The 57,671-nt window shown below is 64.0% G+C and carries 46 protein-coding genes and 2 tRNA genes (2 of these 48 running past the window's edge); 23 read left to right on the plus strand and 25 right to left on the minus strand.

Annotated elements, in window-relative coordinates; genetic code table 11:
- The 3 genes in view from uvrA to H7A12_00715 are tightly spaced (at most 2 nt apart) and all read left to right on the plus strand, a layout consistent with a single transcriptional unit that may run on beyond the window.
- Positions 1-3,535 carry the 3' portion of an excinuclease ABC subunit UvrA gene (gene uvrA, locus H7A12_00705; GenBank protein ID MCP5319349.1) on the plus strand. Its footprint begins 1,916 nt before the window's first position, so 3,535 of the gene's 5,451 nt are visible here — the last part of the coding sequence; its start codon lies off the left edge, out of view; its stop codon occupies positions 3,533-3,535.
- A complete protein-coding gene (locus H7A12_00710; protein MCP5319350.1) occupies positions 3,532-3,870 on the plus strand; it encodes a hypothetical protein in 339 nt (112 codons plus the stop codon). The genes uvrA and H7A12_00710 overlap by 4 nt, the downstream gene beginning before the upstream one ends.
- 2 nt (positions 3,871-3,872) lie before the next feature.
- Positions 3,873-4,376: a DNA-deoxyinosine glycosylase gene (locus H7A12_00715; GenBank protein MCP5319351.1), complete on the plus strand. Its 504-nt coding sequence runs from the start codon at positions 3,873-3,875 to the stop codon at positions 4,374-4,376.
- A gap of 22 nt (positions 4,377-4,398) precedes the next feature.
- On the opposite strand, the gene H7A12_00720 is transcribed toward H7A12_00715, so the two are convergent.
- Complete coding sequence (locus tag H7A12_00720) at positions 4,399-4,818, minus strand: HIT family protein (GenBank protein MCP5319352.1); 420 nt, start codon at positions 4,816-4,818, stop codon at positions 4,399-4,401.
- Here H7A12_00720 and H7A12_00725 point away from each other — a divergent pair.
- The gene (locus tag H7A12_00725) at positions 4,793-5,026 is read left to right on the plus strand and encodes a hypothetical protein (protein ID MCP5319353.1); all 234 of its coding nucleotides are present in this window, start codon (positions 4,793-4,795) and stop codon (positions 5,024-5,026) included. The two genes, H7A12_00720 and H7A12_00725, sit on opposite strands and share 26 nt — an antisense overlap.
- 84 nt (positions 5,027-5,110) lie before the next feature.
- Here H7A12_00725 and H7A12_00730 read toward each other — a convergent pair whose 3' ends face one another.
- A complete protein-coding gene (locus tag H7A12_00730; protein ID MCP5319354.1) occupies positions 5,111-5,365 on the minus strand; it encodes a zinc ribbon domain-containing protein in 255 nt (84 codons plus the stop codon).
- Positions 5,366-5,427: 62 nt separating this feature from the next.
- Positions 5,428-6,276 (minus strand): bifunctional methylenetetrahydrofolate dehydrogenase/methenyltetrahydrofolate cyclohydrolase FolD, encoded by an 849-nt coding sequence (gene folD, locus H7A12_00735; protein MCP5319355.1) that lies wholly within the window; start codon positions 6,274-6,276, stop codon positions 5,428-5,430.
- 164 nt (positions 6,277-6,440) lie between these two features.
- Here folD and H7A12_00740 point away from each other — a divergent pair.
- The 6 genes from H7A12_00740 (at position 6,441) to H7A12_00765 (ending at position 12,908) form a co-directional block, all read left to right on the plus strand.
- A tRNA-Pro gene (locus tag H7A12_00740) sits at positions 6,441-6,517 on the plus strand.
- 37 nt (positions 6,518-6,554) lie between these two features.
- Positions 6,555-6,630 (plus strand) — tRNA-His (locus tag H7A12_00745).
- Between the two features lie 58 nt (positions 6,631-6,688).
- Positions 6,689-8,122, plus strand: a complete 1,434-nt coding sequence (rmuC, locus tag H7A12_00750; GenBank protein ID MCP5319356.1) for a DNA recombination protein RmuC — start codon at positions 6,689-6,691, stop codon at positions 8,120-8,122.
- Positions 8,119-8,592, plus strand: coding sequence for a thioredoxin-dependent thiol peroxidase (bcp, locus tag H7A12_00755; GenBank protein MCP5319357.1), 474 nt, complete (start codon positions 8,119-8,121; stop codon positions 8,590-8,592). The genes rmuC and bcp overlap by 4 nt, the downstream gene beginning before the upstream one ends.
- Before the next feature lie 156 nt (positions 8,593-8,748).
- A complete protein-coding gene (locus H7A12_00760; protein ID MCP5319358.1) occupies positions 8,749-9,849 on the plus strand; it encodes an efflux RND transporter periplasmic adaptor subunit in 1,101 nt (366 codons plus the stop codon).
- Positions 9,846-12,908: an efflux RND transporter permease subunit gene (locus tag H7A12_00765; GenBank protein MCP5319359.1), complete on the plus strand. Its 3,063-nt coding sequence runs from the start codon at positions 9,846-9,848 to the stop codon at positions 12,906-12,908. The genes H7A12_00760 and H7A12_00765 overlap by 4 nt, the downstream gene beginning before the upstream one ends.
- Before the next feature lie 93 nt (positions 12,909-13,001).
- Here H7A12_00765 and H7A12_00770 read toward each other — a convergent pair whose 3' ends face one another.
- From H7A12_00770 to modA, 6 genes are all read right to left on the minus strand, one after another.
- The gene (locus H7A12_00770; protein ID MCP5319360.1) at positions 13,002-13,814 is read right to left on the minus strand and encodes a TOBE domain-containing protein; all 813 of its coding nucleotides are present in this window, start codon (positions 13,812-13,814) and stop codon (positions 13,002-13,004) included.
- A gap of 79 nt (positions 13,815-13,893) precedes the next feature.
- On the minus strand, positions 13,894-14,436 hold the full coding sequence (locus tag H7A12_00775; GenBank protein MCP5319361.1) for a molybdopterin-dependent oxidoreductase: 543 nt from the start codon (positions 14,434-14,436) through the stop codon (positions 13,894-13,896).
- A gap of 23 nt (positions 14,437-14,459) precedes the next feature.
- Positions 14,460-16,487 carry a TonB-dependent receptor gene (locus tag H7A12_00780; GenBank protein ID MCP5319362.1) on the minus strand — a complete coding sequence of 676 codons (2,028 nt, stop codon included), beginning with the start codon at positions 16,485-16,487 and terminating at the stop codon, positions 14,460-14,462.
- Between the two features lie 81 nt (positions 16,488-16,568).
- The gene (locus H7A12_00785) at positions 16,569-17,267 is read right to left on the minus strand and encodes an ATP-binding cassette domain-containing protein (GenBank protein MCP5319363.1); all 699 of its coding nucleotides are present in this window, start codon (positions 17,265-17,267) and stop codon (positions 16,569-16,571) included.
- Between the two features lie 11 nt (positions 17,268-17,278).
- A complete protein-coding gene (modB, locus tag H7A12_00790; protein ID MCP5319364.1) occupies positions 17,279-17,950 on the minus strand; it encodes a molybdate ABC transporter permease subunit in 672 nt (223 codons plus the stop codon).
- A gap of 18 nt (positions 17,951-17,968) precedes the next feature.
- Positions 17,969-18,730 (minus strand): molybdate ABC transporter substrate-binding protein, encoded by a 762-nt coding sequence (gene modA / locus H7A12_00795; protein ID MCP5319365.1) that lies wholly within the window; start codon positions 18,728-18,730, stop codon positions 17,969-17,971.
- 150 nt (positions 18,731-18,880) lie between these two features.
- Between modA and mtnA the strand changes: the two genes are divergently transcribed.
- Positions 18,881-20,008 (plus strand): S-methyl-5-thioribose-1-phosphate isomerase, encoded by a 1,128-nt coding sequence (mtnA, locus tag H7A12_00800; protein ID MCP5319366.1) that lies wholly within the window; start codon positions 18,881-18,883, stop codon positions 20,006-20,008.
- Positions 20,009-20,037: 29 nt separating this feature from the next.
- The gene (locus tag H7A12_00805; protein ID MCP5319367.1) at positions 20,038-21,039 is read left to right on the plus strand and encodes a cysteine synthase A; all 1,002 of its coding nucleotides are present in this window, start codon (positions 20,038-20,040) and stop codon (positions 21,037-21,039) included.
- Between the two features lie 13 nt (positions 21,040-21,052).
- On the opposite strand, the gene H7A12_00810 is transcribed toward H7A12_00805, so the two are convergent.
- From H7A12_00810 to H7A12_00825, 4 genes are all read right to left on the minus strand, one after another.
- Positions 21,053-22,039, minus strand: a complete 987-nt coding sequence (locus tag H7A12_00810) for a serine/threonine protein kinase (protein MCP5319368.1) — start codon at positions 22,037-22,039, stop codon at positions 21,053-21,055.
- A 3-nt stretch (positions 22,040-22,042) separates the two neighbouring features.
- On the minus strand, positions 22,043-25,099 hold the full coding sequence (locus H7A12_00815) for an efflux RND transporter permease subunit (GenBank protein MCP5319369.1): 3,057 nt from the start codon (positions 25,097-25,099) through the stop codon (positions 22,043-22,045).
- 13 nt (positions 25,100-25,112) lie between these two features.
- A complete protein-coding gene (locus H7A12_00820) occupies positions 25,113-26,243 on the minus strand; it encodes an efflux RND transporter periplasmic adaptor subunit (GenBank protein MCP5319370.1) in 1,131 nt (376 codons plus the stop codon).
- 90 nt (positions 26,244-26,333) lie between these two features.
- Entirely contained in the window at positions 26,334-27,590 is a 1,257-nt protein-coding gene (locus H7A12_00825; GenBank protein ID MCP5319371.1) for a hypothetical protein, read from the minus strand.
- A gap of 216 nt (positions 27,591-27,806) precedes the next feature.
- On the opposite strand from H7A12_00825, the gene H7A12_00830 reads away from it, so the two are divergent.
- The 6 genes from H7A12_00830 to H7A12_00855 all read left to right on the plus strand — a co-directional run bounded on the left by H7A12_00830 (position 27,807) and on the right by H7A12_00855 (position 34,496).
- Positions 27,807-28,682, plus strand: coding sequence for a metallophosphoesterase (locus H7A12_00830; protein ID MCP5319372.1), 876 nt, complete (start codon positions 27,807-27,809; stop codon positions 28,680-28,682).
- 109 nt (positions 28,683-28,791) lie between these two features.
- A complete protein-coding gene (locus H7A12_00835; protein ID MCP5319373.1) occupies positions 28,792-29,733 on the plus strand; it encodes an ATP-binding cassette domain-containing protein in 942 nt (313 codons plus the stop codon).
- Positions 29,733-30,467: an ABC transporter permease subunit gene (locus tag H7A12_00840; protein MCP5319374.1), complete on the plus strand. Its 735-nt coding sequence runs from the start codon at positions 29,733-29,735 to the stop codon at positions 30,465-30,467. The genes H7A12_00835 and H7A12_00840 overlap by 1 nt, the downstream gene beginning before the upstream one ends.
- A gap of 11 nt (positions 30,468-30,478) precedes the next feature.
- On the plus strand, positions 30,479-32,353 hold the full coding sequence (locus H7A12_00845; GenBank protein MCP5319375.1) for a Gldg family protein: 1,875 nt from the start codon (positions 30,479-30,481) through the stop codon (positions 32,351-32,353).
- Entirely contained in the window at positions 32,344-33,462 is a 1,119-nt protein-coding gene (locus H7A12_00850) for a DUF4340 domain-containing protein (GenBank protein ID MCP5319376.1), read from the plus strand. Before H7A12_00845 ends, H7A12_00850 begins: the two co-directional genes overlap by 10 nt.
- The gene (locus H7A12_00855; GenBank protein MCP5319377.1) at positions 33,459-34,496 is read left to right on the plus strand and encodes a COX15/CtaA family protein; all 1,038 of its coding nucleotides are present in this window, start codon (positions 33,459-33,461) and stop codon (positions 34,494-34,496) included. The genes H7A12_00850 and H7A12_00855 overlap by 4 nt, the downstream gene beginning before the upstream one ends.
- A gap of 72 nt (positions 34,497-34,568) precedes the next feature.
- Here H7A12_00855 and H7A12_00860 read toward each other — a convergent pair whose 3' ends face one another.
- From H7A12_00860 to H7A12_00875, 4 genes are read right to left on the minus strand one after another with little or no spacing between them, the layout of a single operon-like run.
- A complete protein-coding gene (locus H7A12_00860) occupies positions 34,569-35,765 on the minus strand; it encodes an ABC transporter permease (GenBank protein MCP5319378.1) in 1,197 nt (398 codons plus the stop codon).
- 3 nt (positions 35,766-35,768) lie between these two features.
- The gene (locus H7A12_00865; protein MCP5319379.1) at positions 35,769-36,977 is read right to left on the minus strand and encodes an ABC transporter permease; all 1,209 of its coding nucleotides are present in this window, start codon (positions 36,975-36,977) and stop codon (positions 35,769-35,771) included.
- Positions 36,964-37,659, minus strand: coding sequence for an ABC transporter ATP-binding protein (locus H7A12_00870; GenBank protein ID MCP5319380.1), 696 nt, complete (start codon positions 37,657-37,659; stop codon positions 36,964-36,966). Before H7A12_00870 ends, H7A12_00865 begins: the two co-directional genes overlap by 14 nt.
- Entirely contained in the window at positions 37,652-38,791 is a 1,140-nt protein-coding gene (locus tag H7A12_00875) for an efflux RND transporter periplasmic adaptor subunit (protein MCP5319381.1), read from the minus strand. Before H7A12_00875 ends, H7A12_00870 begins: the two co-directional genes overlap by 8 nt.
- Before the next feature lie 119 nt (positions 38,792-38,910).
- On the opposite strand from H7A12_00875, the gene H7A12_00880 reads away from it, so the two are divergent.
- Positions 38,911-39,891 (plus strand): NAD(P)H-quinone oxidoreductase, encoded by a 981-nt coding sequence (locus tag H7A12_00880; protein MCP5319382.1) that lies wholly within the window; start codon positions 38,911-38,913, stop codon positions 39,889-39,891.
- A 47-nt stretch (positions 39,892-39,938) separates the two neighbouring features.
- Here the strand turns inward: H7A12_00880 and H7A12_00885 are convergent, their stop codons facing one another.
- A complete protein-coding gene (locus H7A12_00885; protein MCP5319383.1) occupies positions 39,939-41,468 on the minus strand; it encodes a TolC family outer membrane protein in 1,530 nt (509 codons plus the stop codon).
- Between the two features lie 209 nt (positions 41,469-41,677).
- On the opposite strand from H7A12_00885, the gene H7A12_00890 reads away from it, so the two are divergent.
- Together H7A12_00890 and H7A12_00895 are read left to right on the plus strand one after the other, a co-directional pair.
- Positions 41,678-42,346 carry a transglutaminase-like cysteine peptidase gene (locus tag H7A12_00890; protein MCP5319384.1) on the plus strand — a complete coding sequence of 223 codons (669 nt, stop codon included), beginning with the start codon at positions 41,678-41,680 and terminating at the stop codon, positions 42,344-42,346.
- Positions 42,347-42,381: 35 nt separating this feature from the next.
- Entirely contained in the window at positions 42,382-44,331 is a 1,950-nt protein-coding gene (locus H7A12_00895) for an EAL domain-containing protein (GenBank protein ID MCP5319385.1), read from the plus strand.
- A gap of 6 nt (positions 44,332-44,337) precedes the next feature.
- Here the strand turns inward: H7A12_00895 and H7A12_00900 are convergent, their stop codons facing one another.
- Positions 44,338-44,661, minus strand: coding sequence for a hypothetical protein (locus tag H7A12_00900; protein MCP5319386.1), 324 nt, complete (start codon positions 44,659-44,661; stop codon positions 44,338-44,340).
- A 58-nt stretch (positions 44,662-44,719) separates the two neighbouring features.
- Entirely contained in the window at positions 44,720-46,411 is a 1,692-nt protein-coding gene (locus H7A12_00905) for a type I secretion C-terminal target domain-containing protein (protein ID MCP5319387.1), read from the minus strand.
- A 31-nt stretch (positions 46,412-46,442) separates the two neighbouring features.
- Between H7A12_00905 and H7A12_00910 the strand changes: the two genes are divergently transcribed.
- Both H7A12_00910 and H7A12_00915 read left to right on the plus strand, forming a co-directional pair.
- Positions 46,443-51,182 carry a hypothetical protein gene (locus H7A12_00910; GenBank protein ID MCP5319388.1) on the plus strand — a complete coding sequence of 1,580 codons (4,740 nt, stop codon included), beginning with the start codon at positions 46,443-46,445 and terminating at the stop codon, positions 51,180-51,182.
- Entirely contained in the window at positions 51,179-51,454 is a 276-nt protein-coding gene (locus H7A12_00915; GenBank protein ID MCP5319389.1) for a hypothetical protein, read from the plus strand. The genes H7A12_00910 and H7A12_00915 overlap by 4 nt, the downstream gene beginning before the upstream one ends.
- Before the next feature lie 315 nt (positions 51,455-51,769).
- Here H7A12_00915 and H7A12_00920 read toward each other — a convergent pair whose 3' ends face one another.
- The 5 genes in view from H7A12_00920 to H7A12_00940 are tightly spaced (at most 59 nt apart) and all read right to left on the minus strand, a layout consistent with a single transcriptional unit that may run on beyond the window.
- Positions 51,770-52,384: a response regulator transcription factor gene (locus H7A12_00920; protein MCP5319390.1), complete on the minus strand. Its 615-nt coding sequence runs from the start codon at positions 52,382-52,384 to the stop codon at positions 51,770-51,772.
- Positions 52,381-53,793 carry an HlyD family type I secretion periplasmic adaptor subunit gene (locus H7A12_00925; protein MCP5319391.1) on the minus strand — a complete coding sequence of 471 codons (1,413 nt, stop codon included), beginning with the start codon at positions 53,791-53,793 and terminating at the stop codon, positions 52,381-52,383. The genes H7A12_00920 and H7A12_00925 overlap by 4 nt, the downstream gene beginning before the upstream one ends.
- Positions 53,790-55,955 (minus strand): type I secretion system permease/ATPase, encoded by a 2,166-nt coding sequence (locus H7A12_00930; GenBank protein MCP5319392.1) that lies wholly within the window; start codon positions 55,953-55,955, stop codon positions 53,790-53,792. Before H7A12_00930 ends, H7A12_00925 begins: the two co-directional genes overlap by 4 nt.
- 59 nt (positions 55,956-56,014) lie before the next feature.
- Positions 56,015-56,971: a transaldolase gene (gene tal, locus H7A12_00935; protein ID MCP5319393.1), complete on the minus strand. Its 957-nt coding sequence runs from the start codon at positions 56,969-56,971 to the stop codon at positions 56,015-56,017.
- 44 nt (positions 56,972-57,015) lie between these two features.
- Positions 57,016-57,671, minus strand: partial view of a succinylglutamate desuccinylase/aspartoacylase family protein gene (locus H7A12_00940; GenBank protein MCP5319394.1) — the 3' portion only. It continues 469 nt past the right edge of the window; the window shows 656 of its 1,125 coding nt (coding positions 470-1,125); the start codon falls outside the window, past its right edge — the gene reads right to left on this strand; it ends in the stop codon at positions 57,016-57,018.

Consider the following 57,671-nt stretch of genomic DNA (forward strand, 5'->3'; position numbering starts at 1 on the left):
GGCGGCGCGCCAGCACTTCGGACGGCCGCTGGATGCACCCGGGGCGCACCGGGCGCTGCACGGACTGGAGCGGCTCGCTGACGTGGTGTTCGTGGACCAGGCGCCGATCGCTCGCAGCGCGCGTTCCAACCCCGCCAGCCATGTCGGCGCCTGGGCGTCGATCCGCGCCTTGTTCGCGGCGAGCCCGCTTGCGCGCGAACGTGGCTACACACCGGGCACGTTCAGCTTCAATTCGGGCGATGGTCGTTGTCCCGCCTGCTCGGGCAGCGGTTTCGAGCACGTCGAGATGCAGTTCCTCAGCGACGTCTATCTGCGCTGCCCCGAGTGCGACGGCAAGCGGTTTCGCGCCGAGGTGCTCGAGGTGCGGCTCGCGTCGGGACACTCGATCGCCGACGTGCTGGCGCTGACCGTCGACGAGGCGCTGCTCGGCCTTGCCAGCGAGACCGAGGTGGTGCGCACGCTGACGCCACTGGTCGAAGTGGGCCTCGGCTACCTGGCGCTGGGACAGCCGGTGCCGACGCTGAGCGGTGGCGAATCGCAACGTCTGAAGCTCGCCGGGCATATCGCCGAGGCAACGGAACGCAGACGTGACGGCAAGGGTGTGCTGTTCGTGTTCGACGAGCCCACGACCGGGCTGCATTTCGACGATATCGCACGGCTGCTCGGTGCCTTCGACCGTCTGCTCGACGGCGGTGACTCGCTGCTGGTGATCGAGCACAACCTCGACGTGATCGACTGCGCCGACTGGCTGATCGAACTGGGCCCGGACGGCGGCGAGGCCGGCGGCGAATTGCTGTTCCAGGGAACGCCGGACGCGATGGTGCAGACCGGGTGCCCGACGGGTGTGGCGCTGGCCGCCTGGCGCGGCGAACGTGGGCGCATGCCGGCTGCGGCCGCTGCGAAGCGCAGGCGTCGCGGCAGCACTGCAATCGAGATCCGGCATGCACGCGAACACAACCTGAAGGACATCGACCTCGACCTGCCGCGCGATGCGCTCAGCGTGATCACCGGCATCAGCGGCAGCGGCAAGAGCACACTGGCTTTCGACATCCTGTTCGCCGAAGGGCAGCGCCGTTACCTCGAGTCGCTGAACGCCTACGCGCGCCAGTTCGTGCAGCCCGCGGTGCGTCCGGACGTCGATGCGATCCGCGGCATTCCGCCGGCGGTCGCGGTCGAGCAGCGCACCAGCCGGGGTGGGCGCAAGAGCACCGTCGCCACGATGACCGAGATCCACCATTATCTGCGGCTGCTGTTCGTCAAGCTGGGACGCCAGTACTGCCCTGGCTGCGACATTCCGATCGAGGCGCAGTCGCCGGAGCTGATCGCGGCGCGCGTCCTGCGCGAATTCCGCGGGCGGTGTGTGCAGTTGCTGGCTCCGCTGGTCAGCGGGCGCAAGGGGCTCTACACGGCGATCGCGGCGCATGCTGCGCGTCGCGGTCAGAAGTGGTTGCGCGTCGACGGCGTGCTGGTGCCTACCGAGCTGTGGCCACGAATCGATCGCTATCGCGAGCACTGGATCGAACTGCCGCTGGCGACGCTCACCGTCAGGGCGCGCGATGAGGCGAGTCTTCGTGCAGGCCTGGACGAAGCGCTTGCAGCCGGTAACGGCAGCGTGCAGGTACTCGTGCTCGATGGCCCGCAGCAGGGCAGCGTGCACGCCTACTCGACGCGCCGCTGCTGCCCGCGCTGCGAGCGCAACTTTGCCGAACTCGATCCGCGTCTGTTCTCGTACAACTCGGCGCACGGCTGGTGTCCTGCCTGCTTTGGTACCGGTCTGCAGCTCGAAGGTTTCGATGCGGCACAGAGCGGCGAGGAGAACGTGTGGAACGACTGGTGGCAGGGCCAGGAACGTGCCTGTCCGAACTGCGCGGGGCAGCGCCTGCGCCCGGAAGCGTTGGCGGTGCGCCTGCACGGGCACGGGCCCGCGTTCTACAACGCGCTGACGGTCGATGGGGCGCTATCCTGGTTCGAGCGCTTGCGACTCGACGGACGCGAGGCCGAGATCGCACGCGACGTGCTGCCCGAGTTGCGTTCGCGCCTGGGCTTCCTGCGCGAAGTGGGACTCGGCTACCTGGCGCTCGAACGTGCGGCACCGACACTGAGCGGCGGCGAGGCACAGCGCATCCGCCTCGCGGCACAACTCGGATCGAACCTGCGTGGGGTGTGTTACATCCTCGACGAACCGACCATCGGCCTGCACCCACGCGACAACGCGATGCTGCTGGGCACCCTCGAACAACTGCGCACCAAGGGCAATACGGTGGTCGTCGTCGAGCACGACGAAGAGACGATCCGCCGTGCCGATTACGTCGTCGATCTGGGACCGGGCGCGGGCAGGCTGGGCGGCGAGGTGGTGGCCGCGGGGAGCATCGACGCCGTGATGCGCACGCCACACTCGGTGACTGCACGTTTTCTGCGCGAGCCGCTACGCCATCCGCTGCATGGTTCACGACGCGCGATCGCAGCGGATGCACCGCGGTTGCTGGTGCGCGGGGCAACACGGCACAACCTGCGGGGGGTGGACGTCGAGATCCCGCTCGGGCGTCTGGTGTGCCTCAGTGGTGTCAGTGGCAGTGGCAAGAGCACGCTGATGCGCGAGGTGCTGGAGTCGAACCTGCGGGACCGCACGGCCCAGCGCCGCGGGCAACGGATCGCATGGCAACACTGCACGGGGATCGACGGCTGGGAGGCGATCGCGCGTGTCTTCGAGGTGGACCAGACGCCGATCGGCAAGACCCCGCGCTCGTGTCCGGCGACCTATGTGGGCATCTGGGACGCGGTGCGCAAACTGTTTGCTGCGACATCAGAGGCGCGCGTGCGCGGCTTCGGTCCAGGGCGCTTTTCGTTCAATACGGCGGGCGGGCGTTGCAGCTCCTGCGAGGGGCAGGGGCGACAGCGGATCGAGATGAGTTTCCTGCCCGAAGTACACGTCGTCTGTGAGGAGTGCGGCGGGTCGCGCTTCGACGCCGAGACGCTCGAGGTGCGATTCCGCGGCCTGCGCATCAGCGACGTGCTCGACATGAGCGTTGCCGAAGCGGTCGAGTTCTTTGCCGCACACCCGTCGATCCAGCGGGCACTGGTGCTGCTCGACGAAGTCGGGCTGGGTTATCTGCGGCTCGGGCAGGCGAGTCCGACCCTGAGCGGCGGTGAGGCACAGCGCATCAAGCTGGTCACCGAGCTGGCGCGGATGCGTGGGGAAGGGGAGCGGCGCGGCACAACGCACGCGCTGTACCTGCTCGACGAGCCGACGGTCGGGCTGCACATGGCAGACGTGGAGAAGCTCGTCGGCGTGCTGCATCGTCTGGTCGATGCAGGCAATACGGTGCTGGTCATCGAACACAACCTCGATCTGCTGGCCGAAGCAGACTGGGTGATCGATCTGGGTCCGGAAGGTGGAGCCGGGGGCGGGCGGATCGTCGCGGCCGGCACGCCGGAGCGCGTATCACGCAGCAGACGCTCCCACACGGGACGTGCGCTGGCGCCGTTCCTTGCCGAACGCGGCAACCTCACCCGACCGCGGCAGGGAAGCAGATGAGCCGCGCTACGGGGCTGCGCACCGTGTGGGAACGCACCCTGCGTGCGCAGCTCGAAGCGCTGCTGCGTTCCGTGCTGGCCGGGGACGACGCACCACCGGCCCTGCGCTTCAAGACCGAGGGCTGCGCTGAAACCGGGCTGGCGCTGGGGCTGCTCGACGCGTCCGAACTCGCGGCATTGCTCGACGCGATCTACCTCGACACGAGCGGCGCGACGATCGTCGAGCGCTTCGGCCATACGGCTGAAGAGTGCATCGACCGCGCACGCGGGCGGGTCAGCCTGCCGTTTGCGATGAGGCGCGCTCCGGTGTACCCGAGTGGCGGCCGCGCGCGCTGACGATGCTGTTGCGTGGCTTCGAGCCGGTGGCTGGGCCGGATGCGCGGGTACTGATCCTCGGCTCGATGCCGAGCGAGGCATCGCTCGCACGGGGGTTCTATTACGGGCATCCTGGCAACGCCTTCTGGTGGCTGCTGGCTGCGGTGCTCGATTGCTCGATACCGGAGGACGTCGAGGCGCGCCAGCGTCTGCTGGTGGAGAACCGCATTGCACTATGGGACGTGGTGCACCGCTGCCGGCGGCGCGGCAGTCTCGACCGCGCCATCGAAGCCGACAGTGTCGAGGCGAACGATATCGGCCGCTTTGTCACTGCCCACCAGACGATCAGCGATGTGTTCTTCAACGGCACGGCGGCGCAGACCCTGTTCCGGCGTCATGTACCACAGTTGCCGCTCACGCTCTCGCTGACGCGGTTGCCGTCGAGCAGCGCCGCCAACGCAAGCTGGTCACGCGCGCGGAAACTGGCTGCATGGCGTGCCGTGGCATATGCGCTGCAGAGGCTGTGACAGAACGCCGGATGCGTGCGGACTAGAACTCCGCTTCCGGGCGTCCGCTGGAGCGCAGCGCCGCACGGATGGAAGCCGCTTCGCGTGCCAGCGCTTCGGACTCCGCCATCCGTGTCCTCAGGAACGACATATCGCTCATGTCATCGGCCGGCAGCACGTGCAGATGCGTGTGCGGAACCTCGAACCCGGCGATCATCAGCGCGACGCGGGCCGATCCGTAAGTGGCCTTCAGAGCGTGCGCAATATGGCGTGACACGCACATCAGATGGGTGGCGAGCGGCTCGGACAGATCGTCCCACTGATCGACCTCGACGCGCGGCACGACGAGCAGGTGGCCGGGGCGGATCGGCTGGATCGTCATGAACGCGACGGCGTGTTCGTCCTTCCACACGAAGTGACCCGGCAGTTCGCCGGCGATGATGCGCGAGAAGATGCTGGGCATGGAATGCTCCATCCGGTGGGTTCAGGGCCGATTATCGGTGATCGCCGCATTCCCCTCAAACGCAGCAGCGCCACAGTCCGCGGCTGTTTCCACCATCGGAGCCAACCGGTCGAGCGGTTTTTGCGAGGCTCTGCCCGCACGGTTCATCGGGCGGATCGACGACGAACAGGATGTCATCGCCAACTTCGCAAATCTCACGCGCTGCTGATGGCGGAAATCGGACGACTCGACTGGGCCGGGTTCTTCGTTGCCTGCGTGGCTTCGGATTTCTGTCGCTTGCAGGTGGAGCGTTTCAACCGGCAAAGCCGCAGGCGCCGCGGCCACAACCGCCACCTCCGCACGCAGGTTCCGGGTTGCGCAGTGCGCTGTTGCGCACCACCCCGGCAGCGCTGAGCAGACGTTCGACCGGCGATGCCGGATCGATGTCGCCGGGATCGAGGTTGCCGAGGGTGCAGAGTTCACCCCAGGTCGAGGCCTTGGCCTGGATCGAATGCTTGACCTCGTGCACGCTGCCGGTGGCGAGGCAGCGGTAGTCGTAGCTTGGCATCGGTGGCTCCTGTGAACTGAAAGTGGAATCGCCGTCGGGCAACGTTGTCCCGCCCGCAGGCGTCAGGACGCGAGCGTGCGCTCGGCGGCTGTCACGGTCTGCAGGATCAACGTGTTGATCGTCATCGGCCCGACGCCGCCGGGTACTGGCGTATACGCCTCGACGCGACCCACCAGCGGCGCGAGTTCGATATCGCCGATGCCGCCCGGGTGAAATCCCGCATCGACGACAACCGCTCCGTCGCGGATCCAGTCGGCCCGGATGAACTCGGGCTTGCCCACGGCGCCGACGAGCAGGTCCGCCTGCGCGACCAGCCGCGGCAGATCGCGCGTGCGCGAGTGACAGACCGTCACCGTGCAGTTCGCATTCAGCAGCATCAGTGCCATGGGCTTGCCGAGGATCGGGCTGCGACCGACCACCACGGCATGGCGACCTGCCAGCGGAATATCGTAGGCAGCGAGCAGACGCATGATGCCGGCCGGCGTCGCCGAACCCCATGCGGGCTCGCCCATTGCCATGCGCCCGAAGCCGAGACAGGTCACGCCATCGACATCCTTCTCCAGCGCGATTGCGTCGAAGCAGGCACGTTCGTCGATCTGGGGGGGAACCGGGTGCTGCAGCAGGATGCCGTGGCAGTCCGGGTTTGTGTTCAGCTCGTGGATCGTTGCCAGCAGTTGCGCGGTCGTCGTGTGCGCCGGCAGTTCGACCGCCATCGATTCCATGCCGACACGACGGCAGGCGTTCTGCTTCATGCGCACATAAGTGGCTGAAGCGGGATCGTCACCGACCAGGATGGTCGCCAGAATCGGTGCATGACCGCCGCTGCGTTCACGGATGGCGGCAACCCGGGTCGCGAGTTCCGCTTCGGTACGCTGGGACAGGGATTTGCCATCGAGGACGTTTGCGGGCATGAGGCAGGCTTCCGTGGTCGGCTGAACGGGAGCGCGCGATTGTCGCATCGCTGCGTGTCGCCAGCCAAGCGTGACCGGGATATTCGCCGCTCGCCGTGATTGACGCTCCCGGGGGGCGCCATTAATATGCCGCTCCCGTATCCGGCACCCCCGGACCGGGATTTCGGGGTATAGCGCAGTCTGGTAGCGCGCCTGCTTTGGGAGCAGGATGTCGGGGGTTCGAATCCCTCTACCCCGACCAACCCGCGCGCGCATCGCGATGCGCTGGTAACACGATGGTGGCCGTAGCTCAGTTGGTAGAGCACAGGATTGTGGCTCCTGGTGTCGTGGGTTCGATCCCCATCGGCCACCCCATTCTTCCTCCAGACATCGTGCCTTGCTTCACGGGCCTTCGCTGCAGAGGACGCTGGCCGTGCTGAGTTCTACCCCTGTGCCCGAGTCCGTCGTGCTGGCACTTGCGGGCGCCCTGCTGGGTGTGACGCTCGTTGCCGTTTACCTGTACCTGCGCAGCCTGCGCCTGCAGCAGTTGCACGCGCGACAGATACTCGAGCTCGAATCTGAGCGGGCACAGCACGCGGTCCGGCTCGAGGGGCTGCAGCGCGAGGTGCAACGGGGCAGCGCCGAGCTGGCACGCGCGCAGCAGCGGACGGAAGAGCTGCGCGATGCGCTGCTGGCCGCGCGCACCGAGCTGGCGGCAAGCGAAGCCCGTCATGGCGCCGAGCGCCGTGCCGCCAGCGAGAAACTCGCACTGCTCACCGAAGCGCGTGAACGACTGGCGCAGGAGTTCTCCGCGCTCGCCAACCGCATCTTCGACGAGAAAAGCGAGCGTTTCGGACAGCACAGTCGCAACACGCTCGAACTCACGCTGCAGCCGCTGCGCGAGCAGCTCGCGGATTTTCGCCGTCGCGTCGACGAAGTACACGGCAGCGACACCGACGGGCGTGCGCGACTGCTGCAGGAACTCGGTTCGCTGAAGGAGTTGAACCGGCGCATCAGCGACGACGCGCTGAACCTGACGCGCGCGCTGAAGGGGGACACGCGGGTCCAGGGGCATTGGGGCGAGGTGATCCTGGAACGGATCCTGGAGGATTCGGGACTGCGCAAGGGGCACGAGTACGACGCCCAGGTCGTGACCCACGATGAAGGCGGGCAACGTCGCGCTCCGGACGTGGTGGTGCGCCTGCCCGAAGGGCGCGACGTGGTGATCGACTCCAAGGTGTCGCTGAATGACTACGAACGCTACTGTGCGGCAGAGCACGACGAGGGCCGGGATGCTGCGCTGCGCGGGCACATTGCCTCGCTGCAGGCACATATCGCGGCGTTGAGCGCCAAGGACTATGCCGGACTCGAAGGCATCCGCACGCTCGACTTCGTGCTGGTCTTCGTGCCGATCGAAGCGGCCTTCATGAAGGCGATGGAGCACGATCCGACCTTGTTCGGGCGGGCTTTCGAACGCAACATCATCGTCGTCAGTCCGACCACGCTGCTGGCCACGCTGCGCACGATCGAAAGCATGTGGCGCCTCGAGCGGCAGAACCGCAACGCCGAGGAAATCGCACGTCGTGCGGGCGCCCTGCACGACCAGTTCGCGCGTGTGCTGGAATCGCTGGAAGACGTGGGACGGCATCTGCAGCGTGCGACGGCAGCGCACGAGCAGACCGTCGAACGTCTCGCGCGTGGCCGGGGGAACCTGGTTGGCCGGGTACTGCAACTGGCGCGCCTCGGAGCAAAGGCGCGCAAGACCCTGCCCGATGCGATCGTTGCGCGCGCCGACGTCGGCGACAGCGAGGACGATGAGATCGACGCCGCGTCGCAAGCAACCCATCCTTACGGAGATCCAGAATGACGTTCCCGAAGATCGGCAATCCGGCACCGCTCTTCACGCTGCAGAACCAGCGTGCAGAAACCGTGACACTGAAGCAGTTCCGCGGTGGCCAGAACGTGATTCTGTACTTCTATCCTGCCGCGATGACACCGGGCTGTACCGTGCAGGCCTGCGGCATGCGTGACGCTGCGGCCGAACTGGCGGCCTGCAACGCGATCGTGCTCGGTGTGAGCCCGGATCCGGTCGCGAAGCTCACCAGATTCGCCGAACGCGACCGTCTGAGCTTCGATCTGCTGTCGGATCCCGATCACGAAGTCGCAAGCAGATACGGAGCGTGGGGGCCGAAGAAGTTCATGGGGCGCAGCTATGACGGCATCCTGCGCACAACTTTCCTGATCGATAAGGAAGGCCGGTTGCGGCACGTGATCGCGAAGGTGAAGACGCGCAGTCACCACGACGAGGTGCTGGCCTTGCTGCGCGCGTCGGACTGAGGGGTGCGGCGACATCGCTTCGAGGCGTAGCTCACACGGCTACGTTACGGTCGGTTAATAGGGTGATATTCCCGATGTCTGGCACAGTCATCGTCCGTAGAATGGCGCCCGCCGCATAGCGGCACCCGGATCCTGCCTGCTGACGGAATTGTTCCGATGAAGAAACCGATGGTGATCATGGTCGCCGCCCTGGTGCTGGCGTTTGGCACGCTGTTCGGTTTCATCGAGGGCAAGAAGCGTCTCGTCGAACGCTACCTCGCCAATTTCGAGCCTCCGCCGGTGGCGGTTTCGGCGCACCCGGCAAAGCGGGAATTCTGGGACGTGGCAATCGCTGCAGTCGGCACGCTGAAAGCCGTGCACGGTGTCGACCTGGCCAGCGAAGCGGCCGGAGTCGTGACGCGAATGCATTTTCGTGCGGGCGACGAAGTTGCCGCCGGTGACGAGATCGCCAGTCTCGACGACCGCGTCGAGGTGGCGACGCTGAAAAGCCTGCTGGCCCAGCGACGCCTCGCCGAGATCAACTTCGAGCGCGACCAGCGCCTGTTGGCGACCAAGGCCATCTCGAGGACCGATTTCGACAAGACCGAGGCGCAGCTCAAGGACGTGAGCGCACAGGTCGAGCGCACCGAGGCGGTAATCGCCCGTAAACATCTGCGCACACCTTTTGCCGGGCGCATTGGCATTCCCCTGGTCGAGGTCGGAGAGTACGTCAGCGAGGGGCAGGAAATCGTCACCTTGCAGTCCCTTGCCATGCTCGAAGTGGACTTCAAGCTGCCCGAACAGGAATTGCCGCGGCTTGCCGTCGGCCAACGGGTACGTTGCCAGGTGCAGGCCTACCCGGAACGCGTGTTCGACGGCGAGATCAGTGCGATCGATGCCAAGATCGACGACAACACCCGCAATGTGCTGGTGCGCGCGCAGGTACCCAATCCGGGTGCTGCGCTGCTGCCTGGCATGTTCGTTGGCGTCGAGATCGTGGTCGAGGACGACATCGAGCAGATCACGGTCGAGGAGTCGGCGCTGAGCTACAACCTCTACGGGGATTCGGTGTTCGTGGTCGCCGAGCGTGGCCGTGATGACGGCGGCAAGGATCTGGTCGTGAAACGGACCTACGTGAAGAGTGGCCAGCGTCGCCATGGACGCATTGCCATCACCGAGGGCATCAATGAAGGCGATGTCATCGTCACGGCAGGCACCCTGAAACTCGATTCGGGGACCCGCGTGGCAATCGACAACAGTGTCCAGCTCGGCCAATGAAATTCACCGACATCTTCATTCGTCGACCTGTGCTTGCCGGTGTGGTGAGCCTGGTGATCGTGCTGCTGGGGCTGCGGGCATACGGCAGCCTGAGCCTGCGCGAATACCCCGAAATCACCTATCCGGTCATCATGGTGACCACGCCGTATCCAGGCGCCAACGCCGACTTGATCCAGGGCTTCATTACCCGACCGCTGGAACGCGCGATTGCCACTGCCGAAGGACTTGATTACGTCGAGGCCCGCAGCGCAGACGGAGTGTCGCGGATTTCCGCCCACCTGCGCCCGGGCTATGACATCGATGCCGCTTTCGTCGATATCACTGCCAAGGTGGCGCAGCAGCGCCGCGAGTTGCCACTCGACGCCGAGGACACGATCGTCGCCAAGGACATGGGGATGGGTGGCAACGAGCTGATGTTCCTGGCGTTCAGCAGCAAGGTACTCTCGCTGGAGCAGATAACGGATTACCTCGACCGGGTGGTGGTGCCGGTACTGAGCACGGCCAAGGGAGTGGGCGAGGCGCGCATCGATGGGGGACGCCGGTTCGCGATGCGCGTGTGGATTGATCCCGAACGGCTGGCCGCCTTCGGGCTGACGGCAAGCGATGTGTTGCAGGCGATCAGGCGCAACAACGTGCAGAGTGCCGCCGGGGAGATTCGCAGCGACTACGTCAAGCTCTACCTGAACCCGCAGACCGTGATCGACGACGTCGAGGGTTTCCGCCGCCTGGTATTGCACCGTGGTGCGGACTCGGTGATTCGCCTGGGCGATGTCGCACGCATCGAGATGGGCGCAGAAAGCTACGATCAAAGCACCAGTGACCAGGGCAGGCAGGCGGTCTTCGTGGCTGTCAGTTCCGCGCTCACGGCAAATCCGCTCGAAGTAGGGCGGAACATCCGTGAACTGATGCCGCTCATCATCAGCCAACTGCCGGATGGATTGCAGGGCGCAGTCGTCTTCGACGCGACGCAGACCATCCAGTCGTCGATCAACGAAGTCGTGACGACCCTGCTCGAAGCGAGCCTGATCGTGGTGCTGGTCATCTTCCTGTTCCTTGGCTCGTTGCGCTCCGTGCTGATACCGGTCGTGACGATTCCGCTGTCGTTGGTGGGCGTGCTCTCGCTGATGCTGTGGATGGGGTTTTCGGTCAACCTGCTCACCCTGTTGGCGATGGTGCTGGCCATCGGCCTGGTCGTGGACGATGCGATCGTCGTCGTCGAGAACATCCAGCGCCACCTCGAGGAGGGCATGAAGCCACTCGAGGCCGCCTTGCAGGGTGCCCGCGAAATCGCCTATCCGGTCGTGGTGATGACGCTGACTCTTGCTGCCGTGTACGCGCCGATCGGCTTCCTTGGCGGCCTGACCGGCACGCTGTTCATCGAATTTGCATTCACCCTGGCGGGTGCCGTGATCGTCTCGGGTGTGATCGCGCTCACCCTGTCGCCGATGATGTGCAGCCGCCTGCTGCGCCACGAGGATTCGTCCAGTGGTTTTGCACGCTGGCTGGAACGTGCCTTCTCGGCCCTGAAGCGCCACTACGAACGCGTGCTGCGCTACGCGATGGCCAACCGTCCGATCGTGCTGGTATTCGCGGCGGCGGTGTTCGTCAGCCTGTTTTTCCTGTTTCGCGCCATACCTCAGGAACTCGCCCCGCTCGAGGACACGGGGCATGTGTACATCGTCGGCGAGGCGCCGTTCAATTCGACGCTTGAATACACCCAGGCCTATACGACCCAGGTCGAACAGGTCATGCGCGAGACGCCCGAATACAAGCGCCACTTCCTCGTGACCGGCATCATGGGGACCAACACCTTCTTCGGCATGACCGAGCTGCTGCCGTGGAAGGAACGCAGCCGCGACGCACAGCAAGTGCAGCAGGATCTGACGGCACGCATGGCATCCATCGCCGGAGTGCGCATCAACGCCTTCAACATGCCGTCGATTCCGGGGGCGTCTCCTGAACTGCCGATCCGTTACGTCATCGCCACGACCGGTTCCTACGAGCTGCTGCAACAGGTGGCAAGCGAAATCGAGAGCAAGGCGCGCGCCAGCGGCAAGTTCGTCTACGTGCAGTCGGACCTGCGTTTCGAAAAGCCGGAGCTGCTCATCGAGATCGACCGCGACAAGGCCGCACGTCTTGGCATCGATGTTGCCGAAATCGGCACCACACTGGCCACATTCCTGAACGAGAGCGAGTCGTCGCGCTTCAGCGTCGACAGCCGCAGCTATGAAATCATCCTGCAGGTGGAGCGTGCGCAGCGGAGTTCTGCAAAAAACCTGGATTCCTACTACGTGCGCACGGCGAGTGGTGGTCTGGTGCCGTTGTCTGCCGTCGTATCGAAGGTGCGCCGGAACCGTCCGGGCAGCCTGACCGAATACCAGCAGCTCAACTCGGCCGTGATCGGCGCCTTGCCGTCTCCGGGTGTGTCACTGGGCGATGGTGTCGACTGGTTCAACGAGCAGGCGCGTCCCTTGTTGCCGGCAGGCTACAGTGCTGACTATCTCGGTCAGTCCCGGCAGTTCGTGACCGAGGGCAACGTGTTGCTGTGGACCTTCCTGTTCTCTTTCGTGCTGATCTTCCTCGTGCTGGCGGCGCAGTTCGAAAGCTTCACCGATCCGTTGACCGTGCTGGTCAGCGTACCGCTATCCGTGTGTGGGGCGCTGATTCCGCTCGCTTTGGGGCTGGCAACGATGAACATCTACACGCAGGTAGGCCTGCTGACCTTGATCGGTCTGATCAGCAAGCACGGCATCCTCATCGTCGACTTCGCCAACCGACAGCAGGAGTTCCACGGCAGCAGTGTCATCGACGCGGTGGTCGAAGCCGCGACCGTGCGTCTGCGCCCGATCCTGATGACCACGGCTGCCATGGTCTTCGGCGTGATTCCGCTGTTGCTGGCAAGCGGTGCGGGCGCTCAGGCCAGAACGTCGATCGGCATCGTGATCACCTTCGGCATGCTGGTCGGCACGCTGTTCACGCTGTTCGTTGTGCCGGTTATCTACAGCTACGTGGCACGACGTCACGCAGCAGTCACGGCTGAGCCCGCGGCATCACACTGAAGAGGCCGTCGCAAGAGCCCTTCGAGCATTGACGTGACCGGCGCGTGACAACGCCTTCGTATCGGGGGGGTGTGCCTCAGGGTTGCCCGTCGATCAGGCCGGAATCGCGACGATGACGCTGGATGCCTTGAAGATCGCCGTCACGGCCTTCCCGGGAGCGAGTTCGAGTCCTTGACTGCTTTCGTTCGTGACGATGGCGGCGACGGTGTTTCCACCCGGCAGTTCGATCACAACTTCGGTATTCACGGCGCCGGGATGCACGCGTGTGACGGTGCCGTGGAGCTGGTTGCGGGCCGAGAAGCGGGCACCCTGGGGTTCGGTCACGATGATGATCGAAGAGGACTTGACCAGCGCAAAGGCTTCGGAACCCGGTTGCAGCCCCAGACTGTCGGAGCTCTCGCGGGTGACGATCGCAACGATGCGGATTCCGCCGGGAATCTCGATTTCGACTTCGTCATTGACGGCGCCCGGCTTGAACCGGCTCACCGTGCCCAGGAACTGATTGCGCGCACTGGTCTTCATGCTCATTCTCCGAATCAACAGATAATCGTCGGTAATTCCTTCGGTCTGGCGGCTGAGCTGGTCGATGAACCTCCGATGCTCGTGCTCGATCAGGCGGAAATTCGCGACCAGTTGTTCGCCGCGTGCGGTGAGACGGGTTCCGCCGCCACCCTTGCCACCCGACAGGCGCTCGACCAGCGGTTCGCCGGCCAGGTTGTTCATCGTGTCCACCGCATCCCAGGCCGCCTTGTAGCTCATCTTCATGGCTTTTGCGGCCTGGGTGATCGAGCCGCATTCGGCGATCTTCGCAAGCAACTCCACACGGCCAGGTCCCCCGATGTTCGCCCCACCGACGGTCATCCAGATCGTGCCCTTCAGTTCGATGTGCTCGCGGTCTGCCGTCATGTCCGATGCCGCCCTTCCGGGGTAGAGGACGGCAGCATAACGCATGATCCACCGTCGACCATGCCTCTGCGAGCGACGATCAGTCGACGATCTTGCGCACCTCGATGCTCTGCAGCCACTTGACGTGACGCGGTCCAGTGCGGATGTCCTTGCCGGATATCAACGCGATGCGCCCTTCGTCGTCGGCGAGCGGCTGACCGTCCTTCTCGAAGAATACGATCACGCCGTCACCGAGCGGGGAGTTGAACAACTCGCTCCACGAAAACACGACCTTGTAACCGTCGCTGGCGGTCGCCACGACGGCCATCTTCTTCACATCGTTGTGCGCCGGTGCCTTGATCACGGCTTTCTCGAGGATGTCGCGCAGCAGCACTCCCTTCAGTTGTTCGAGCTTGCCGAGGTTCGCTCCGGTCTGGCAGACCAGTGGCAGCTCGCCGATCTGCTGCGGTGGGAAGCGGCCCAGGTCTTCGACGCCGAGATCCAGACGGTTCTCGACCGCCCCTTCGATCGTGAAGCGGGTGGTGACGAATCGGCTCGGGTCGGCGGGCGGCTCGGCTGCCCAGGCAAACCCGGCTGCGACCAGGGCAAGGGCAGTGAGCAGATGACGGATGACGGATTGCATCGGAGTTCTCCCTGTCAGGTGTTTCAGAAACGGTAGTTCACGTTGGCGAACCACGTGCGGCCGGTGGCGGGAAAGCCATCGGCCAGCGCGTAGTCGCGGTCACTCAGATTCTCGACCCCGGTTTCGATCGAGGTGCTTGCCAGCGGCTGGAAGACGAGTTTCAGGTTCAGCGTGGTGAAACCGTCCAGCCGGACGGTGTTCGACGCCCAGCGTTCGCTGTTGTGCTCGGCCAGCGCCACCACGTCGAAGTGTCCCGTCGGGTGCCACACTGCGTGTGCGATGAGCTTGCGCGTGGGTACGTCGGTCAGGCGGGTGGCGGGGTCGCTGCGGTTGTCGAGGTCGACGTACGTGCAGCTTCCACCCAGTTCGAGCGCATCGCCAACGCTGCCGCGCAGCGCCAGTTCAAAGCCCCGGGAGCGTACCTTGCCGACGTTCTGCATCTGGGAGCGATTGCCGAGCACGTTCGCGACCGACTGGATCTTGTCGCTGATGTCGCTGTAGAAGATCGCGGCTTCGGCCGTGATGCCGGCCCATGGCGTGCCGCGATAGCCGATCTCGTAGTTGGTCGATTCTTCAGGACCGAGACCCGGGTTCTCGATATAGGTGCCAAGGCGTTGCGAGTAGCGGTCCTTCAGCGTCGGGAGGCGGGTCTTGCGTGCGACCGTCGCGTACAGGCGCACGGTTGGTGACCAGTCGTGGAACACTCCGGCCTGTGCATCGTTGGCCTTCTGGCTGTCGGGCAGGGAATAGGGGTTGGCGCTGCTGAACACCTTGTCGGGGCGCAGTTCATGGCGGGCGACGCCGAGTGACAGCGTCCACGACGGTGCCAGATCGATGCTGTCCTCGAGCGCGAACGAGTGCAGGGTGTCCTCGAAGTTCGAGTTCAGGCGCCCGTCGGCATCGTGCTCCCGGTGACGATCGGTCTTGTAATGCGCAACCAGTCGCAAGGCGTGTGCATTCAGGCGGTACGATTCGAGGGTGAGTGACCCGCCGTCGGTGCTGTCGTCGTAGATGCTTGCACCGGTACCCACACTGCCGCGACCGCTGGTCTTCAGGGTGCGGTAACTGCCGTCGGTGTACGAATTGACCTCGTTGTCGAATTCATCGTGATACAGCCGGACTTTCAGGGACTCGAAGGATCCAAGGGCTGTGTTCGATACGAAGTAGAGCCCTTGCTTGTCCCAGTACGGCCACCGCCAGTAGCGTGCTGCGGTGGGAACGGTGGATGGCGGTTGTCCTTTTTCGCCATCCTGGCGGTAGTAGCCGAGCGCATATTCGTCGGTCGTGTTCGGTGTCAGCCCGAGCTTGAACGACAACTTGCTGTCTTCATGGTCGGCGTTGTTGCGTTTGCCGCCGCGCTCGGTCGCCGTCGGGGAGAAATCCGACGCCAGCGGGAAACCGTCGCTCTGCGAGCGCGACGCACCGGCCTGCAAGTACCAGCGACCCTGGTTGCTGCCGACGTTGACCGACGCCCTGCGCTGTTGATCGGATCCGAAACCCACCGCTGCGTCCGCTTCCAGGCGCTTCACGGGTTTGCGCGAGATCAGGTTGATTGCTCCTCCCAGCGTGTTCGGACCGAACCCGACCGAACCGAAACCCTTGTCGACCTGGATTGCAGCGAGGTCGGCCGTCGTGAAACGGTTGAAATCGACGTAGCCGTCGTACGGGACGTAGACCGGGATGCCGTCGATGAACAGTGGCACTTCCCGCGCATCGAAACCCCGGACCGAGATCGTCTTCTCGTTGCGGGAGTTGGTCGACAGCGAGACTCCCGGGAGGAGATTCAACGCATCGCCGATGGTGTCACGGTTGAACTGCAGGATGTCCTTGCGATCGATCACCGAGGTGGTGCGCTCGTTGGCGATGGCGCCGATGTCCTGCGTTTTCTCCCGCTTGCCGATCACCGTGATCACTCCGAGCATGAACGGTTCGGCAGCGCTGTCCTGCGGGCTTGCTGCCGCGGTCTCCGTGCACGCCAGCAGCACCGCCGTGGCCAGGGCCAGCCGACGTGCGGACGGGGTGGGCAACAAGCGCAGGCAGGAACGAATCATTGACGGTTTCTCCAATCGAATCATTGACGGTTTTTCCAAAATCGTAATAGCAACTTATATATAACGCTCAACAAAAAATTTTCACCCCACTGCCACGGCTCCTCCTGTCGCTTGCGCGCCAAGCAGTCGTCCGTCGTGCAGATGCAGTACCTGTTCTCCCAGTACCGCGGCGTCTTCCGGATCGTGTGTGATCAGTACCATCGGCACCTGCAGGCGTTGCTGCAGGCGATCGAGTTCACGGCGCATCGCGTTGCGCAACGCCGGATCGAGTGCCGCGAACGGCTCGTCGAGCAGCAGCGCGCGGGGTTTCGTAACCAGTGCGCGTGCGAGCGCCGTGCGCTGGCGTTGTCCGCCGGACAGTTCGGACGGAAACTGGTCCGCCAGCTTGTCGAGCTCGAAGGCGTGCAGCCAGTAGTCCACCGCATCGCTGTGGCGGCTGCGCGCGGGATTGGCCCAGCCACGCACCAGCGGGAACGCGATGTTCTGGCGCACGGTCAGGTGCGGGAACAACGCATAGTCCTGGAACACGTACGCCATTTCACGTGCCTGTGGCGGCAGATCGACCCGCCTGGTCGAGTCGAACAGCACCTGGCCGTCGAGATGGATATGTCCCGTGTCCGGGCGCAGCAGTCCGGCGATCGCCTGCAGTGTCAGCGTCTTGCCGGCACCCGACGGACCGACGATCACGAGGCGGCGGCTGTTCGAGCGCAGCCGGATGTCCAGGCAGAACGTCCTGTTGCCAGAGTGCATCGTCTTGCGAATATCGATATCGAGCTGCATGCGTAACTTTCCTAGCGATTCGCGATGCGTCCCGGCGCCAGGCGTCCGGCACCGAGCAACACCAGCACGCAGACCAGCGACGTGATCACGACGAGTGCGTTCGCGGTGGCATCGTCGCCCGCCTGGACGGCCTCGTAGACGGCAATCGACAGGGTCTGTGTCTTGCCGGGAATGCTGCCTGCGACCATCAACGTTGCTCCGAACTCACCCAGCGCACGGGCGAATGCCAGCAGCACGCCCGCGAGAATGCCGCGCCAGGCGAGCGGCAACGTGACGCGGAAGAAGACGGCCGCCTCCGAGACGCCGAGCACCCGGGCAGCCTGCTCGAGTTGCCCGTCGACCGCCTCGAAGGCCGCACGCGCGGGCTTGAACACCAGCGGAAACGCCACGATCGCGGCCGCGATGACTGCTCCCTGCCACGTGAACACCAGGTCGATTCCCAGATGCTCGTGCAGCCAGCCGCCGAACCAGCCCCGCCGCCCGACGAGCACGAGCAGGTAATAGCCCAGTACCGTCGGTGGCATCACCATCGGCAGCGTCAGCAGCGAATCGAGCAGGTCGCGGCCGGCAAAGCGTGTGCGCGCGAGCACGAAACCCACCGCGACTCCAAGCAGCAGGTCGATCAGCGTCGCCCATCCGGCAACCTTCAGCGACAGTGCGAGGGGAGTCCATGCAGCCTCCATCGATTCATCGTCCTGCGCTCAGGGGCCCTGGAATCCATGCCCGCGCAGGATCGCCTGCGCCTCGGGCGAAATCACATAGGTCACGAAACGTCGCGCCTCCGCGGTGTTGGCACCATCCGACGTGATGGCGATCGGATAGCTGATACGGGTGTCGAGTGGTACCTCGAAAACCACCTCGACGGCGTCTGGCATGATCGCGGCGTCGGTTGCGTAGACGAAACCCGCGTCGACTTCGCCGCGGGCGACGTAATCGAGCACCTGGCGCACGTTCTGTGCGGGAATGGCCTTGCTGCTGATCGTCGACCACAGGCCCGCGCGCTCGAGTGCGCGCCTGGCATAACGGCCGGCCGGAACACTGGCAGCATTGCCGATGGCGATCTTCCGTACGTCTGCCCGTTGCAGATCCGCCATCTGCGCGATGGCATGCTTGCCGCCGCGCGGGACGATCAATACCAGCGTGTTGTGTGCGAACACCTGCCGGTCTGGCCCTGCAACCAGCTTGCGCTGCTCGGCCAGATCCATCGTCTCCTGGTCGGCCGACGCGAATACATCCACCGGCGCGCCCTTGTCCATCTGCTGCAAGAGCGCCCCGGATGCTCCGAAGTTCAGCAGCACCCGGGTTCCGGAGTGTTCGGCTTCGTAGCGTGCAGCGATGTCCCTGAACGCATTGCCGAGGCTGCTGGCGGCTGACACCATCAGTTCAGCGCCGTGAGCAAGGCCGGATGCGAGGGTCGCGACGACGATCGTCGCGAGCAGACGCCTGATCCTTCTGAAGCCCATTCCACGTGCCTTCGAACAAGAGAATGATGCGTAATATATCCATGTATATGGCGCTGTGCCAATACCACTTCCCTCAAAATGCGATCGCGCCTCGTTATACTCGCGCGCCGCGGCCACATTCGGCCGCATCGAGCGGGGAGAAGCGACCGCATGAACCAGTCCGTTGCGCCGTGGGAGCGCACGCCAGCCTTTGCGTTCGACGCGGTACGCGGGCGGCTGTCGGTGCTCGATCAGACCCGTCTGCCATTCGAGGAGCGCTGGCTGCACCCGGCCTCGGTCGCCGATTGCGTGCAGGTGATCCGCGCGATGAACGTGCGTGGCGCGCCGCTGATCGGCCTGGTCGCTGCTGCCGGGATCGCGTTTGCCACGCGTGAAGACAGCAGCGACGCGGGGCTGGCGCGTGCTGCCGGAGCGTTGCTCGCGAGTCGTCCGACCGCCGTCAATCTCGGCTGGGCGCTGGCACGGATGCAGGCGCGACTCGCGCCCGAGCCGCCGACCGTGCGTGCAGCGATCGCGGCAGAAGAGGTGCTCGAACTCCAGCGCAGCGAGTACGCCTGCTGCGAGCGCATCGGTGCGCACGGTGCGGAGCTGCTCGTCAACCTGGCAGCTACCGACCGCGTAGGCAGGCGCGGCCGGCTGAACGTGCTGACGCACTGCAACGCCGGCTGGCTCGCGACGGGGGCCTGGGGAACCGCGCTGGCGCCGGTGTATCGCGCAGCGGCGGCCGGAGTTGCATTGCACGTATGGGTAGACGAGACGCGCCCGCGCAACCAGGGCGCGCGTCTCACGGCGTGGGAACTCGCGCAGGCAGGGATTGCGCATACCGTGATCGTAGACAACTGTGCCGGCCATCTGATGCAGCGTGGCGAGGTCGACGTATGTCTGGTCGGAAGCGATCGCACCAGTGCCAGGGGGGACGTCTGCAACAAGATCGGCACCTACCAGAAGGCGCTTGCAGCGGCGGACAACGGCGTGCCGTTCTACGTGGCGCTGCCGTGCTCGACGATCGACTGGTGCGTTGACGACGGCCTGCGCGAGATCGTGATCGAGGAGCGCGACGCCTCCGAGGTACTGGTGCTGGAGGGGATGGCTGCCGACGGGATGCCGGGCACGCTGCGTCATGTGCCGGCAGGCAGTCCTGCGCGCAATTTTGCGTTCGACGTGACACCGGCGCGGCTGGTCGGCGGGCTGATCTGCGAGCACGGCGTATTCGCGACGACGGCGCTGGATCTGGCACGGCTGCGTACCGTGGCCGGTGCAACGGCGGAGGCGCTATAGTGCGCGCCGCACGGGGAGGGGAGACGACGATGGGGTATCGCAGCGGTCTGGCAGATCTGATAGGCAACACGCCGTTGGTGCGCCTGCGTCGTGCCTCGGAACTCACCGGTTGCGAGATCCTTGGCAAGGCGGAGTTCATGAACCCCGGCGGTTCGGTGAAGGACCGCACCGCACTCGGCATCGTGCGCGACGCCGAGGAGCGCGGGTTGCTGCGCCCGGGCGGGCGCATCGTCGAGGGCACCGCAGGCAATACCGGAATCGGCCTCAGCCTGCTCGCCAATGCGCTGGGCTACCGCACCACGATCGTGATCCCGGAGACCCAGAGTCCCGAGAAGATCGACATGCTGATGCTGTGCGGCGCCGACTTGAAGCTGGTGCCCGCGGTAACGGCATCCGACCCGAATCACTATGTGAAGGTTTCGGGACGGCTGGCCGAAGAGCTGGCAGCGCGTGAAACGAATGGCGTGCTGTGGGCGAACCAGTTCGACAACACGGCCAATCGCGACGTGCATCGCGACACCACCGGGCGCGAGATCTGGGAGCAGACCGGTGGCGGCGTCGATGGCTTCATCTGCTCGGTGGGTACCGGCGGCACGCTGGCCGGGGTTGCGGACTATCTGCGCGCACGCAAACCGCAGGTGCGCATCGGGCTTGCCGACCCGGGAGGAGCGGCGCTGTGCAACTACTACACGCACGGCGAGTTGCGTGCGACCGGCGAGTCGATCACCGAAGGCATCGGGCAGACACGGATCACCGGCAACCTCGACGGGTTCACGCCGGATTTTGCGTGTCAGGTTCCGGATGAGGAGGCGCTGCCGTACGTCTTCGATCTGCTGGCACACGAGGGCTTGTGCCTGGGCGGTTCATCGGCGATCAATATCGCCGGTGCGGTGCGCCTTGCGCGCGAGCTCGGCCCCGGACACACCGTGGTCACGATCCTCTGCGATTACGGCACGCGCTATCAGAGCAAGCTGTTCAATCCCGCATTCCTGCGCCGGCGTCGGCTGCCGGTACCGGCGTGGCTCGATTGAGACCACGCCGGGCTCAGTTCCAGCGCGGCAGTGCCAGCGGTTGCTCGTCGAGCGCAGCCAGTTGCTCGCGCAGTTCGAGGATATGCCCCGACCAGTAGCGAGGCGTATTGAACCACGGGAAGTGGCGCGGAAACGCGGGATCGTGCCAACGCGCGGCGAGCCAGGCGGCGTAATGCATCAGGCGCAATGTGCGCAGCGCTTCGATCAGCGCCAGTTCGCCCGCAGGGAAGTCGTGAAATTCCTCGTAGCCGGCGACGATTTCCAGCAGTTGTGCCGTTTGCGCCGTGCGTTCCCCGGATAACAGCATCCACACATCCTGGATCGCCGGTGCGCTGCGACAATCGTCGAGATCGACGAGGCAGAGCGCTCCGTCGCGCACCAGGATATTGCCCGGATGCAGGTCGCCGTGCGTGCGGATCGTGCTTGCCGGCTGGTAGCAGGCACGCAGACGTTCGATCAGCCGATCGCAGAGACTGCCGTAGGCGTCGGCCAGATCAGGCGGCATGAAAGCGTGCTCGATCAGTTGCCGGCTCGCCTGGGCGTAGCTCTCGACATCCAGGGCCGGGCGATGCACGAACGGACGACTGGCACCGATCGCGTGCAGGCGTCCGAGAATGCGCCCCAGCGAGACGAGCTGATCGGACTGATCGAGTTCGGGTACGTGGCCACCGACACGCGGGAACAGTGCGAAGCGGAAATCGCCGTAACGAAACAGGGTGTTGCCATCACCGTCTGCCAGTGGGGCCACCACCGGCAACTCGGCTGCCAGCAACTCCCGAGTGAACGCGTGCTCCTCGCCGATCTGCGCATCGCTCCAGCGCTGCGGGCGGTAGAACTTCACGACCAGCGGCGTACTACCTTCGACCCCAACCTGGTAAACGCGGTTCTCGTAGCTGTTCAGGGCGAAGATGCGCAGATCGCAGACACGTCCGGTGCTTTCCAGCGCGGCAACGATCGTATCCGGGCCCAGGCCGTCGAATGGATGCGAGTCAGGTTCCATGGATCATCTTCCGTCGGGTGCGGGCGGAATGCGAAAGATCACCAGATAGAGCGCCGGAACCACGAACAGTGTCAGTACCGTCGCAAATCCGAGCCCGCCCATCATCGTGATCGCCATATTGCGGAAGAACGCATCACCAAGCAGCGGAATCATGCCCAGGATCGTAGTCGCCGCAGCGAGTGCAACCGGTCGCAACCGGCTCACCGTTGCGTCCAGCACCGCCTCGAAACCCGGGTGACCGGCACCGATCTGCAGGTCGATCTCCTCGATCAGTACGATGGCATTCTTGATCAGCAATCCCGCGAGTGCCAGCCCGCCGACGATCGACATGAAGTCGAAGGTTGCTCCACTCAGCCGCATGGCCGCAGTGATGCCGATCAGTGCCAGTGGCACGGTGAGCCAGATGATCAGTGGCTGGCGCAGGCGACCGAACAGCAGCACGCTGATCAGCACCATGGCAAGGAAGCCGAATGGCAACGAGCGGCGCAATCCCTCGCTCGCCTCGCCGGCATCCTCGAACTCGCCACCCCATGCGTACGTGTAGCCAGGTGGCAGATCGAGCGTGGCCATCACTGTCTCGAGACGGCGGAACAACGGCGTGACTTCCTCTCCGATGGGGTTACACGAGACCGTGATCGTGAGTTGACGATCACGACTACGCAACAACGCATTCTCCCACCGGGTCTCGAAGCCGGAAACCACCTGGGAAACCGGCACCGCACGGTGCAGCAGCGGGCTCCAGACCGGCACATCACGCAGCTCACTGATGTCACCGCGCTCGCTTTCGGGTGCGCGGATGCGGATTGGCAGCAGGCGTATGCCGTCACGATAGAGCCCGACCGGTGCTCCCTCGACGGCGTATTGCAGGCTCCTGGCGAGATCCTCACGCGTGATGCCGAGTCGACGTCCGAGCTGTTCGTCGAACACCGGACGCAACACCTTGACCGGTTCACGCCAGTCATCGCGGATGTCGATTGCGCCGCCATCGGCGCGGATCATGGCTTTCGCCTGCTCCGCGAGTCCACGCAGCACTTCAGCGTCACGCCCGCTGAAGCGCAGCTCGATGCGGCTGTCACGTCCCGGACCGATGCGCAACTGCTTGATCACCGGATCGGTCCACGGCATCCCCGCGTGCATGAATTCCTTCACTGCGGCACCGAGTTCGGTGATGCGTTCGAGCGAATCCGGTTGCACGATGATCTGTGCGTACGCATCCGACATCTCCTTGACGTCGTAGACGAGCGTGAAGCGCTGGTGTGGACCACCGACCGCAATCGACGTACGTTTCACGCCGGACTGCGCCGCGAGGAATTTGCTGACCTGCAGGGCATCCTCGCGCGTGCGGCGGATGTCGGTTCCTTCCGGTTCCCAGATGTCGACGAACATCATTGCGGTATTCGATGCCGGAAAGAAACCGGTCTTGACGGCACCAAAGCCAGCAAGCGATGCGCCGAACAGCAGCAGCGTCACGCCGATGGTGATCCAGCGATGGCGCATCGCGGTTGCAACCAGCGCCCGGAACAGACGAAACCCCCGGCTGCGATACGGCTCGATGCTCGCATGCGGGGTTGCAAGAGTGGTCTTGCGAAACGCGAGGGCAGCCAGCAGCGGCGTGGTCGTGATTGCGGTGATCCAGGACAGCAGCAACGAGATCAGGACCACCCAGAACAGCCAACCGGCAAACTCGCCGGTCGTATCGGGCGAGAAGGCTATCGGTGAAAACGCAACGATGCCGATCGCGGTTCCGCCGAACAGTGGCCATACAGTGCGCCCGACACTGTCACGTGCAGCAATGAGCGTGCCCGCTCCGGCCTGCAAGCGCACGAGCATGCCCTCGGCCACCACGATCGCGTTGTCGACCAGCATGCCAAGCGCGATGATCAGCGCCCCGAGCGACATGCGATGCAGTTCGATGTCAAATACGTGCATCAGGAACAGCGTTCCCGCGATCGTGATCAGCAACACGACACCGATCACCAGCCCGACACGCAATCCCATGAACAGCAGCAGCACCGCGAGCACGATCGCAAGCGACTCCACCACGTTCACCTGGAAATCCTGCACCGAACTCGCTACCGCTGTGGGCTGGTCATAGACCGGTTTGAGTTCCATGCCGACCGGTATGACCGGCGTCAATGCGGCAAGTCGCTCGCGCACCCTGGCACCGACCTCGACCACGTTCTCGCCTTGCAACATCGACACCCCGATCGACAGACCAGGGCGTCCGTCCACGTAGAACATCCGCCCGGGCACGTCCTCGTACGCGCGCGTGATTCGCGCAACGTCACTGAGTCGCACCAGGCGTCCGGCATCTCCACCGATCAGCACGTCACCCATGGCTGCCACCGAGGCGAATTCCCCGCTCGGTTCGATGCGCAGCAGCTCGTCGCCGACGCGCACGCGTCCTGCGTCGGCCACTAGGTTCTGTGACTGCAGCACCGCCGCGATCTGCTGTGGCGAGACACCGAGCTCGCCAAGCTTCGCACGCGAGATATCGACGTAGACCACCTCGCGCTGTTCACCCTCGATCGCCACCTTGCGTACCCCGCGTACGCCGAGCAGTTCGCGCTTGATCGTATCCGCGGTATCCCACAGATCGCGCCAACTGTAGTCGTCGCCGCTGAGAATGACGTAGACACCATAGATGTCGCCGAAGTCATCGACCACGATCGGGTCCTGTGCGCCGGGGGGCAACTGCCGTCGCACATCGCTGATCTTGCGTCGCAATTCGTCGAAGATGGCGGGGAATTCCGCGGCACGATAGCTGTCCTTGAACTCGATCAGGATGTCCGACACGCCCGGGCGTGAGATCGACATGCGCAGGCGCTTGACCTGCTCCATGCGCTGGATCGCATCCTCGATGTGATACGTCACTTCTTCCTGCACCTGTGCAGCGGAAGCGCCCGGGTACCAGGTGATGACCTTTGCCATCTTGATCGTGTAATCGGGATCTTCGAGCTTGCCCATGCCGAGAAAGCCCCAGGTACCACCCGCGCACAACAGCAGCACGAACAGCCAGGATACGAGGGGATTGCGGAGTGCGTATTCTCCCGGGTTCATCGCTGCAACCGGATCAACCGGATTCTCCCGTGCGCGGAGCAGCCTGCTCTGCGACCGGCATGCGTGAAACGCGAACGCCGTCGGCCATGTGTGCAACGCCGACGGCGACGATCTCCTCACCTTCGCGCAAGCCGGACAGGATGCGGATGCGATCATCCTGCATCTCGCCGGTGCGCACCGCACGCCGGGCGACCTTCATCGTCGCCGGGTCGAGTACCCATACCATCGCTGCCAGTGTGACGTCTGCCGTCACTGCCGAAGCGGGAACCCATGTTTGCGGCTCTGCGCGCAGTAGCCGCGAAATGTCGACGGTGACCGTGGCGCTCATTCCCGGCAGCACGACGAGCTCGGCCGCATCGGTCATGCGGAACGTGAGCTCGTAGGTCTGGGTCTGGGGGTCGGCACGCGTGGCCGCTTCCACGAGTTCGAGTGCGATGTGCCGTTCCGGAATGCCGTCGAAGACGACCCACGCAGACGCTTCGGATGCGGCGCCGTCCACGCTCATGTGCGCATGTGCATCGAGGCTGCGCAGCAGGCGTTCGGGCAAGTCGATCTTGACCTCCAGCGCATGCAGCTGCTGCAGCATGATCACCGGTTGTTTGGGCGCGACTTCCTCGAAGCGCTGTACCATGCGCCGCGCGACACTGCCGGCGAACGGTGCCTTGAGCACGGCGTACGCCAGGTTGCGGCGCGACTGCTGCAGGGCGGCTTCGGCACTCTTGCAGGCAGCCTCGATGCGATCGTGGTCGAGCCGCGAGATATGTCCCTTCGGCAGCAGTTCGCGCGCACGCTCGAAGTTGCGTTGCGCGTTCTGGTAGTTCGCTTCGCGATCGCCCAGTTCGATACGGAAATCGGTGTCATCCAGGCGTGCCAGTACGGTACCTGCGGCGACCGTGTCTCCTTCGCGGACCAGGATGTCGGCGACCGTGCCGGGTACGCGGAAACTCAGATCGGCACGGCGCGCCGATTCGATCCGTGCCGGGAAGCTGCGTTGCTCGACCTGTTCACCGAGGGTAACGCGAAACGTCCTGACCGGCCGTATGGTCTGCCGGGCGGCATCGGGGTTCTCGAGCGCCGCGTCATCACAACCGGCAAACAGCACGATCAGTGGAGCAAGCAGATAGTGAAGCGGTACGCGAGGCATGGTCGGGACAGATACTCCGGCAAACGCTGCGCAGGCGCGCGCATACTAGCCGTCAGGACACGACCGGGTGAGCAGATGTCCAAAATTTCATTACTGCAGTGCTGCAGGACTCAGGGCCGCCAGCGGTTTACCGGCAAATCGTTCCGCACTGGTGCGCAGCTGCTCCAGGCTGACCCGTCGCCGGTCGTTGGCCAGTTCGGCGACCACGTCGTCGAGGCTGTGTCGCCCATTGCTCGCCGAGCGGATTTCCGCATCGAGCCGACGCAACACACCGACTGCACGTGCCGTGGTTGCACCCGCAGAGTGTTCGGCATCCAGCGGACCGCCCGCGCGTGCAGCCCACTCGGCGAGGTTGCGATGCGCCTGCTCGAAACGCCGTTCGCTCAGCGTGCCTGACCGTCGCAGCACCTCCAGCGAGTAGTATTCCGCGAGCCCCTCGACGATCCAGTCCGCGCCCGGTTCACCGCGCGCGCGCATCGCGACGTGCACCAGTTCGTGCAGGAACGTGCTGGTTCCGTTCTCGCTGAGCAGCGGTCTGTCCGCATGCACGTAGAGCGACCAGGGTCCTGACAGCGCACCGCGCCACATCGGATCACCGGCGCCCACGACCAGCAAGTGCGCGGGGAACTCCGGAAAGATCTTCTGCAGCGTCGGCACCGTCCAGTGGAACAGCGCCAGGATATCCATGCGCCGCAAGCCTTCGCCTACAGGTGCGGCAACCGAAACCCTGGTCGTGCCGATCGTGTCGCGTCGCACCCCGAGCTTGCCGAGCAGGATCCAGCCGGCAGGACGGTCGAAGATCTTGCGTGGATCGTCGATCCTGAGCCGACCGCTCGTATAACGAGGGTAGATCGACTCGATTGCCCAGCCGTCCGGTACGTTCAGGCGCATCTTCGAACGCGACTGCGTACCGTCTTCCACGTCGACCCGAACGATCGGCACCAGGCGTTCACCGCGAAACAACGCCCAGTCGGCGGTGACCCGGCCGTCGAAGGCGCCCGATGCGCGCTGGCTTTCGAGCGAGACGCGATATTGCAGATACGCATTCTCTGACGGTGGCGTCCAGCGCACGAAATGCCCCTCGCGCGTGACCGTGCCGCTGCCCTTGAAGTCGCGGTAACGTGCAGGATCCGCTTCCAAGCGTATCCATCGCACCCGCTCGGGATGGTCGGTGAGGCGGATCCGGACTGTTGCCGATGGCTTGCCAGCATCGATCCATGCTGTATAGAGAACGCCGAAAGCCGGTCGCTCGGTGGTGGTACCGGTACCCGCACGCACCGTGGCGAACGGGAAGGCGAAGAGCACGAACAACACGATCAGAAACGACCGGAAGGCCTTGTGGAACATCGAACTCCCTCGCGCGAAATTCCTCGAACTGCGGCACCCGATGGGACGCGGGCCGCACTATAAGCGAGGGGAGTGGACAGCGCCAATGCAGCGCGGGAGGCAGCGCGGGAGGCGTGGGCGCGAGCTTGCTTGCCCATGCGCGCCTCACAGCCCGCACGCGGATGGAGTACCCTCCATCCACCACCGCCAGGCGCCTCGGGCAGGGAGCGGCAAGACGTGGACTACGACATCATCGGCGACGTGCACGGCCAGTTCGACAAGCTCGACGCGCTGCTGGATGCACTCGGCTACCGTGAGCGCGCCGGTGCCCGCCGCCACCCGCAGCGACAGGCCATCTTCGTTGGCGACTTCATCGACCGCGGCGCGTGCGGCGTGGAAGTAGTCCGCACCGTGCGCCGCATGATCGACGCCGGTGCAGCGCTCGCCGTCATGGGCAACCACGAACTCAACGCCATCGCCTGGCACACACCCGATGCCGAAGATCCCGGTGAGTACCTGCGTCCGCACCGGCGCGAGCCCTGGGGCCTGAAGAACCGCAAGCAGCACGCAGCCTTCCTTGCCCAGGTCGAACACAAGAGGGGGCTGCATCGCGAGATCATCGACTGGTTTCTGACACTGCCGCTCTGGCTCGAACTGCCGCAACTGCGCGTCGTGCACGCCTGCTGGCACGAACCGGCCATGGCCTGGCTGTCTCCCAGGCTCGATGACCGGAACTGCCTGCCAAGGCATCTGCTGCCTGAAGCGACGAAGGAGCCGACTGCCGCGGAGGCAGACACGTCGATGAGCACCTTTGCGGCCGTCGAGTTCCTGACCAAGGGAATCGAGGTGCAGCTGCCGGACGGACACGCGTTCGAGGACAAGGACGGCATCTCGCGTCGCGACGTGCGCGTACGCTGGTGGGACGGAGAGTCCCGGATTGCGGTCGGCAAGCCCACCTTTTTTGGCCACTACTGGATGAGCGGTCTGCCCTCATTGCTGTCGTCCTCTGCCGTCTGTGTAGACTACAGCGCTGGCTCGGGCGGACCCTTGGTCGCCTACCGTCATGAGGCCGGTGCGCCGCTGTCGCCGCACAACTTCGTGAGTGCCGGGTGACCCGCGCCCTCCCCACACCAATACCCCAGCCATGCGGTTGCTGATAAAAGAAGCGCTGCGTATAGTTGCCCGCCGTTTTCTGCGGCCATGACACGGTGGAGGTCCGCAAATGATCGAGATCGCGCAGCTCGCGAAAGATTTCGGTGATATTCCTGCTGTGCGCGGAATCGATTTCAGCGTGCGCCCGGGCGACATCCTCGGGTTCCTCGGCCCCAACGGGGCCGGCAAGTCGACCACGATGAAGATGATCGTGGGCTTCATCACGCCAAGTTCAGGTAGCGTGCGCGTGTGCGGCCACGATGTGCAGCAGGATCCGCGTGGCGCCCAGCGCTTGATCGGCTATCTGCCGGAGGGTGCACCGGCCTGGGAAGAAATGACGGTGCTGGAGTTTCTGCGCTTCATCGGTGCAGTGCGCGGCTACCGCGGCAGCGAGCGCGAACAGCGCGTGGCAGCAGCAGTCGAACGCATGGGGCTCGACGATGTATACCGGCAACGCATCGAGACGCTCTCCAAGGGCTACAAGCGCAGAGTAGGGCTGGCACAGGCACTGCTGCACGACCCGCGCGTGCTGATCCTGGACGAACCCACCGACGGCCTCGACCCCAACCAGAAGCACCAGGTACGGGAGCTGATCCGCGGCCTGTCGGGCGACAAGATCGTGATCATATCGACGCACATCCTCGAAGAGGTCAGCGCGGTGTGCAATCGCACGATCGTGATTGCGGGGGGGCGCATCGTAGCCGACGGTACGCCGCAGGAGCTCGAGGCCCGTTCACGCTACCACCGTTGCGTGCACGTGCATTTCAGCGCCGGCACCGCAGAAGCCGATGCAGCCGTGGCGCGCAGCGAACTCGCGACGCTCGACTCGGTTGCGGCAGTCGAGACCGGATCGGGAGGACGCCGACTGGTGGTGCTGGCCCGTCCGGGTGCGAATCCGCTCGGGGCGGTGGCGCGCCTGGTGCATGATCGCGGCTGGCTGGTCGATGACCTCCATGTCGAACGCGGTCGTCTGGACGAGGTATTCAGGGACATCACGCGGGAGGTGGCATGATGGGCATGACGCTGATCATCGCGCGCCGTGAATTCGCGGCGTATTTCGCGACGCCGCTCGCCTATGTGTTCGTACTGATTTTCCTGATGCTGAGCGGTGCATTCACGTTCTACCTCGGTGGATTCTACGAACGGGGCCAGGCCGACCTGGTGGCGTTCTTCAGTTTTCACCCCTGGCTGTATCTGTTCCTGGTGCCTGCGCTCGCGATGCGCTTGTGGGCAGAGGAACGCAAGAGCGGCACGATCGAACTGTTGCTCACGCTGCCGATATCACGTCTGCAGGCGGTACTCGGCAAGTTCCTTGCTGCCTGGCTGTTCACGGGACTCGCGCTCGTACTGACCTTTCCGCTGTGGATCACGGTGAACGTGCTGGGCAGTCCTGACAACGGCGTGATTCTCGCAAGCTACGCAGGGAGCTGGCTGATGGCAGCCGGTTTCATCGCGATCGGTTCGTGCATGTCGGCACTGACCCGCAACCAGGTGATTGCGTTCATTCTTACCGCCGTGGCGTGCCTGCTGTTCATCCTGAGCGGCTTTCCGCTGGTTCTGGACACGGTGAGCGCCTGGGCGCCACGCACCGTGGTCGATGCGGTCGCATCGATGAGCTTCCTTACCCGCTTCAATTCCGTGGCACGCGGTGTGATCGGCTTGCAGGACCTGCTTTTCTTTGTCGCGCTGACCGTGGTCTGGCTGGTGGCGACGACCGTTGTGATCGAGCTGAAACAGGCGGACTGAGCGACATGGCCATGAGTAGCAAGACCTACCCGCGTGCGGTTCTGGCGTTGCTGGTTGTCGGATTCCTTGCCTTCATGGCACTCGACACCCAATTGTTCGGCCGCATTCGTCTCGACCTGACCGAGAACCGCATGTATTCGGTCTCGCCGGGGACGCGCGAGATCATTGCAGGAATTCGCGAACCGATTGACCTGTACCTGTTCTTTTCGGACCGCGCAACCCGCGACATCGCACCGCTGCGCGCCCACGCGCAGCGCGTACGCGAGTTGCTGCAGGAGTACGCGCTGTTCGCAGACGGGCGTATCCGCCTGCACGTGATCGATCCGGCTCCATTTTCCGAAGACGAGGACCGGGCAGCCCAGTTCGGGCTGCAGGCCGTGCCGCTCGGCAATGGCAGTGACGAGGTCTACTTCGGGCTCGCCGGCAGCAACGCCTGGGGCGAGCAGCAGGTGATTCCGTTCTTCCAGCCCGAGCGCGAAGAATTCCTCGAGTACGAACTCAGCAAGATGCTGGCCGCGCTGACGACGGTAAAAAAGCCGGTCATCGGTGTCGTTTCGGGTCTGCAGATCAACGGTGGCTTCGACACGATGAGCGGCCAGCCGACGCCGGCCTGGGTCGTCATGGAGCAACTGCAGCAGGGCTTCGATGTGCGCAACATCGCGTACACCGCGGATGCGATCGATCCCGACGTGACCACGCTGATGGTCGTGCATCCGGCCGGGCTGCCGCGCCCGCTTGCCTACGCGATCGACCAGTTCGTGCTGAAGGGCGGCAAGGCAATCGTGTACGTCGATCCGTATTGCGAATCCGCTCGCACCTCGGCGAATCCGCTGGAACAGGGGCCCGGCGAGACTTCGTCGAACCTGCCGGAGCTGTTTGCTGCCTGGGGTGTCGAATTTGCGAGCGACAAGGTCGTCGGTGATCCGGCCACTGCATTGCAGATCAGCACTGCAGCGGATCGTGCGCCGGTTGCGCATATCGCCTTTCTCGGTCTTGGACCGGACGACATCACCAAGGCCGACGCGGTGAGCGGTAGCCTGGAGTCGATCAATCTCGGAATGGCCGGTGCACTGGAACCCGCCACGGGCGCACACACGCAATTCGAACCGCTGCTGCAGACGAGCGAACAGGCAGGCTTGCTCGATGCGGTGCAGGTGCAGATGACGAGTGATCCCCGAAAGCTCCTCGACGGATTCACCCCCGTGGGCAGACGTCTCACGCTCGCCGCACGTATCAGTGGCCCGGTGAAATCCGCCTTTGATGGTCCACAGATCGAGGGACACGAGCACGTTGCCGAGGCTGCCGAGATCAACGTGATCGTGGTCGCCGATGCTGACCTTCTGGCGGACCGGTTCTGGGTCCAGGTGCAGGACTTCTTCGGGCAGAAGGTTGCGTCAGCGTGGGCCGATAACGGTGCGTTCGCGCACAATGCCATCGAGAATCTCTCGGGCAGCTCGGCGCTGATCGGCATCCGCAGCCGCGGTCGCTACACACGCCCATTCGAACTGGTGCAGCAGATCCGCCGCAGTGCCGATGCGCGCTATCGCGAGAGCGCGGAATTGTTGCAACAGCGCCTCGACGAGACGGAACGCCAGCTGGGTGAACTGCAGCGCAGCACGCAGGAGAGCAACCAGCTGGTGCTGTCGGCCGAGCAGGAGCAGACACTGCTGCGCTTCCAGGACGAAAAGCTGAGGATCCGCAAGCAGCTGCGCGACGTACGTCATCAGCTCGATCGTGACATCGAACGCCTCGGAACGCTGCTGAAGGTGCTGAACATCGTCGTGATGCCGTTGATGCTCACGCTGCTGCTCGTGCTGTGGCACCGGTGGCGTTTGCGCCGCGGCCTTGCGTTCACGCGCCACGAGAGGACGCGTTCATGCGGATGAACCAGAAGGGCAGGCTGGCGCTGGCGGCGGGTGTGGTTGCCGTGATGGTCGCGCTGGTGGCGATTTTCGGCTACCACGATCAGCGTGCCCCTGCATGGACAACGCAGGAACGCTGGCTGCCGGAGCTGGCGACAAGGCTGGCGCAGGTGAACAAGGTGCGACTGCGCTCGGGTGCGAGTGTCGTCACGTTGGTGCGTGAAGGCGAACACTGGGGTGTCGAAGAACGCGACGGCTTTCCGGCCGCTTTCAGGCAATTGCAGACGCTGCTCGACGCACTCGCCAGTGGACGCCTGATCGAACGCAAGACTTCGCAGCCCCAGTATCTGGGGCGGCTCGGACTGGTCGACATCGAACGTCCCGACAGTGACGCAGTGCAGGTCGAGGTGTGGGCTGGCGACGACGAGCCGCTCGTACGTGTGCTGATCGGCAACAGCGGCGGGGCGCGCGGGGGACGTTTCGTGCGTGCAGCGAGCGAACAGCAGGCGTGGTTGATCGACACGGCACCACAGCCGCTCGCTGACCCCGCAGACTGGATCGAACGCAAGCTGCTCGGTGTGGCGTTCACGCGCGTGGAGGCAGTCGAACGTGAACGCGGCGACCAGCGGGAATTCCTCGCCACGCGCAACGCCTCGGGAGACGACGCTTCGCTGAATGCGCAATCCCTGCCTGCGGGCAAGGCGCCGCGCTACATCAGCGTCTTCGACGCTGCTGCACGTTCGATTCTCACCATGGAACCCGAAGATGTGCGCAAGGCAACCGAAGGCGATCACGCGGATGCGGTGCTGACACGCATCACGTGTTTCGACGGACTGCAGATCGAGGCTCGTGCACACAAGGCCGCCGACGGCAACTGGATGACGCTCGCAGTGCGGGTCGATGCAGCCCGGGTGCCGCCGGATGCCCAGGACAGCGGCGCAAGGCCCGTGGCGGAGCCAACGCAGTCACCCCTTGCAGTGCGCGAGGAGGCCGCACGCCTGGCACGGCGTATCGATGGCTGGGCGTTCAAGGTCTCCGATTACGTCGTTGGCGAAGCGACGAAGCCGCTCGCCGACTACATCCAGGACGAAAAACCGGCAGCAAAGCCTGCTGATGGAGCACACAGCCGATGAATCCTGATGATATTCGTGGTTCGCGTGAGGCAATCTTCGGCTGGATCTGGCTGCTGATCGCGATGGTATTCTCGATGGTGATCGTCGGCGGTGTGACCCGTCTGACCGGATCGGGACTGTCGATCGTCGAGTGGGCGCCGATCATGGGTACGCTTCCGCCGCTCGGCGAGCAGGAGTGGATGCGCGCATTCGAACAGTACCAACAGTATCCGCAGTTTCGCGTCGATCACCCGGACATGACGCTTGCCGAGTTCAAGGGGATTTTCTTCTGGGAGTACGTACACCGGCTGCTCGGAAGGGCGATCGGTATGGTGTTCCTGCTGCCGTTCCTGTGGTTCTGGGCACGTGGCTGTCTGTCTGTGCGCCTGCGCTGGGCGTTGCTCGGCGCGTTGCTGCTCGGCGGGATGCAGGGAGCGATGGGCTGGTTCATGGTAAAAAGCGGCCTGGTCGATGAGCCACGGGTCAGTCACTACCGTCTGGCGGCGCATCTGGGCATTGCGTTCCTCATCATGTGCTACCTGTTCTGGCTGCAGCTGGTGCTGCGTACGACGGGTCGCGAAACACGGGTTGGCAGCGCACCGCGCGGAGTCGTGCCGGCGATCGGGATCGTGCTGGTGCTGCAGATCGTCTACGGTGCCTTTGTCGCTGGGCTGCGTGCTGGCTGGGGCTACAACACCTTTCCGATGATGGGAGATCGCTGGGTCGCCACGGCGGTGATGGCGATGGAGCCACGGTGGCTGAACCTGTTCGAGAGCGCCGCGACCGTGCAGTTCGTACACCGCTGGCTCGGCACCGTTCTGCTGGCGCTGGTCATCGGGTTCTGGCTGCATGTGCGTGCCGGGCGCTATTCGCTCACGCAGCGTCAGAGCGCGGCGGCGTTGATGCTGCTCGTGCTGACGCAGTACCTGCTCGGGGTCTATACCCTGCTGAAGGTCGTGCCGCTGCTGCCTGCGGTGATGCACCAGGGCTGTGCGAGTCTGGTGCTCATCGCCTGCGTGTGGGTGTTCCATACGTTTCGTCGCCGGACTGCCTGACTGCGCAGCGGAAATCGTCACGCCGCGCACGAACATGGGCTGATTCGCCAGGATTTGCTGCAGGCGCCTCGATCATTCGTCGCGCAGCGCCTCGATAGGGTCCTGGTTGGCGGCATTCAACGCCGGAGCGATCCCGGCGATCAACCCGATCCCGCAGCTCAGCCCGAGCGAAAGCAGTACATACAGCGGTTCGACGGCTATCGGCAGGCCTGGTATGGCAGCGCGCGCCAGCGCAACCAGAACCAGCACGGCAAGCAACCCGAGCACGCCGCCGAGCACGGCGATCAGCACCGCCTCGCCAAGAAAAAGCAGCGTGATCTGGCGACGCAATGCACCGAGCGCGCGCAACAGGCCGATTTCCGCGATGCGCTCACCCAGGGCGGTATTCATGATCGTGAGCACGCCGACACCACCGACGATCAGTGCGACACCGCCGATTGCCGCTATCGCGAAGCGCAGCACGCCGAGGATCTTGTCCAGGCTCGCCAGCATGTCTTCCTGCGTGAAGATCGTGAAGTCCTCCTCACCGTGGCGTTCGCGCAGATGGTTGCGGATCCGTTCCGCGATCAGGGCGGATGTGGTGGATGCACGAAACACCACGTCGATTTCCATCAGACCGTCGCGGTTGAACATTGTCTGCCCGAGGTCGACCGGGATGTAGATCGCGTCATCGAGATCGAAACCGAGCAGACGCCCCTTGCTTTCCATGACACCGATGACCTGGAAGCGACTGCCACCGACACGAACGAAGGCGCCCAGCGCGCTGCGTCCCTGGAACAACTCCTGGCGAACGCGCGAACCGAGCACAACGAAGTAGCGCGAACTGCGCAGTCCGCTGTCCGGCAGGAACCGTCCCTGCGCGACGCGAAAATGCCACGTGAGCGGCAGGTCGGATCCAACTGCGTAGACATCGGTATCACGCTGGAAACGCCCGGCTTCGATCTTCGCTGTACCGGCGATCATCGGCACGACCGCCTCGACGTGCGCCAGCATGCGCAGCGAGGCCGCATCGGCGAGCGACAGCGGGCGTATCGTGGAGAGCAGTCCTGAGCCACCCATCGTCTCGCTGCGCCCCGGTGTCACCGTCACGATGCGCGTACCGAACTGGGAAAAGCTGTCGAGCAGATAGAGCCGGACGCCCTGACCGATCGAGGTCAACAGCGTTACCGCGCAGATTCCGACGGCGATGCCGGTGGCGGTGAGCAGGGTGCGTGATGGACTGGCCCGCAGCGCACGCAGGATCCAGCCCAGCGCATCTGCGGCACGCACGACTCAACGCCCGCCCAGTGCCAGCACGGGCTCGAGCGCTGCGGCACGCCTGGCTGGCAGCCACGCAAACAGCAGTGCAGAACTCAGTGCGAACGCTGCGGCGGCGAGCGTGGCCCACACCGGCACATGGAAAGGTATCTCGGGGTAGACGAGGCAGAGCAGTGCCGTGGCCGCATAGCCGACGGTGGAGCCGAGCAGCACGCCTGCGGCAGCCAACAACCCCGCTTCCGCAAGAAACAACGTGCGCACCTGCGCCGCCGGAGCACCGAGTGCCTTCAAGAGTCCGATTTCAGCGGTGCGCTGGCGTACGGATATGAGCATCAGGTTCATCACCAGAATCCCTGCAACGACAAGACTGACCGCAGCAATACCAGCGATCGCGAGCGTCAGCATGCGCAGGATGCCGTCGAAAGTGCTGATCATCGCATCGGGGCTGACTACAGTGACATCTTCGTTGCCATCGTGCAGTGCGCTCATCCGCACCAGCAGATCGCGTTTCACATTCTCCACATCCGCTCCCGGGCGTACGCGCAGCATGACGCGAAACAGCGCCTGGGTATCGAACAGTGTCTGTGCCGATGCAACCGGTATGAAAATGGATTCGCTGAGATCCATGCCAAAGGAATCACCCCGTCCCTCGAGCACACCGATCACACGGAATCGGTAACCGCGCATGCGTACCCACTCGCCGATCGCCGAACGCGAGCCGAACAACTCGCGCTCGATCGTGCTTCCGATCACCGCGACCGGACTGCCAAGCGTGAGGTCGAGCACGGGCAGTGCATGGCCGCGAGCGATGGCGAGGTGACGCATCGGGAAGAAATCCGCGTTGCTGCCGATGATCACGGCTTCGCGGGCGCGATTGCCGAACGAGACTTCCGCATTGCCGATGACCAGCGGTGCGATCGCGTCGAATCCGTGCACCGTACGCGCGACCACGGTCAGGTCGCTGAGCGTGATCTCGCGCGTGGTCACCCCGGTGACCGGCGGAAGTCCGCCGGTGGTGCTCTTGCGACCGGGAAACATCACGACGATGTCCTTGCCTATGAATTCGAACTCGCGCATCACATAACCGCGGGCGCCCTCGCCGAGGGCAATCAGCACCAGTACGGCAGCAACACCGATGCCGACCGACAGCAACAGCATGAAGCTGCGAAAGCGCTGCCGGCGCAGGACCAGCAGCGTGAAGCCGACCAGATCAAGCGTGCGCATCGATGGTTCCAGCCACGATATCGCTGCTGATCGCGCCGTCGCACATGCCGAGAAGCCGACGCGCGCGCTTGCCAAGCGCAAGGTCATGCGTGACGACCATCAGCGTGATGCCGTCGTGGTTGAGTTCCTCCAGCAACGCCACGACCTCCGCACCACTGCGCGTGTCGAGATTTCCGGTCGGCTCGTCTGCAAGCAGCAATTCCGGCTTCATCACGATGCTGCGTCCGATTGCAACGCGCTGGCGCTGTCCCCCGGAAAGCTGGCCAGGTTGATGGTGGGCACGATCACCGAGCCCCAGACGTTCGAGTACCGCATCGACCGCAACTCGTCGCTCCCGCCCCGGGATGCCTGCGAGCAGCAGCGGCAGCTCGATGTTTTCACGGGCGCTGAGCCGGGGAATCAAATGATAGGACTGGAAAACGAAACCGATGTGGTCGCGGCGCAGCCGTGCACGCGCCTCTTCCCCGAGCATGCTCGTCGCGATGCCGTCCAACAGGTACTCGCCGCGATCAGGACGATCGAGCAGGCCCAGTACGTTCAGCAGCGTCGACTTGCCGGAGCCGGACGGCCCCATCACCGTGATGTATTCGCCGCGCCCGATCGTGAGCGTCACGTCGCGCAGCGCATTGACTTCGCTGTCACCGACACGAAACGTGCGGCAGATTGCGTGCAGCTCAATCATCGGCAGCCGTCACCAGCAACCCGTCTTCCAGCTTCTCCTGATCGAGCGAAACAACGATGCGATCACCGATCTGCAGCCCGTCGACGATTTCGGTGAAGTTCCAGTTGCGGATGCCGGTACGCACGGAAACGCGAGAGATGCGCCCACGGGATGCGTCGAGTCGCCAGACCGTATCGTTGTCCATCAGCGCTTCGGTCGGGATGCGCAGCACGTCGTGATGCATTTCGAGCAGCAAGTCGATATCTGCGCTGTAACCGACCAGCAGGTGTTCGCGATCTGCGGGCTCGCTGAACAGTACGTCGACGTCGACCGTACGCGCCTGTTTTTCAACCTCGCGCACGAAGGGCGCTATGCGATCCAGGCGACCTTCGAAATGACGACCGCCGAATGCATCGAGCGTGATGCGCGCGCGCAGCCCCGTCTGCAGGCGGCCGGCATCGACTTCGTCGATCGGTGCTCGCACGTACAGGCAGGAGTAATCGATCAGATCGACTGCCGGTGGCATGGGGATTCCAGGCGGAGAAGGGGTCACATACTCACCGACTTCGCCGTTGATCTCGGCGATGATGCCCGCAAACGGCGCATGCAGGCGTGTCTGTGCCAGCAAGGCACGGTTCATTTCCAGACTGGCAGCGGCGATGCGCTGCTCGTCGTGTGCCGCACGGCACGCGAATGCAGACGAACGCGCCCGCGTTAGTGCGTTTTCGGCAGCCTCCAGCGCAGCCAATCCGCGATCGTGCAGCGCCTGGACGCGTTTGGCCTCGCGCTCGGAATTGTCCGCCTCGATGCATTGCTGCTCACGCCGGTTGGTGGCTGCCGCAAGCTGTGCTTGCGCCTGTGCGGTCATCGCCTTGCGGTCGTCGTTCCACAATTCGAGCAGCAGTTGGCCGGCGGCAACTTCCTGCCCTTCATGCACGTGCAGTGTTTCGACGCGCCCACCGCCTGGCATCGAAAGTGCCGCGCGACGGCAGGCCTTTATGGTTCCTGCCCGCGTGTTGGTGACGGTGAGTTCGACGTCGCCTCGCCCGACTTCCTCGAGCCGCACCGTCACCGGAACTTCGCGCATCGCATACCAGGCAACGACGAATCCGCACACGGCGATGACCAGCAGCAGGAGAAGACGTTTCTTCATTGATCGGCTTACCAGAAGCGGAAATGCCGGCAGAGGGCCGGCGCGATTATGGCACAATGAATTTGCAGCATTCGTTGCGCAAATAAGGGCTTTCGCCGATGAACGACCAGCAAGCGACGATGCGCTGCATCGAGATCACTTCCCCCGGTGGTCCGGACGTACTGCAGGAACGACGCACAGCCGTTCCGGTACCTGCGGACGGGGAGGTGCTGATCCGGGTCGTTTGTGCCGGCATCAACCGTCCCGACGTGTTGCAGCGCCTGGGGCTGTATCCTGCGCCACCTGGTGCATCCGCCATACCTGGACTCGAGGTGGCGGGGGAAATCGTCGCGATCGGAAGGGACTGTGATCGCTGGCACGTGGGTCAGCACGTGTGCGCGTTGCTGAACGGAGGAGGTTATGCGGAGTACGCGGCCGTGGCGCAACGGCAATGCCTGCCGTTGCCGCGAGGCCTCTCGTTTGCCGAGGCCGCGGCGTTGCCCGAGACCACGCTGACCGTCTGGCACAACGTGTTCCAGCGTGCAGGACTGCGACGTGGCGAGCTGCTGCTGGTACACGGCGGGACGAGTGGTATCGGCAGCATCGCGATCCAGATCGCCAACGCACAGGGAGCTCGCGTCATCGCCACTGCCGGCAGCGCAGAGAAATGCCGTGCCTGTCTCGAACTGGGCGCGGAATTGAGCGTGAACCATCGCGATGAGGATTTCGTCGAACAGACGTTGGGCCACAGCAATGGACGTGGCGCCGATGTGATTCTCGACATGGTTGGCGGCGATTATGTGCAGCGCAATATCCGTGCTGCGGCCGAGGAGGGGCGCATCGTGCAGATCGCATTTCTGCGCGGCGCGAAGACTGCAGTCGACCTGATGCCGCTGATGCTGAAGCGACTCACACTCACGGGTTCGACGTTGCGATCCCGTTCGGCGGAATTCAAGGCCGCGCTGACGCGCAGCGTCGAGCAGCACGTGTGGCCACTGATCGAATCACGGCGGGTACAACCACGCATCGATACCGTGTATGCACTGGCAGATGCTGCCCTGGCGCACAGACACATGGAGTCCGGAACGCACATCGGCAAGCTCGTACTGCAGGTCGGCTGAAGGCCGCCGGTGCGCTCCCGCCGTTGCAACCCGCCAACTCCGGCGGTTCAGTTGCTGCTGTCGGTGTTGCCGGAATCCTCGGTTTCACCGCCTTTCTGGTACGGCAGCGCAGACGGTGCTCGCGGAGCAGCCACCGGCCGGGCGCCGCCCTGCTTGCGCAACGCCTCGCGGAACAGTTCTTCCTTGTCGATGGCTGGTGCAGCACTTTCCTCGGCAGGACATACCGGATACATGTCCGGAACTTCACCGGGCTTTCCACCCGGTGCGGGCAATTCGTGCAGGTCGGTGCCGAGTTCGAGTGCACGGACCAGACCGCCAACTCCTGCCAATGCACGTGTGTAGGCGATGGCGTGGTCGCGGTCCGCATTGAGCCACGCACGGCGGGCCTGATAGTACTCGTTCTCGGTGTCCAGCATGTCGAGCAAGGTGCGTTGGCCGATGTCGAACTGTCGGCGGTATGCCTCACGGGCCTTTTCAATCGACAACTGGTGTCGATCGAGGTAGCTCATCTGTTCTTCGAGCCGGTTCATGTCATTGTATGCAATGGAAACTTCCTGGCGGATGTCACGACAGGTCCTTTCGCGCAGATCCACCGCCTGTTCCGCCTTGTGCACCAGACGACGTCGTTCGGCTACGTCGGATCCACCGTTGTACAGGTTGTAGGTCATCACGAGTTCGACTACGGAGTCCTCGTAACGCCCGCTGATATCGTCCTTGTCATGCCAGTAATCCTGGCGTGCGCGCAAATCGAAGCGTGGCAGCATGCGTGCCTTCTGCACGTCCTTTGCCGCCTCGGCGGACCACACGTACGCAATCGCAGCGTTCATGAGCGGGCTCTGCCCGTAGGCGAGTACCAGCGTTTCACGGATCGACGGTGGCAGCAGTCCGCCCGTGATCTGCGGCTCGGCGAGTTCGGCTGCCGGCACCTCACCGACCACGCGCTGGTAGCGCATGCTGACATCGTGGAGATTGGTCACATCGGTCAGCAGATTCGACTCGGCCAGCGCGAGGCGACCTGCAGCCTGCTCCAGATCGACGCGGCGGCTGACCCCCGCCTTCACACGGCGTTCGATCTGTTCGTAGATCATGCGGTGTGTTGCATAGTTTTCTTCCGACAGGGAAGCCAGCCCGCGGTGTCGCATCACATCGTAGTAGGCGCGAGCCGCTTCCGCGCTGAGCCGTTCCGACTCGCCCTGGATCTCGTGCCAACGCGTGCGTGCTGCGTGGTTCAGCCGACGGACTTCGTTACGGGTCCGGAAGCCGTCGTAGATCATCTGACTCAGCATCACGCTCACACGGTCACGCGTGAAATCCCTCTCCAGATACCGCGGATCGTCGATACGCTCCCGTCCCACCCCCGCCTCGAGGTCGACTCGCGGCAGGTAGCCGCCGCTGGCCACACGCGTCATTTCGTCGGCAGCCAGGTACTCCTGTACGGCAGCGCGTACTTCAGGGTTCGATGTCACGGTCTGGCGCGCAACGCTGCGCAGATCTTCCAGCGTACCCGAGGCCGTAACCGATCCCGCGCCCAGCAACGAGGCGAGCGATACCACAATATGAAGCCTGGTGCGCAACACGTCCCGCTTACTCCTTTCTCGTGCTTGATTGCCCGCGCATCTGTCCGAAGCGCTCACTGCATCACGTTCATCGTGACGGCAGGCGATTCTATCCAACGGCGGCGGCCGAAGCTGCTAGCTTTATAGGCGATCCGCGATATTTTCACAGTAGTCATGGAATTTGCCAGGGGATGCTGCACGAAGGGGGCCGGTATCAGCATGTCGACAGAATGACGGTCGTGCGTTTTCTTGCACTATTGATTTTCGTCTGTGCTGGCTGCGTGGCGTTCGCTGTCGGCAACCCCGATTTCGACCGTGCAAGGAATCTTGCACGGGAGCGCTACGGCGTGGAGGCAGAAGCAAGGATCGCGAGCTGGATCGACTTGATCGCATCATCGGGAATGATGAGCGAGCACGAGAGGCTGTTGGCGGTAAACGCATTCTTCAACCGTCACGTCGTATTCGCGGATGATTCGGCAATCTGGGGGCAACCCGATTACTGGGCCACGCCGCTCGAGGCGCTCGGTCGTGGAATGGGAGACTGCGAAGACTACAGCATCGGCAAATACGCCACGCTGGTCCTGATGGGCATACCCGTGGAGCGCATGCGCATCACCTACGTGCGTGCCGAAGCAGGTCTTCCAGGCAGCGGTATCAGCCAGGCCCATATGGTGCTTGCGTACTACGCTCAGGCAGACGCGCAACCACTGGTTCTGGACAACCTCCTGTCCGAAGTGCGTCCCGCCTCGCGCCGTCCCGATCTGCATCCCGTCTTCGGTTTCAATAGCGAAGGCTTGTGGCTGGGCAGTGCAGCCATCCCGGCGGCCCGTGACCCGACCGCCAGGCTGTCGCGCTGGCGGGATGTGCTTCGCCGGATGGCACTGGAAGGCCTACACTGATGGCCGTTGGATCCTCATCGTCGGGGGCTTGATCAATGTCGCTCATCAAGCAACTCTGGCTCGCCATCGTATTGGTCGCCATGGTTGCCTTCAGTGGAAGCCTGCTGGTGAGCAGCCTGTCGGCGCGAGCCTATCTGCAGGAGCAACTGCTGCTGAAGAATGTGGATACCGCGGCCTCGCTGGCCTCGACGCTGTCGCAGATGCCGAAGGATGAGGTCACGATCGAGCTGCTTGTGGCCTCCCAGTTCGACACCGGCCATTACGAGAGCATCCGTCTCGTCGACCCCCGAGGGACGGTCATCGTGGAGCGCCGCAGCGATGTGCACATCGATGGTGCGCCCGGTTGGTTCATGCGCATGGTTCCGCTGCACGTGACGCCCGGCATCGCCCAGGTGCAGGACGGCTGGAAGCAGTACGGCACTCTGACCCTCAGCAGCCACGCACGCTTCGCTTACCGTGAATTGTGGACGAGCACGCTGCGTCTGCTGGCCTGGTTCATCGCTGCGGCCGTACTGACCGGTATCGCGGGTACCGTGATCCTGCGCCTGATCCTGCGTCCACTCGATGGCATCGTGCGGCAGGCAGAAGCCATCGGGGCGCGTCGTTTCATTACGGCAGGAGTGCCGAAAACACCGGAATTTGCTGCGGTTGTGCGTGCAATGAATGCCCTGGCCAAGCGTGTGCGCCAGATGCTCGAGGACGAGTCGCAACGCCTGGAGCAGTTGCGCCGCGAAGCACACCACGACGCCGTGACCGGGTTGCTCAACCGCGGGCATTTCATGGCACGCTTGCTGACGGCATTGGGACGCGAGGACGAGAGTGCGCGCGGAGTACTGGTCATTGCACGTCTGCTCGATCTGAACGAACTGAACCGTAACCATGGCTGGCCGGTCGTGGACGCACTGATCCGACGTTTTGCAAGAACTCTGGAGAGCATCGGGCCTGCCGAAGCTGAATGGATGCCTGGCCGACTCAACGGGTCTGATTTTGCGCTGCTGGCTCCGGGTTGTGACGACGCTGCCGGCCTTGCACGCAGGGTTCAGGAAGGCATGGCAATGATCGCGCGCGAGTTCGATCTGGCCGATGAGTGCCGTCTGCCGGCAGCAGCCACACTTTACCGTCACGGAGATCAGTTGGGACGGATCCTGGCACGCGTCGATGCGGCACTCACCATTGCGCTGGAACCGTCAGGAGACAGCGTGCAGGTGGCTGCTCCGGACCAGCGGTTCGACGAGCGGGAGCCTCGCGACGGGCTCGATGTGTGGAGAGAGCGTTTCATCCATGCACTGAACCCGAACCAGATCAAGTTGCACAGTTATCCCGTCGTCGATGCAGCAGGACGCTTCCTGCACAACGAATGCGTAGCACGCATGCGCCTCGACAGAACGTCGGACTGGTTGCACGCAGGAGATTTCGTTCCTTGGCTGGCACGTCTCGGAAACCTCCATCGCCTCGACGAGATGGTGGTAGACCTCGCGCTGGAACGCCTGCAACACGGTGCCGACGATATCTGCATCAACCTGTCTGCGCAGGCGATGAACAACGCAGTGCTCGTGCATCGCATCGCGAGCAAGCTGGGCGGTGTTCGCGAAAATGCGGTACGTCTGTGGATCGAAATTCCGGAGCATGGCGTGTTTCAGCACCTGGAACATTTCCGTGTTCTGTGTGCACTGCTGAAACCGCTGGGATGCCATCTCGGCATCGAACATGTGGGGCATCAGGTATCCCGTATCGGACAACTGCACGATCTCGGCATCGACTACATCAAGATCGACGCTGCGTTCGTCAAGGGCATCGACGAAAATCAGGCCAACCAGGTGTTTTTGCGTGGACTGGCGATGATCGCGCACTCGATAGGTCTGAGTACGCTTGCCGAAGGCGTGGACAGCGCCGCCGAACTGCGCACGCTGGTTGAACTGGGGTTTGATGGTGCCACGGGTCCTGCGGTGACGCTGATGCTGGACAATGAAGCAGTGTCGGGCTGAACCGGTTCAGAGGAGTGTGTGATCCTCTCCAAGCAACCCGAGGTGCGTCCCGCCTCCGCGTAACTCGCGACGTTCGAACAGCTTGCGCTGCGCAGCCAGTGGCAGATCGGTGAAACGGATCAGATTTTTCTCGATCAGTACGTTCACGAGGTCATCGAGCACCCGCACGACCTCGCGGTCGGATTCGGCCAGGCGCGACTGCACGACCCCGGCCCGTTGCCCGAACTCGACGAGATCGGTGGCATCCGCCGTGATCGCTTCGAACCCCTCGATCGGCTCCATGCTTACGGCCACGATTTCGCCTTCGACATTGCGTCGCACATAACGCATCCGCACACTGCTCCATCTCGCAAACGCTTGCGATGACCGTGATGCACGGACGGCTGCATCAGCCGTCCGTCATCAATTTCCCACTGTTGATCAGGTGCTCGATGATCTGCTGGTCACTGCCGATCGCGAGCAGACCGCTCGCATTCTGCAACTCGATCGTCTGGAACGGGACTCCCGCATCGTGCTCGGCATCACCGGTAAAGGCTCCGGTCGGGCTGATCCGTACCAGTGCACCACCATCTGCCGTCGCCTGGAAATGCAGATAGCCGGTGAGATTATCGTGATTCTCCGTCTGCAGCAGATCGCGCAGGTCGAGTATATCGCCACCTTCGATCGCCGGGCGCGTATCGAAATGAGCGATCGTGTCGTGAGCCCCGGGGTCGGCCAGCGACCATTTGAACACATCAGGACCTATGTCTCCCGCAAACACCGTGTTGCCTTCGAGGTCATAAAGCATGTTGCCCGCGCCGATGATGTTCACGACGAAGTCGGCACTCATCGACACGTCACCGTCGTTGTCCGTTCCCTGAACCGCGAACTCGAGCGGAGTCTCCACGATACTGATCGGTGTTTCGACCGCGAATCCGATGAACTTCCAGGACGTGTGGTTGGCCGCACTGAGTTCAACGGTGTCGAAGAGTGTGTGCTGCTCGAGCCCGTTGCGTGACAGATCGATCCAGTATTCGGAGCTTTCGTCTCCAGTGATGTTCACCACAGACCCGTCGGAGCCAACGTAGCTGCCGCTGATGGTTCCCGAATCGATCAGTGTTCCGGCATGGTAGACCTTCCATACCAGCACATCATTGGTGCTCAGATTGCCGACATTCAGTGAGCACCCGGTCAATGCGTCAGCAAAGCTCATCCTGAGGACTTCCGGCGACCCGGCTCCAAGGTCATCGATCAGGTTGTTGCCGATTCCAAGCCCGTCCGACGAGGGATTCAGGCTTCGAGATCCGGCGCTGAATACCACGCTGGTAAGCGGATCTCCGACGCCTGCACCCGTGTGTGCGTCGTAGCTTTGATAAAGCGAAGTCTCCACAGACACTGAAGGTTTGCCCGGCACAAGTGCCAGATTCGCCAAGTCAGGCGACGACGCAACCACGTCGGCATACGCCTTGAACAGCGTGAACGTGTAGCTCCCGGCGGAGTCGAGCGATATCGTGAACAACACATCGCCCGTGACGTCAGTTGCCACCAGGGTACCGTCATCCTGCAGTGCGTAGCTCACTCCTTCAGGTGCCAGACCGAGACTGCCGGCCAGACTGAATCCGGCGAGTCCATCGGCGGAAACGGCTGTGATGTGACCGGTGACCGAGAGGCCCGGCGCATTGACGATGACGGCATTTTCCACATCGAGGATCGCCGGTTCCGAATCGACGATCGTGACGTCGATCTGCGTGGCAGCCGACGCGGTCCCGTCGCTGACCGATATGGGAATCGACTCGATGAATCCATCATCGGTTGCACCTGCCTGACTGTCGTTGTCGACCACCGAGTGCAGCGTGTACTCGTAACCGTACACCCCGTTTTCGTAGGAAGTGATGGTCAATTGGCCGTAATGCGTCGGGACACTCTGACCGACGAGCTCCTCCATTCCCGAGCCGACATCGAAGGCGATCCCAGCGATCGTGATCGTCTCGATATCTTCGAGTCCGTCGAGATCACTGACCGTGATCGTTCCGGTCACCACGACCGACGCCGCACCTTCCTCGCGTCCACCTGGTAACCCGTCCTCGAATACCTGTTGCACCACTGGCGCAACCATGACCAGCGGTGGGTGATTGATCGGCGTAGTCGCAGTGGTCGGCGTAGTGGCTGTCGTCGCCGTAGTCGCCGTTGTCGGCGTAGTCGCTGTCGTTGCCGTCGTCGCTGTTGTGGCGGTTGTTGCGGTTGTCGCCGTGGTCGCGGTTGTCGGTGTCGTGGCCGTCGTAGCGGTTGTTGCCGTCGTCGGCGTGGTCGCGGTCGTAGCCGTGGTTGGCGTAGTCGCCGTGGTTGCGGTCGTCGCAGTTGTCGGTGTCGTGGCCGTCGTCGCGGTTGTCGGTGTCGTGGCCGTGGTTGCGGTCGTCGCCGTGGTCGCGGTTGTCGCGGTCGTGGCCGTCGTCGCGGTTGTCGGTGTCGTGGCCGTTGTTGCAGTTGTTGCAGTTGTTGCAGTTGTTGCAGTTGTTGCGGTTGTTGCGGTTGTCGCCGTGGTCGCCGTGGTCGCCGTCGTGGCGGTGGTCGGCGTAGTCGCGGTCGTTGCCGTCGTAGCCGTTGTCGGCGTAGTCGCTGTCGTAGCCGTAGTGGCTGTCGTCGCGGTGGTGGCCGTGGTCGCGGTGGTGGCCGTTGTCGCCGTGGTCGGCGTAGTCGCCGTCGTGGCGGTGGTCGCCGTCGTGGCGGTGGTCGCCGTCGTGGCGGTGGTCGCGGTCGTCGCCGTCGTCGGTGTCGTTGCGGTAGTTGCCGTCGTCGGTGTCGTTGCGGTCGTTGCCGTCGTCGGTGTCGTGGCTGTTGTTGCGGTTGTTGCGGTTGTCGCCGTGGTCGCGGTTGTCGGTGTCGTGGCCGTCGTAGCGGTTGTTGCCGTCGTCGGCGTGGTCGCGGTCGTAGCCGTGGTTGGCGTAGTCGCCGTGGTTGCGGTCGTCGCAGTTGTCGGTGTCGTGGCCGTCGTCGCGGTTGTCGGTGTCGTGGCCGTGGTTGCGGTCGTCGCCGTGGTCGCGGTTGTCGCCGTCGTAGCCGTGGTCGCCGTGGTGGCCGTTGTTGCGGTTGTTGCGGTTGTCGCCGTAGTCGGCGTCGTCGCAGTTGTCGCTGTCGTGGCCGTAGTCGCTGTTGTGGCCGTAGTCGCTGTTGTGGCCGTGGTCGCCGTTGTCGGTGTCGTGGCCGTCGTCGCAGTTGTCGGTGTCGTGGCCGTGGTTGCGGTCGTCGCCGTGGTCGCCGTGGTCGCCGTGGTTGCGGTTGTCGGCGTAGTCGCCGTCGTTGCGGTTGTCGCCGTTGTCGCGGTCGTGGCCGTCGTCGCCGTGGTTGCGGTCGTCGCCGTGGTCGGCGTAGTCGCTGTCGTAGCCGTAGTGGCTGTCGTGGCCGTCGTGGCGGTGGTCGCCGTGGTCGCGGTCGTGGCCGTGGTCGCCGTCGTAGCGGTGGTCGCCGTCGTCGCCGTCGTCGCCGTGGTCGCCGTGGTCGCCGTAGTCGGCGTCGTGGCCGTCGTCGCAGTTGTCGGTGTCGTGGCCGTAGTGGCTGTCGTCGCGGTCGTGGCCGTGGTCGCCGTAGTCGGCGTCGTGGCCGTCGTCGCCGTCGTCGGTGTCGTGGCCGTAGTGGCTGTCGTCGCGGTCGTGGCCGTGGTCGCCGTAGTCGGCGTCGTGGCCGTCGTCGCAGTTGTCGGTGTCGTGGCCGTAGTGGCTGTCGTCGCGGTTGTCGCCGTGGTCGGCGTTGTTGCCGTTGTCGCTGTTGTCGCCGTAGTCGGCGTCGTCGCGGTGGTTGCCGTCGTCGCCGTCGTCGCCGTCGTCGCCGTCGTCGCCGTCGTCGGTGTCGTGGCCGTAGTGGCTGTCGTCGCGGTCGTGGCCGTGGTCGCCGTAGTCGGCGTCGTGGCCGTCGTCGCAGTTGTCGGTGTCGTGGCCGTAGTGGCTGTCGTCGCGGTTGTCGCCGTGGTCGGCGTTGTTGCCGTTGTCGCTGTTGTCGCCGTAGTCGGCGTCGTCGCGGTGGTTGCCGTCGTCGCCGTCGTCGCCGTCGTCGCCGTCGTCGCCGTCGTCGCCGTCGTCGGTGTCGTGGCCGTAGTGGCTGTCGTCGCGGTTGTCGCCGTGGTCGGCGTTGTTGCCGTTGTCGCTGTTGTCGCCGTAGTCGGCGTCGTCGCGGTGGTTGCCGTCGTCGCCGTCGTCGCCGTCGTCGCCGTCGTCGGTGTCGTGGCCGTAGTGGCTGTCGTCGCGGTCGTGGCCGTGGTCGCCGTAGTCGGCGTCGTGGCCGTCGTCGCAGTTGTCGGTGTCGTGGCCGTAGTGGCTGTCGTCGCGGTTGTCGCCGTGGTCGGCGTTGTTGCCGTTGTCGCTGTTGTCGCCGTAGTCGGCGTCGTCGCGGTGGTTGCCGTCGTCGCAGTTGTCGGTGTCGTGGCCGTCGTCGCAGTGGTCGCGGTCGTTGCCGTCGTTGCCGTCGTAGCGGTCGTAGCGGTTGTCGCCGTGGTCGCCGTGGTCGCCGTGGTCGCCGTGGTCGCCGTGGTCGGCGTGGTCGGCGTAGTCGCTGTCGTCGCGGTGGTTGCCGTCGTCGCAGTGGTCGCGGTCGTTGCCGTCGTAGCAGTGGTCGCGGTCGTTGCCGTCGTCGGTGTCGTGGCGGTTGTCGGCGTAGTCGCCGTGGTTGCCGTTGTCGCCGTTGTCGCCGTAGTTGCGGTCGTAGCGGTAGTCGCCGTCGTCGCAGTTGTGGCCGTAGTCGGTGTCGTGGCCGTAGTCGGCGTAGTCGCTGTCGTAGCCGTAGTGGCTGTCGTCGCGGTAGTCGCCGTCGTAGCGGTCGTGGCCGTGGTCGCCGTCGTTGCCGTCGTCGGCGTCGTAGCCGTCGTGGCGGTGGTCGCCGTGGTGGCGGTGGTCGCCGTCGTTGCCGTCGTCGGTGTCGTGGCGGTTGTCGGCGTAGTCGCCGTGGTTGCGGTCGTCGCCGTCGTAGCGGTCGTGGCCGTCGTCGCAGTTGTGACCGTGGTCGGCGTAGTCGCGGTCGTCGCCGTGGTCGGCGTAGTCGCTGTCGTCGCGGTAGTTGCCGTCGTCGCAGTTGTCGGTGTCGTGGCGGTGGTCGCCGTCGTTGCCGTCGTCGGCGTCGTAGCCGTCGTGGCGGTGGTCGCCGTCGTGGCGGTGGTCGCCGTCGTTGCCGTCGTCGGTGTCGTGGCGGTTGTCGGCGTAGTCGCCGTGGTTGCGGTCGTGGCCGTGGTCGCCGTAGTCGGCGTCGTGGCCGTCGTCGCGGTTGTCGCCGTTGTCGGCGTAGTCGCGGTCGTGGCCGTCGTCGCGGTCGTGGCCGTCGTCGCTGTGGTCGGCGTCGTCGCTGTCGTTGCCGTCGTAGCGGTCGTGGCGGTTGTCGGCGTAGTCGCCGTGGTTGCGGTCGTCGCCGTCGTAGCGGTCGTGGCCGTCGTCGCAGTTGTGACCGTGGTCGGCGTAGTCGCGGTCGTCGCCGTGGTCGGCGTAGTCGCTGTCGTCGCGGTAGTTGCCGTCGTCGCAGTTGTCGGTGTCGTGGCGGTGGTCGCCGTCGTTGCCGTCGTCGGCGTCGTAGCCGTCGTGGCGGTGGTCGCCGTCGTGGCGGTGGTCGCCGTCGTGGCGGTGGTCGCCGTCGTTGCCGTCGTCGGTGTCGTGGCGGTTGTCGGCGTAGTCGCCGTGGTTGCGGTCGTGGCCGTGGTCGCCGTAGTCGGCGTCGTGGCCGTCGTCGCGGTTGTCGCCGTTGTCGGCGTAGTCGCGGTCGTGGCCGTCGTCGTGGTCGTGGCCGTCGTCGCTGTGGTCGGCGTCGTCGCTGTCGTTGCCGTCGTAGCGGTCGTGGCGGTTGTCGGCGTAGTCGCCGTGGTTGCGGTCGTCACCGTCGTCGCAGTTGTGGCCGTAGTCGGTGTCGTGGCCGTAGTCGCTGTCGTCGCGGTTGTCGGCGTAGTCGCTGTCGTCGCGGTGGTCGCCGTCGTGGCGGTGGTCGCCGTCGTGGCGGTGGTCGCGGTCGTTGCCGTCGTCGGTGTCGTGGCGGTTGTCGGCGTAGTCGCCGTGGTTGCGGTCGTCGCCGTCGTAGCGGTCGTGGCCGTCGTCGCAGTTGTGACCGTGGTCGGCGTAGTCGCGGTCGTCGCCGTGGTCGGCGTAGTCGCTGTCGTCGCGGTAGTTGCCGTCGTCGCAGTTGTCGGTGTCGTGGCGGTAGTTGCCGTCGTCGCAGTTGTCGGTGTCGTGGCGGTGGTCGCCGTCGTTGCCGTCGTCGGCGTCGTAGCCGTCGTGGCGGTGGTCGCCGTTGTCGCCGTGGTTGCGGTCGTCGGTGTCGTGGCCGTAGTCGGCGTAGTCGCTGTCGTAGCCGTAGTGGCTGTCGTCGCGGTTGTCGCCGTAGTAGCGGTCGTGGCCGTGGTCGCGGTCGTTGCCGTCGTCGGTGTCGTGGCGGTTGTCGGCGTAGTCGCCGTGGTTGCGGTCGTCGCCGTCGTAGCGGTCGTGGCCGTCGTCGCAGTTGTGACCGTGGTCGGCGTAGTCGCTGTCGTCGCGGTAGTTGCCGTCGTCGCAGTTGTCGGTGTCGTGGCGGTGGTCGCCGTCGTTGCCGTCGTCGGCGTCGTAGCCGTCGTGGCGGTGGTCGCCGTCGTCGCCGTGGTTGCGGTCGTCGGTGTCGTGGCCGTAGTCGGCGTAGTCGCTGTCGTAGCCGTAGTGGCTGTCGTCGCGGTTGTCGCCGTCGTAGCGGTCGTGGCCGTGGTCGCGGTCGTTGCCGTCGTCGGTGTCGTGGCGGTTGTCGGCGTAGTCGCCGTGGTTGCGGTCGTCGCCGTCGTCGGTGTCGTGGCCGTCGTCGCAGTGGTCGCGGTCGTGGCTTCACCAGGGTACACGGTCCCAACTTCACGGGACGTGCCTTCAAATGCGAATTTCGGATGACCTATGTCTTCGACAATTCGAAGCACTCGAACGAAACCGTGTGCTTCGCCCGATTCCCCACCGCCCAGGCCGGCTGCCGGGGCCTCCATCTCTTCGCTGAGATCACGACGTTCGCTCAGTGCCTGGATGAGTTCGTCTATTGTGGTGCGTTGGATCGTTGCCTCGTCAGCATCCGTTCCGCCTTCCGTCATCATCTCTCGGCTAATGGCGAGAATCTTGCCTTCTGTGACATCAAACTGGGTGCCATCGATAAATTCGAGCTCGACCCGTGAGCCATCTTCCGTTACCACGATTTCGCCTTCGCGAATCGTGTCACCGACGTGCAGTGCCCTGATGTGACCGTCTGCGGCACGCGCATAGACTATGCCGCTCAGTGACTTCACCATAGCAATGGTGAGAGACGAATCAGCCATGAAGGATGTCCCCGGAGCGCGAATCAGTGGCGAAAAACTCTTTGTGCGTCAAGTCTAGGCGAACAAATGCATGCCCATGGACTGTACAGAAGTACTAGACGCTCCACTTGGAGCAGGACAATCGCAGCAGGCCGCGTGCAGTTGGCCGAAAATGCCGAACACGCATGAACCTGCTCAGGAAGGGCGACGCAAGAGAAGCGCAAGATGAAGGCGATCCCGCACATCGAGCTTGGCGAAGACTGCTCCAAGATGTGCCTTGACGGTGCGTTCGGTGATCTCCAATTCCCGTGCGATCTCCTTGTTGCTCGCGCCGTTTGCGACTGCCAGGGCAACCTCACGCTCTCGGATCGACAATCTGGTCAGCAGTTCCGGATCCGGCGCTGCCGGCAACTGTGCCGCCTGCGAGGCCCTGATCATGCGTCGCAGCAGGCCTTCTCCGACCCACAACCCGCGATTCTCGACGACCGCAGCGACCTGGTGCAGACTCTTTGGTCCTGCGCAGGAGTGACAATAGCCAACCACGCCGCAATCCATGAGATCCAGAGCCTGCTCGTCGGACGGCACATCAGACAGAACGATCAGGCGAGCGGGGGAGAAGAGCCCGATCACACCTGCCGGGGTGGCGATGGCTTTCGCAGCCACGGACGGTACGTGCAACCATACGATCACCTGCTCCTCCATCAGGGTCTGTGCTGCGGCAACGGATCCGGCTACCGTTCCAGCAGGAAAGGCTTCCTTCCAGCGTGCCGATACGATCTGATCTTTGCTGATGAGGATGTGTCGGGTCATCGTTCTGTCAACGCATATTGCCGTGCGCGCAGCACCGGCTTCATGAGATAACTCAGGACGCTCTTGCGACCGGTCATGATGTCGACTTCCGCCATCATGCCCGGAATGATCGGGAGATCGTCGCCGAGGCTCGGCTTGGTCGTTCTGACTCGCACGAGGTAATACGCGTTGCCGTCTTCATCAGTGATCGTGTCCGCACCGATGCTTTCTACCGTTGCATCCATGCCCCCATACACGACGAAGTCGTACGCAGTGAACTTGACGCGAGCCTGCTGCCCCGGGCTCAGGAACGCGATGTCGCGCGGTGCAATGCGCGCCTCGAGCAGCAGCGTGTCGTCGAGCGGCACGATCTCGATGATATCGCGTCCCGGCAGGACGACGCCGCCTTGGGTATTGATCAGCAGGCGCTTGACGGTACCCCTCACCGGTGAACGAACCTCTGCCTGCTTGACTCGATCGGAAAGCCCCAGACTGCTCTCGACCAGGCTGTTCAGCATGGCGGTAGCATCTGCAAGTTCGACCCGACGGGCATTGCGATAATCAAGTTCGACCTGTCCGATCTTGCGCTTGGCTTCATCGATTGCTGCCTGCACACGGGTGATCTGCGCTGCTGCCTGGTCGCGCTCGCCACGCAAGCGTGATACATCGCGCTTGAGACGCAATATCTCGACCTCCGACACCGCGCCTGATTCAACCAGCGGCTCCGTCTGCGCCAATTCCTGGTGAGCGAGATCGTGGTTACGTGCAGCCTGCGCATGCAGTGCATTGGTTTCTCGCAGCTCCTGTTCCCTTTGGGCCAGCTGCTGACTCGCGATGCCGACCTGTCCCTCGAGTTCGGCCAGACTGGTTTCATATAGCCGCCTCTCCGCAGCCGCGATCTCAGGCGCTTCAGACGCGACTTCTGCCGGCACCTCGAACGGCTTCCCGTCCGCGATCGCCTGGAGTCGGCGCGTCTTCGCTAGCAGTGACAATCTCTGTGCGCGGTTTTCGCCCAGTGCGGATGCGAATCGCGTGGCATCGATCCGGACCAGCAACTGGCCCGCATCCACGATCTGGCCTTCGCGTATGTGAATTTCGGAAACGATGCCCCCGTCCAGCGACTGGATGACCTGCACCTGCCGTGAAGGTACGACTTTCGCTACTCCGCGCGTCACCTCATCGATGTGTGCCAGTGCTGACCAGAGAATCAACAGCAGGACGACGAGGGAGGTCATGTGCAGCAGTGCACGTGCACGCAACGGATCGCGTGCGATACGTGCAGCATGCGCGTCCTCGGCCCAGTCAAGGCGATCTTCACCCGGAACATCGAACCAGCGTGCAAACACCCGATCGACCCACGGTTTGCCGAACGCGGCCCAGCGATCGGCCAGGGTCTGTCGATGCCCAGCAATCGGGGTCGGCTGGTTCATATGCCTCTCCCGATGCGACCCTGGCGAAGTGCTTCGATTACCGTTGCCTTGGGCCCATCGGCGACGATCTTGCCGTTGTCGATCACGATGATGCGCTCGACGATGTCGAGCAACGAGGTCCTGTGCGTCACGACCAGCATCGTGCGATCGCTGCAGAACTCGCGCAGCTTCCTCTTGACCGTGTCTTCGCTCGAATGGTCCATTGCTGCCGTTGGCTCATCGAGCAGCAGGATGGGTGGCTTGTTGATAACGGCACGCGCGATCGCCACCCCTTCACGCTGGCCGCCGGACAGCGATTCACCACGCTCGCCCACCGGCATATCGAACCCCTTGGGGTGCTGATTGACGAATTCCGCGATATTGCCGATGTCCGCCGAGTGCAGGATATCGGTGTCTTCCGCATGCGGCGTTCCGATCGTGAGATTCTCGCGCAGCGTGCCATAAAACAGCGTCACATCTTGCGGTACATAGCCGATGCTCCGTCGCAGTTCACCGGGTTCGAGCTGGCGCAGGTCGATCCCGTCGATCAGGACAGCCCCCGAGAGCGGGCGGTACAAGCCGAGGATCAGGCGCAACAGCGTGCTCTTGCCCGAGCCGGTGCGACCCAGAATCGCAACCTTTTCTCCGGCGCGAATGCGCAGGCTCACACCTCGCAGTGCGTTGACCTCGGTATTCGGGTACGAAAAGCCCACATCTCGAAACTCGATATCGCCGCGGAAAGACTGGCGGCTCAGGAAGCGGGCGCCGTGTGGTCGCTCCACCGGGTGAGAGACGATCTGGTCGAGCGCCTGCAACGCGGTCATGGCGTTGTGGTACTGCGTCATCAGGCCTGCAATCTGTCCCATCGGTGCGAGTGCACGCGAACCCAGCATCGAACAAGCTATGAGCCCGCCGAGCGAGAGTTGGCCCGCACCTATCAGGTAGACCCCGATGACGATTACGCTGATGATCACCAGTTGCTGCGACAGCAACGCGACGTTGATCGTCGACAAGGCCAGCATGCGCTGTCGAGCACCCGTGTGGGCGAGAAAGCTCGCACTGCGTTCCCATCGCTTCTGCATGACGCCTTCGGCACCAAGCGTCTTGACCGTTTCAAGCCCGACCAGGCTCTCCACCAGTGTTGCATTGCGCATCGCACCAGCGCGGAAGGACGACACGGCCAACTCATGGATGCGCGTGCCGACCGTCGCTGCGTATCCGGTCACGAACAGCATCGCAAGCACTGCCGGTATCAGCATTGGCCAGGCAATCCATCCGATCACGGCCAGGAATATGACCGTGAACGGCAAATCGATCAGCGCCGTGATGGTCGCCGACGTGATGAAATCGCGCACGGTCTCGAACGAGCGCAGATTCGCGGCCAGCGAACCTACGGAGGCCGGCCGTTCCTCGAGACGCATCCCGAGTACGCGTTCCATGATGAATGCCGACAGGGTGAGATCGACCCGCTTGCTCGCGAGATCAAGAAAGAAACCCCGCATCGAGCGCAGGGAAAAATCACCCAGCAGTACCAGAGCCACTCCCACAGCCAGGACCCACAGGGTCTCCACGGCGTGATTGGGAACCACACGATCGTAGACATTCATCGTGAACAGCGGCAAAGCCAGCGCGAAAACATTGACCATGCCGGCTGCCAGCATCACGTCCCGATAGAGCGGCAGGTTTTGCCGCATGGCGCCCCAGAACCAGTGGGGCCCACGCTCGATGCCGACCTCGGGGGCACGTTCGTCGAAATTGAAAGCCATGCGCGTCAACAACGCCGAGCCGAGATATCCGTCGGCGAGCACCTGCATGTCGATCGAAGCGGGTGCATCTGCACCGCAATGCAGCACCTTGGCGCGTTCACCGTCGCGCGCCAGAAGCACACAAGCCTGCGAGTCACGCAGCAGCAGGATTGCCGGCAAGGTATCGCCGTCGAGGCGATCCAGCGAAGATTCGACAACCTTTGCTTCGAGTCCAGCCCGCTCTGCTGCGCGCAACGCGAGCGAAGGGGACAGGCGACCACGTTCCAGCGGCAGCCCCGCGATCAGGCCCTCGCGTGATACCTGCACGCCGCGCTCGCGCGCCACGTACACGAGTGCGTCGAGCAACGGATCACGAAAGAGTGGCGCATCAGGAGCGTCCGTCTCGCTTGCTGGAACGGAAGCTGAAGAATCGGGCATCGGGTCGGAGTGTCCGCAATGAATGTCTCACATCGACTACCGACCGAGTATAGACCGACTCAAGCCTTGCCGCGGTTGTGCACGAAGGTTTGCAGCGTGCGTATGTCGGCCCCGAAAATACGGATGCCCTCGGCGAGCTTCTCCGTCGCCATCGCATCCTCGTTCAGTTCCCAGCGGAAGTCATGCTCGTCGAGTACGAGTTTGTCCGGAGCCGTGGCCCCTTTGCCCTGTGGATCCAGAGTGCGCGCAAGCGCTGCCTCGGATGCTTCGAGACCGTTCATCAGTGCTGGTGCAATCGTCAACAGATCGCAGCCCGCGAGTGCCCGGATCTGGTCCAGATTGCGAAAGCTCGCCCCCATGATTTCGGTCGCATAGCCATAATGCTTGTAATAAGAGTAGATACGCCTGACCGAAAGCACGCCCGGATCTTCATCTGCAGGGTACGCGTCGCGCCCCTCGTGTTTCTTGTACCAGTCCAGGATGCGCCCGACAAACGGTGAAATCAGCCTGACGCCGGCGTCAGCACACGCAACTGCCTGGGCGAAGCCGAACAGCAGTGTCATGTTGCAGCGGATGCCGCGTCGCTCCAGCGTGGCTGCGGCCTGGATTCCTTCCCAGGTCGACGCAATCTTGATCAGAACGCGTTCGCGCGTGATGCCGAGCTGCTCATAGAGATCAATCAATCCCTCGGCACGCCGGATCGTCGCATCCGTGTCGAACGAGAGCCGGGCATCGACTTCGGTGGATACACGGCCAGGAACGAGTTTCAGGATTTCCGTGCCGAAGTTGACGGCCAGCCTGTCCATGATCGCCGCGTCGCGTTGCTCTCCCGAATAACGGTTTCCCCATGCGAGAGCGTCGTCGAGCAGGTGGGCGTAGTCCGCCTTCTGCGCGGCCTTCAGCAGCAATGACGGGTTGGTCGTGGCATCCGTGGGTCGGAACGCCGCAATCGATTCGATATCGCCGGTATCGGCAACGACGGTCGTCATCGTGCGGAGTTGTTCGAGCTGGTTCATCGGGAAACCTCCTCGCTGTGGCCATGGATCCGGGACATGATCGATCAGGAGTCTTCGAGACCATCGCGCGACTCCGGATCCACATCGTCGCGCTCGTCGTCGTCCTGCTGCACCTTGCTTGACGGCACTGGACCCAGATCGTCAGATCGCGTCTGGATGCCGATATGAAAGGCAGCAAAGCCTGGATGCACGAACTGATCCACTGCCTTGCCAATCAGCCGTCCTGCATAAGGAGAAACGATGTCGGCACGCAGGTTCGTGATCGGATCAGTGACACTGCCAAGCAGATCTCCTACCGCCACCTTCTGTCCAAGCTTCACACGCGCGAACAGGATACCACCTGCGTCGGCCCGCACCCAGCGCGACCGGTAGTGCACCGGGACCGGGTTGCCCCAGACGCGCAGCTTGCGATACATGCCGAGTTGATCGATCAGCGCGAAGATCCCCTGGACGCCGTGCTCGACCTCCTGTTCCTGCAGTCGCATCGGCTCACCCGCCTCCAGCGTTATGGTCGGTACGCCGTGTTCAACGGCAGCTCGACGCAAGGTGCCCGATGCGCCCGGGCTGTGGATGATCGCGGTCGACGTGAAGGCCTCCGCTACCCGTGCCACCTCGGGTCGGCGCAGATCCCCACGCACTTGGGGCAGGTTGGTGCGGTAGAACGATCCGGTGTGCAGATCGACGAGTACGTTGCAATGGA

The organism is Pseudomonadales bacterium, assembly GCA_024234165.1.
In the GTDB taxonomy this organism is placed as follows: domain Bacteria; phylum Pseudomonadota; class Gammaproteobacteria; order Pseudomonadales; family UBA5518; genus UBA5518.

What these genes read in the sequence shown, in the direction of transcription:
- H7A12_00785 (MCP5319363.1), bottom strand. Translation starts at nt 17,267, where the DNA reads ATGCAGCTCGATATCGATATTCGCAAGACGATGCACTCTGGCAACAGG.
- H7A12_00725 (MCP5319353.1), top strand. Translation starts at nt 4,793, where the DNA reads ATGATGCGCGAGAAGATGCTGGGCATGGAATGCTCCATCCGGTGGGTT.
- H7A12_00845 (MCP5319375.1), top strand. Translation starts at nt 30,479, where the DNA reads ATGAGTAGCAAGACCTACCCGCGTGCGGTTCTGGCGTTGCTGGTTGTC.
- H7A12_00920 (MCP5319390.1), bottom strand. Translation starts at nt 52,384, where the DNA reads ATGACCCGACACATCCTCATCAGCAAAGATCAGATCGTATCGGCACGC.
- H7A12_00730 (MCP5319354.1), bottom strand. Translation starts at nt 5,365, where the DNA reads ATGCCAAGCTACGACTACCGCTGCCTCGCCACCGGCAGCGTGCACGAG.
- H7A12_00890 (MCP5319384.1), top strand. Translation starts at nt 41,678, where the DNA reads ATGACGGTCGTGCGTTTTCTTGCACTATTGATTTTCGTCTGTGCTGGC.
- H7A12_00820 (MCP5319370.1), bottom strand. Translation starts at nt 26,243, where the DNA reads ATGCCTCGCGTACCGCTTCACTATCTGCTTGCTCCACTGATCGTGCTG.
- tal (MCP5319393.1), bottom strand. Translation starts at nt 56,971, where the DNA reads ATGAACCAGCTCGAACAACTCCGCACGATGACGACCGTCGTTGCCGAT.
- H7A12_00865 (MCP5319379.1), bottom strand. Translation starts at nt 36,977, where the DNA reads ATGCGCACGCTTGATCTGGTCGGCTTCACGCTGCTGGTCCTGCGCCGG.
- H7A12_00805 (MCP5319367.1), top strand. Translation starts at nt 20,038, where the DNA reads ATGGGGTATCGCAGCGGTCTGGCAGATCTGATAGGCAACACGCCGTTG.
- H7A12_00870 (MCP5319380.1), bottom strand. Translation starts at nt 37,659, where the DNA reads ATGATTGAGCTGCACGCAATCTGCCGCACGTTTCGTGTCGGTGACAGC.
- H7A12_00715 (MCP5319351.1), top strand. Translation starts at nt 3,873, where the DNA reads ATGCTGTTGCGTGGCTTCGAGCCGGTGGCTGGGCCGGATGCGCGGGTA.
- H7A12_00840 (MCP5319374.1), top strand. Translation starts at nt 29,733, where the DNA reads ATGGGCATGACGCTGATCATCGCGCGCCGTGAATTCGCGGCGTATTTC.
- H7A12_00770 (MCP5319360.1), bottom strand. Translation starts at nt 13,814, where the DNA reads ATGACGGCAGACCGCGAGCACATCGAACTGAAGGGCACGATCTGGATG.
- H7A12_00835 (MCP5319373.1), top strand. Translation starts at nt 28,792, where the DNA reads ATGATCGAGATCGCGCAGCTCGCGAAAGATTTCGGTGATATTCCTGCT.
- H7A12_00720 (MCP5319352.1), bottom strand. Translation starts at nt 4,818, where the DNA reads ATGCCCAGCATCTTCTCGCGCATCATCGCCGGCGAACTGCCGGGTCAC.
- H7A12_00825 (MCP5319371.1), bottom strand. Translation starts at nt 27,590, where the DNA reads ATGTTCCACAAGGCCTTCCGGTCGTTTCTGATCGTGTTGTTCGTGCTC.
- H7A12_00850 (MCP5319376.1), top strand. Translation starts at nt 32,344, where the DNA reads ATGCGGATGAACCAGAAGGGCAGGCTGGCGCTGGCGGCGGGTGTGGTT.
- H7A12_00875 (MCP5319381.1), bottom strand. Translation starts at nt 38,791, where the DNA reads ATGAAGAAACGTCTTCTCCTGCTGCTGGTCATCGCCGTGTGCGGATTC.
- H7A12_00710 (MCP5319350.1), top strand. Translation starts at nt 3,532, where the DNA reads ATGAGCCGCGCTACGGGGCTGCGCACCGTGTGGGAACGCACCCTGCGT.
- H7A12_00880 (MCP5319382.1), top strand. Translation starts at nt 38,911, where the DNA reads ATGCGCTGCATCGAGATCACTTCCCCCGGTGGTCCGGACGTACTGCAG.
- H7A12_00930 (MCP5319392.1), bottom strand. Translation starts at nt 55,955, where the DNA reads ATGCCCGATTCTTCAGCTTCCGTTCCAGCAAGCGAGACGGACGCTCCT.
- H7A12_00780 (MCP5319362.1), bottom strand. Translation starts at nt 16,487, where the DNA reads ATGATTCGTTCCTGCCTGCGCTTGTTGCCCACCCCGTCCGCACGTCGG.
- H7A12_00815 (MCP5319369.1), bottom strand. Translation starts at nt 25,099, where the DNA reads ATGAACCCGGGAGAATACGCACTCCGCAATCCCCTCGTATCCTGGCTG.
- H7A12_00925 (MCP5319391.1), bottom strand. Translation starts at nt 53,793, where the DNA reads ATGAACCAGCCGACCCCGATTGCTGGGCATCGACAGACCCTGGCCGAT.
- H7A12_00775 (MCP5319361.1), bottom strand. Translation starts at nt 14,436, where the DNA reads ATGCAATCCGTCATCCGTCATCTGCTCACTGCCCTTGCCCTGGTCGCA.
- H7A12_00855 (MCP5319377.1), top strand. Translation starts at nt 33,459, where the DNA reads ATGAATCCTGATGATATTCGTGGTTCGCGTGAGGCAATCTTCGGCTGG.
- modA (MCP5319365.1), bottom strand. Translation starts at nt 18,730, where the DNA reads ATGGGCTTCAGAAGGATCAGGCGTCTGCTCGCGACGATCGTCGTCGCG.
- H7A12_00765 (MCP5319359.1), top strand. Translation starts at nt 9,846, where the DNA reads ATGAAATTCACCGACATCTTCATTCGTCGACCTGTGCTTGCCGGTGTG.
- mtnA (MCP5319366.1), top strand. Translation starts at nt 18,881, where the DNA reads ATGAACCAGTCCGTTGCGCCGTGGGAGCGCACGCCAGCCTTTGCGTTC.
- folD (MCP5319355.1), bottom strand. Translation starts at nt 6,276, where the DNA reads ATGCCCGCAAACGTCCTCGATGGCAAATCCCTGTCCCAGCGTACCGAA.
- H7A12_00760 (MCP5319358.1), top strand. Translation starts at nt 8,749, where the DNA reads ATGAAGAAACCGATGGTGATCATGGTCGCCGCCCTGGTGCTGGCGTTT.
- H7A12_00900 (MCP5319386.1), bottom strand. Translation starts at nt 44,661, where the DNA reads ATGCGTTATGTGCGACGCAATGTCGAAGGCGAAATCGTGGCCGTAAGC.
- bcp (MCP5319357.1), top strand. Translation starts at nt 8,119, where the DNA reads ATGACGTTCCCGAAGATCGGCAATCCGGCACCGCTCTTCACGCTGCAG.
- H7A12_00915 (MCP5319389.1), top strand. Translation starts at nt 51,179, where the DNA reads ATGACCTATGTCTTCGACAATTCGAAGCACTCGAACGAAACCGTGTGC.
- H7A12_00810 (MCP5319368.1), bottom strand. Translation starts at nt 22,039, where the DNA reads ATGGAACCTGACTCGCATCCATTCGACGGCCTGGGCCCGGATACGATC.
- modB (MCP5319364.1), bottom strand. Translation starts at nt 17,950, where the DNA reads ATGGAGGCTGCATGGACTCCCCTCGCACTGTCGCTGAAGGTTGCCGGA.
- H7A12_00895 (MCP5319385.1), top strand. Translation starts at nt 42,382, where the DNA reads ATGTCGCTCATCAAGCAACTCTGGCTCGCCATCGTATTGGTCGCCATG.